Source organism: Streptomyces sp. NPDC002309 (assembly GCF_053593375.1).
The window spans coordinates 57,672-114,522 of the sequence record NZ_JBSFCI010000004.1 but is presented as its reverse complement, the minus strand read 5'-3'; the positions used below and the strand labels follow the sequence as shown (position 1 = coordinate 114,522).

Sequence of the window (56,851 nt, the reverse complement as noted above, 5' to 3'; positions counted from 1 at the left end):
GCGGACCACCGCCGGGTGCCCACGGCCCACATCAGTCTCGACGACGTACGCGAATGGGTCCGCTCGGGCTTCGCCGATCCCCAGTCCGGCTGGAACGACCACTCCGAGGCGCAGTACCGCCTGGCCCGCCGCACCTGCGGCTTCGCCGCGCGCAACTTCCTCGCCAACGGCATCTCCTGCATCCTCGACGACGCGGTCTTCCCCGACCGCCCCGTGGTGGGTCTGGGCGGCTGGAAGCGTCACGTCGGCCCCGGCCTGCTGCCCGTCGTCCTGCTTCCCGGCCTGGACATCGTCCTGGAACGCAACGCGGAACGCTCGGGCAACCGCCGCCTCGGCGACGAGGAGGTGGCCCGCATCCATGGCCGTATGGCCGGCTGGTATGGCTCGGGCCTGCCCATCATCGACAACTCGCAACTGGACGTCCCCGGCACTGCCCGAGTCCTGGACGAGGTCCTCACCCGCTCCATAGCGAGCCCCCCGAGCTGGTGACCCGAGAAGCACCGGGAGGTGAGAGCCCCGACGCCCCGCGCCTGCCGACGCCGCAACGGCTCCGCCCAGAAGGGGCGCGGGGAACCGCGCGACCAGCCCCCACCGGGCGGTAGCCACCGCAGACGCCCCGCCCACCCAAGCCGCCCCGAGAGAACCCCCGCCCACCGCAAGCCGCCCCGATCAGATCCCCCCACATCCCCGGGCGCCGCGCACGCGACCGCCCACTCGGCCTCCCCGAGCGGCGCCCTCGCCCCGAAGCTCTTACGCTCGGCACATGTCAGAGGTGTACGCGACCCGCCGAACCCGGCTACGGGAGCGCTGCAACGCGGCCGGCAGCGCGGCGGCGCTGATCTCCCGGCCCGCCAACGTGCGCTACCTCGCGGGCGCGGCCCCCCACGGTGCCGTACTGCTGCTGGGCAAGCACGAGGACCTGCTGGTCAGCCCCGCACCCCCGGAAGCCCGCCCCACCGAGGGCCGCCTGGACGAGACCCTGCGCCTGCACACGCTCCCCGCCCCTGGCGACTCCGCCGTCGCCGCCGCCGACCTCGCCACCGACCAGGGCTCCGACTCCCTAGCCGTCGAGGAACACGACCTCACCGTCGCCCGCCACCGGGCGATCGGCTCGACCGCCCCCGCCCTTCGCCTCGCCGATCTCGGCAACGCCGTCGAGCAGCTCCGGGTGGTCAAGGACGAGGAAGAGATCTCCTGCCTCCGCATCGGCGCCGAGATCGCCGACCAGGCCCTCGGTGAGCTCCTGGAGTCCATCCTGGTGGGCCGCACCGAGCGCCATCTCGCCCTGGAACTCGAACGCCGCCTCGTCGACCACGGCGCCGACGGCCCCGCCTTCCCCACCTCCGTCGCGACCGGCGCCAACTCGGGCAGACGCGGTCACCGCCCGACGGACCGCCGCGTCGAGGAGGGTGATTTCCTCTCCGTCTGCCTCGGCGCGACCTACCGCGGCTACCGTTGCGAGATCGGCCGCACCTTCGTCATCGGCACCTCTCCGGCGGACTGGCAGATCGAGCTGTACGACCTGGTCTTCGCCGCTCAGCGGGCCGGCCGGGAGATGCTCGCCCCCGGCTCGGCATACCGTGAGGTGGACCGCGCGGCACGCCAGGTGCTCGACTGCGCCGGGTACGGGCAGGGCCTCCCGGGGCTCATCGGTCACGGTGTGGGGCTCGAAATCGACGAGGACCCTCAATTGGCGCCCACGGCCATGGGTAAACTGGACGCTTGCGTGCCGGTCACCGTCGAACCGGGGGTCCACCTCCCGGGCCGGGGTGGTGTCCGGATCGATGACACGCTCGTCGTACGCCCCGAGGCGGACGGCGGACCCGAGCTACTCACCATCACGACCAAGGAGCTGCTGGCGCTCTAGCCTCAGAGCTGTCGCGCCGGCCCCCGGGTCGTCCACGTACGTCCAGGAGATTGAAGCAACCGTGGCTTCCACGAACGACCTCAAGAACGGCCTGGTGCTCAAGCTCGAAGGCGGCCAGCTCTGGTCCGTCGTCGAGTTCCAGCACGTCAAGCCCGGCAAGGGCCCGGCCTTCGTGCGCACCAAGCTGAAGAACGTGCTCTCCGGCAAGGTCGTCGACAAGACGTTCAACGCCGGCGTCAAGGTCGAGACGGCCACTGTCGACAAGCGTGACATGCAGTTCTCGTACATGGACGGCGAGTACTTCGTCTTCATGGACATGCAGACGTACGACCAGCTGATGATCGACCGCAAGGCCGTCGGTGACTCCGCCAACTTCCTGATCGAGGGCTTCACCGCCACGGTCGCGCAGCACGAGGGCGAGGTGCTCTTCGTCGAGCTGCCGGCCGCCGTCGAGCTCGTCATCCAGGAGACCGAGCCGGGCGTCCAGGGCGACCGTTCCACCGGTGGCACCAAGCCCGCCACCCTGGAGACCGGTCACCAGATCCAGGTCCCGCTCTTCATCACCACCGGTGAGAAGATCAAGGTCGACACCCGCACCAGCGACTACCTCGGCCGGGTGAACAGCTAACCGTGGCTGCCCGCAACACGGCCCGCAAGCGCGCCTTTCAGATCCTCTTCGAGGGCGACCAGCGCGGTGCCGACGTCCTGACGGTCCTCGCCGACTGGATCCGGCACTCGCGGACCGACACCCGGCAGCCGCCGGTGAGCGAGTTCACGATGCAGTTGGTCGAGGGGTACGCGCAGTACGCGACGCGGATCGACGAGCTGATCGCCCAGTACTCGGTCGGCTGGACGCTGGACCGGATGCCGGTGGTGGACCGCAACATCCTGCGGCTCGGCGCGTACGAGCTGATCTGGGTCGACGAGACCCCGGACGCGGTCGTGCTGGACGAGATGGTGCAGCTGGCGAAGGAGTTCTCGACGGACGAGTCGCCGTCGTTCGTCAACGGACTGCTCGGCCGGCTGAAGGACCTCAAGCCCTCGCTGCGGCGCACCGCCGAGGACTGAGCACTCCCCGGAACGCCGGAGGACCGCAGCGCGGACTGCGGCCCTCCGGCGTTCTCCCGTCAGCCGGGCTCCACAGCGACGTCCGGCGCCCACCAGGCGCTCAGAAAGCCGCCGGGGTGGCCGGAACCGTGAAGTTCCGGCCACCCCGGCGGCACGTTTCTGCTCAGGCGGCAGACGGCTCAGGCCTCGTCGTGCGACGCCACCGCGCGACGCGCGTCCGCGTCCAGCACACCCCAGCTGATCAGCTGCTCGGTGAGGACCGAGGGCGACTGGTCGTAGATGACGGCGAGGGTGCGCAGGTCGTCCTGGCGGATCGAGAGCACCTTGCCGTTGTAGTCGCCGCGCTGCGACTGGATCGTGGCCGCGTAGCGCTGCAGGGGGCCCGCCTTCTCGGCCGGCACCGTGGCCAGCCGCTCCAGGTCGAGGACCAGCTTCGGCGGCGGCTCGGCGGCGCCACCGGGGGTCGTACCGGGAAGGAGCTCCTGGACCGGGACGCCGTAGAAGTCCGCCAGCTCGGCAAGGCGCTGCACGGTCACGGCGCGGTCGCCGCGCTCGTAGGACCCGACCACTACCGCCTTCCAGCGTCCCTGTGACTTCTCCTCGACACCGTGGAGGGAAAGGCCCTGCTGGGTGCGGATGGCCCGGAGCTTGGCCCCGAGCTGTTTGGCGTATTCGCTGGACATATGGCTCCCCGGACACTGTGTCGACGCGACTGGTGTGATTCCCCGCCGCGCGGCTGGTAACTCACTGTGAGGTTACGCAGCGTTACTCTTCTGCGTCAAGCCGAATGGTCCGCACCGACTCTTCCGTGGTATCGCTCGCGGATTGGGCCGAACGGGTGATCCGGTGACCCCGTGGGGGGTGATCAGGGGTGTCGCCGCGGCCTGCTACGGTGGATGGCGCAAATCCCGACGTCCTTTAAGGTCCGTCCCGTGAGGCGGAGAAGGAGGTCCGTTTCGTATGGACACGCAAGAGTCCGATGCGCGGCCCGTGCTCGAAGGCCCCGACATCGCGCGGGTGCTGACCCGCATCGCCCACGAGATCGTCGAGCGCGCCAAGGGCGCCGACGACGTGGTGCTGCTCGGTATTCCGACCCGGGGCGTCTTCCTCGCCCAGCGGCTCGCGGTCAAGCTGGAAGAGATCACCGAGCGCAAAGTCCCGTGCGGTTCGCTGGACATCACGATGTACCGCGACGACCTGCGCATGCACCCCCCGCGCGCGCTGGCACGCACCGACATCCCCGGTGACGGCATCGACGGCAAGCTGGTCGTCCTCGTCGACGACGTCCTCTTCTCCGGCCGCACCATCCGCGCCGCCCTCGACGCCTTGAACGACATCGGGCGCCCCCGCGCGGTGCAGCTCGCGGTCCTGGTCGACCGGGGCCATCGCGAACTGCCCATCCGTGCCGACTACGTCGGCAAGAACCTCCCCACGTCGTTGCGGGAGACGGTCAAGGTCCAGCTCGCCGAGGAGGACGGTCGCGACACCGTGCTGCTCGGTGTGAAGCAGACCGCCCAGTAGCAACGGACGGCGTACGGCGGCTGCCGTGCGCCGGCGCCGCACGCCCCGGCGTGCGCCTGGTTGCCTGAATTCTCCCGAATGAACTGCCTTACGGAGCCTGAAAGATGCAGCGCCATCTCATCTCGGCCGCCGACCTCACCCGCGACGACGCCGTCCTGATCCTCGACACCGCCGAGGAGATGTCCCGGGTGGCCGACCGGCCGATCAAGAAGCTGCCGACCCTGCGCGGCCGCACCGTGGTGAACCTCTTCTTCGAGGACTCCACCCGTACCCGGATCTCCTTCGAGGCCGCCGAGAAGCGGCTGTCGGCCGATGTCATCAACTTCACCGCCAAGGGGTCCTCGGTCTCCAAGGGCGAGTCCCTGAAGGACACCGCCCAGACCCTGGAGGCCATGGGCGTCGACGCGGTCGTCATCCGGCACGGTGCCTCCGGCGCCCCGTACCGGCTCGCCAACTCGGGCTGGATCGACGCGGCGGTCATCAACGCCGGCGACGGGACCCACCAGCACCCGACCCAGGCGCTGCTCGACGCCTTCACGATGCGCCGCCGCCTGGTCGGCCGGGACGCCGGGCTCGGCCACGACCTGGCCGGCAAGCGGGTCACGCTCGTCGGCGACGTGCTGCACAGCCGGGTCGCCCGCTCCAACGTCGACCTGCTCCACACCCTCGGCGCCGAGGTCACCCTCGTCGCCCCGCCCACCCTGCTGCCGGTCGGCATCGAGACCTGGCCGTGCCAGGTCTCCTACGACCTCGACAGCACGCTGCCCAAGTCCGACGCCGTGATGATGCTGCGTGTACAGCGCGAGCGCATGAACGCCGCGTTCTTCCCGACCGAGCGCGAGTACTCGCGGCGCTACGGCCTGGACGGCGACCGGATGGCCAGGATGCCCGAGCACGCCGTCGTCATGCACCCCGGTCCGATGGTCCGGGGCATGGAGATCACCGCCGAGGTCGCCGACTCCGACCGCTGCACCGCGATCGAGCAGGTCGCCAACGGAGTCTCGATCCGGATGGCCGTCCTGTATCTGCTGCTCGGTGGAAACGAACCCGCCACCGCCACGACCCGTACCGAGGAGAAGTAGGAAAGATGAGCAAGATCCTGATCCGTGGTGCGAAGGTGCTCGGCGGCGAGCCGCAGGACGTGCTGATCGACGGCGAGATCGTCGCCGAGGTCGGCACCGGCCTCGCGGCCGAGGGCGCCGAGGTCGTCGAGGCCGGCGGCAAGGTGCTCCTGCCGGGCCTGGTCGACCTGCACACCCATCTGCGCGAGCCCGGCCGTGAGGACTCCGAGACCGTGCTGACCGGCACGCGCGCGGCCGCCTCCGGTGGCTACACCTCCGTGTTCGCCATGGCCAACACCTTCCCCGTGGCGGACACCGCCGGCGTGGTCGAGCAGGTCTGGCGACTGGGCCGGGAACACGGCTACTGCGATGTGCAGCCGATCGGCGCCGTCACCGTCGGCCTGGAGGGCAGGAAGCTCGCCGAACTGGGCGCCATGCACGAGTCGGCGGCCGGCGTCACCGTCTTCTCCGACGACGGCAAGTGCGTCGACGACGCCGTGATGATGCGCCGGGCGCTGGAGTACGTGAAGGCCTTCGACGGTGTCGTCGCCCAGCACGCGCAGGAGCCGCGGCTGACCGAGGGCGCCCAGATGAACGAGGGCGTCGTCTCCGCCGAGCTGGGGCTCGGCGGCTGGCCCGCGGTGGCCGAGGAGTCGATCATCGCCCGGGACGTCCTGCTCGCCGAGCACGTCGGCTCCCGCGTGCACATCTGCCACCTCTCGACCGCCGGGTCGGTGGAGATCGTGCGCTGGGCCAAGTCCCGCGGCATCCGCGTCACCGCCGAGGTCACCCCGCACCACCTCCTCCTCACCGACGAGCTGGTGCGCACCTACAACCCGGTCTTCAAGGTCAACCCGCCGCTGCGCACCGAGCGGGACGTGCTGACGCTGCGCGAGGCGCTCGCCGACGGCACGATCGACATCGTCGCCACCGACCACGCCCCGCACCCGCACGAGGACAAGGACTGCGAGTGGGCCGCCGCCGCGATGGGGATGGTCGGCCTGGAGACCGCGTTGTCGGTGGTCCAGGAGACGATGGTCGACACCGGGCTGCTCGGCTGGGCGGACGTCGCGGACCGGATGTCCTTCGCGCCGGCCCGGATCGGGCGGGCCACGGGGCATGGACGGCCCGTCTCGGCAGGTGAGCCCGCCAACCTCACCCTCGTCGACACGGCATACCGTGGGTCCGTGGACCCCGCGGGCTTCGCCTCGCGCAGCCGCAACACCCCGTACGAGGGCCGCGAGCTGCCGGGCCGTGTCACGCACACCTGGCTCCGGGGCAAGGCCACGCTCGTCGACGGGAAGCTCACGTGACACCTGTAATCCTGCTCGCCGCCGGTAAGGAATCGGCGGAAGTGACCGACTGGGCCGCCCGTATCGGCTGGGTCGTCGGCCTCGCCCTGTTCGTCGCGCTCGTCTACTGGCTGATGCGCGAGGGCTGGAAGTGGCGGGGCACGCTCCAGGGCGACCTGCCGGAGCTGCCCACCGCGCCGGAGGAGCCCGGCACGGCGAGACTGACCTTGACCGGTCGCTACCACGGCTCCACCACCGCCGGTCAGTGGCTGGACCGCATCGTCGCGCACGGCCTGGGCACCCGCAGCAGGGTCGAGCTCACGCTGACGGACGCGGGCCTGGACGTCGTACGCCCCGGGGCGGGCGACTTCTTCGTCCCGACGGCGGCGCTGCGCGAGGCGCGGCTCGACAAGGGCATCGCGGGCAAGGTCCTCACCGAGGGCGGACTGCTCGTCGTGACCTGGGCGCACGGCGAGCGGTTGATCGACTCCGGGTTCCGCTCCGACCACGCGGCCGAGCACAACGAGTGGGTCGACGCAATCAATTCCATGATCAACACCAGCACCACGGAAGGCGCCGAACGATGACGACCTCCACAAGGGGAACCACGAAGGTCCCCGCCGTACTCGTCCTGGAGGACGGCCGCGTCTTCCGCGGCCGCGCCTACGGGGCTGTGGGGGAGACCTTCGGCGAGGCCGTCTTCTCCACCGGCATGACCGGCTACCAGGAGACCCTCACCGACCCGTCCTACCACCGCCAGGTCGTCGTGATGACCGCCCCGCACGTCGGCAACACGGGCGTCAACGACGAGGACCCCGAGTCGCGGCGCATCTGGGTCGCCGGCTATGTCGTCCGTGACCCCGCGCGCGTGCCCTCCAACTGGCGTTCCCGCCGTTCGCTGGACGAGGAGCTGCGCAGCCAGGGCGTCGTCGGCATCTCCGGCATCGACACCCGCGCGCTCACCCGCCACCTGCGGGAGCGCGGCGCCATGCGCGTCGGCATCTTCTCCGGCAACGCCCTGCCCGACGAGGGCACGATGCTCGCCGAGGTGCGCCAGGCCCCCGAGATGCAGGGCGCGGACCTCGCCGCCGAGGTCGCGACCACCGAGCCCTACGTCGTCCCCGCGATCGGCGAGAAGAAGTTCACCGTCGCCGCCGTCGACCTCGGCATCAAGGGCATGACGCCGCACCGGATGGCCGAGCGCGGCATCGAGGTGCACGTGCTGCCCGCCACCGCGAGCGTCGAGGACGTCTACGCCGTCAATCCGGACGGCGTGTTCTTCTCCAACGGTCCGGGCGACCCGGCAACCGCCGACCACCCGGTCTCCGTGATGCGGTCCGTCCTGGAGCGCGGCACACCGCTGTTCGGCATCTGCTTCGGCAACCAGATCCTGGGCCGCGCCCTCGGCTTCGGCACCTACAAGCTGAAGTACGGCCACCGCGGCATCAACCAGCCGGTGCAGGACCGTACGACCGGGAAGGTCGAGGTCACCGCGCACAACCACGGATTCGCCGTCGACGCCCCGCTCGACCAGGTCTCCGACACCCCCTTCGGCCGCGCCGAGGTCTCCCACGTCTGCCTCAACGACGACGTGGTGGAGGGCCTCCGACTCCTCGACAAGCCGGCCTTCAGCGTCCAGTACCACCCCGAAGCGGCGGCGGGCCCGCACGACGCCGCCTATCTGTTCGACCGCTTCGTGAAGCTCATGGAGGGCCAGCGTGCCTAAGCGCACCGATATCCAGTCCGTCCTGGTCATCGGCTCCGGCCCGATCGTCATCGGCCAGGCCGCCGAGTTCGACTACTCCGGCACCCAGGCGTGCCGCGTCCTGCGCTCCGAGGGCCTGCGGGTCGTCCTCGTGAACTCCAACCCCGCGACGATCATGACCGACCCGGAGATCGCCGACGCCACCTACGTCGAGCCGATCACCCCGGAGTTCGTCGAGAAGATCATCGCCAAGGAGCGGCCCGACGCGCTGCTGCCCACGCTGGGCGGCCAGACGGCGCTCAACACGGCGATCTCGCTGCACGAGAACGGCGTGCTGGAGAAGTACGGCGTCGAGCTGATCGGCGCCAACGTGGTGGCGATCCACAAGGGCGAGGACCGCGAACAGTTCAAGGACGTCGTCGAAGAGGTCCGGCGCAAGACCGGGCACGGCGAGTCCGCCCGCTCGGTGATCTGCCACACCATGGACGACGTGCTCGGCGGCGTCGAGGAACTCGGCGGCTACCCGGTCGTGGTCCGCCCGTCCTTCACCATGGGCGGAGCCGGCTCCGGCTTCGCGCACGACGAGGAGGAGCTGCGCCGCATCGCGGGCCAGGGTCTGACGCTCTCCCCGACCACCGAGGTGCTCCTGGAGGAGTCCATCCTCGGCTGGAAGGAGTACGAGCTGGAGCTGATGCGCGACAGACACGACAACGTCGTGGTCGTCTGCTCCATCGAGAACTTCGACCCGATGGGCGTGCACACCGGCGACTCGATCACGGTCGCGCCCGCGATGACGCTCACCGACCGCGAGTACCAGATCCTGCGCGACATCGCCATCGCCGTCATCCGCGAGGTCGGCGTCGACACCGGTGGCTGCAACATCCAGTTCGCCGTCAACCCGGCCGACGGCCGTGTGATCGTCATCGAGATGAACCCGCGTGTGTCGCGTTCGTCCGCGCTGGCCTCCAAGGCGACCGGCTTCCCGATCGCGAAGATCGCCGCCAAGCTCGCCGTCGGCTACACCCTCGATGAGATCCCCAACGACATCACCCAGGAGACCCCGGCGTCCTTCGAGCCGACCCTGGACTACGTCGTCGTCAAGGCCCCCCGCTTCGCCTTCGAGAAGTTCCCGCAGGCCGACTCGACCCTGACGACCACCATGAAGTCCGTCGGTGAGGCCATGGCCATCGGCCGCAACTTCACCGAGGCGTTCCAGAAGGCGCTGCGCTCGCTGGAGAAGAAGGGCAGCCAGTTCACCTTCGTCGGCGAGCCCGGCGACAAGACGGAACTGCTGCGCGAGGCGGTGCGCCCGACCGACGGCCGGATCAACGCCGTCATGGGCGCCATCCGCGCCGGCGCGACGCCTGAGGAGGTCTTCGACCACACGAAGATCGACCCCTGGTTCGTCGACCAGCTCTTCCTCATCAAGGAGATCGCCGACGAGCTGGCGGAGTCGCCCGAGCTGACCTCGGAGCTGCTCGCCGAGGCCAAGCGGCACGGTTTCTCCGACCAGCAGATCGGCGAGATCCGCGGCCTGCGCGAGGACGTCGTCCGCGAGGTCCGGCACGCGCTCGGCGTGCGCCCGGTCTACAAGACGGTCGACACCTGCGCCGCCGAGTTCGCCGCGCGGACGCCGTACTTCTACTCGTCCTACGACGAGGAGACCGAGGTCGCGCCGCGCGAGAAGCCCGCGGTGATCATCCTGGGCTCCGGCCCCAACCGCATCGGCCAGGGCATCGAGTTCGACTACTCCTGCGTGCACGCCTCGTTCGCGCTGAGCGACGCCGGGTTCGAGACCGTGATGGTCAACTGCAACCCCGAGACCGTCTCCACGGACTACGACACCTCCGACCGGCTGTACTTCGAGCCGCTCACGCTGGAGGACGTGCTGGAGATCGTGCACGCCGAGCAGCAGGCCGGCCCGGTCGCGGGCGTGGTCGTGCAGCTCGGCGGCCAGACCCCGCTGGGCCTGGCGCAGGCGCTGAAGGACAACGGTGTGCCGATCGTCGGCACACCCCCGGAGGCCATCCACGCCGCCGAGGACCGCGGCGCCTTCGGCCGGGTCCTCAAGGAGGCCGGTCTGCCGGCCCCCAAGCACGGCACGGCCACCACCTTCACCGAGGCCAAGGCCATCGCCGACGAGATCGGCTACCCGGTCCTCGTCCGCCCGTCGTACGTCCTGGGCGGACGCGGCATGGAGATCGTCTACGACGAGACCCGGCTGGAGTCCTACATCGCCGAGTCCACCGAGATCAGCCCCTCGCGGCCGGTCCTGGTCGACCGCTTTCTGGACGACGCGATCGAGATCGACGTGGACGCCCTCTACGACGGTGAGGAGCTCTACCTCGGCGGCGTCATGGAGCACATCGAGGAGGCCGGCATCCACTCCGGCGACTCGGCGTGCGCCCTGCCCCCGATCACGCTCGGCGGCTTCGACATCAAGCGCCTGCGCGCCTCGACCGAGGCGATCGCCAAGGGCGTCGGCGTCCGCGGCCTGATCAACATCCAGTTCGCCATGGCGGGCGACATCCTCTACGTCCTGGAGGCCAACCCGCGCGCGTCCCGTACGGTCCCCTTCACCTCGAAGGCGACCGCCGTGCCGCTGGCCAAGGCCGCCGCCCGTATCTCGCTGGGCGCGACCGTCGCGGAACTGCGCGCCGAGGGCCTGCTCCCCGCCCGGGGCGACGGCGGCGAGCTGCCGCTGGACGCGCCGATCTCCGTCAAGGAGGCCGTGCTGCCCTGGACGCGCTTCCGCGACACCTCCGGCCGCGGCGTGGACACCATCCTCGGCCCCGAGATGCGCTCCACCGGCGAGGTCATGGGCATCGACTCGGTCTTCGGCACGGCGTACGCCAAGTCGCAGGCCGCCGCCTACGGCCCGCTGCCCACCAAGGGCCGCGCCTTCATCTCGGTCGCCAACCGCGACAAGCGCTCGATGATCTTCCCGGCGCGTGAACTGGTCGCGCACGGCTTCGAACTGCTCGCCACGTCCGGCACGGCCGAGGTGCTCAAGCGCAACGGCATCCACGCCACCGTCGTGCGCAAGCAGTCCGAGGGCACCGGCCCGAACGGCGAGAAGACCATCGTCCAGCTGATCCACGACGGCGAGGTCGACCTCATCGTCAACACCCCGTACGGCACCGGCGGCCGCCTCGACGGCTACGACATCCGTACGGCGGCCGTGGCGCGGTCCGTGCCGTGCCTGACGACGGTCCAGGCGCTCGCCGCCGCCGTCCAGGGCATCGACGCGCTCCACCACGGGGACGTGGGCGTCCGGTCGCTCCAGGAACACGCCGAAGTGATGACCGCGGCCCGCGACTAGCGGCCCCGAGGGGGACACCGGAAACGGTGTCCCCCTCTTCGCGAGGACGACGAGTCCTCGCACCTGTCTTCCCTGTCTTCGTGAGGACACATGTACAAGATCTTCTTCAGTCTGGTCTTCCGGCGCATGGACGCCGAGCGCGCACACCACCTCGCCTTCCGCTGGATCCGTCTCGCCGTCCGCGTCCCCGTGCTGCGCACCTTCGTCGCGGCCGTGCTGGCACCCCGGTACGAGGAGCTGCGCACGGAGGCTCTCGGCCTGCGTATGCACGGCCCCTTCGGGCTCGCCGCCGGCTTCGACAAGAACGCCGTCGCCGTCGACGGCATGGCGATGCTCGGTTTCGACCATGTCGAGATCGGCACGGTGACCGGTGAGGCGCAGCCCGGCAACCCCGCGAAGCGGCTGTTCCGCCTGGTCCCGGACCGCGCGCTGATCAACCGCATGGGCTTCAACAACGACGGCTCCCTGACCGTCGCCGCCCGTCTGGCCTCGCGCGAGCCGGTCTTCCGCACGGTCGTGGGCGTCAACATCGGCAAGACCAAGGTCGTGCCCGAGGCCGAGGCCGTCCTGGACTACGTCAAGTCGGCGGAGCGGCTGGCGCCGTACGCCGACTACCTGGTCGTCAACGTCTCCTCGCCCAACACTCCGGGGCTGCGCGACCTCCAGGCCGTCGGCCATCTGCGGCCGCTGCTCACGGCCGTCCGCGAGGCCGCCGACCGCATGGTGACCACCCGGCGCGTCCCCCTCCTGGTGAAGATCGCGCCCGACCTGGCGGACGAGGACGTCGACGCCGTCGCCGACCTCGCGCTCGAACTGGGTCTGGACGGGATCATCGCCACGAACACCACCATCGCCCGCGCGGGACTGGGCCTGAAGGCCGACCCCTCGCTGGTCGAGGAGGTCGGCGGCCTCTCCGGGGCCCCGCTGAGGGCCCGCTCCCTGGAGGTGCTGCGCCGTCTGTACGCGCGCGTGGGCGACCGCATCACCCTGGTCGGCGTGGGCGGCGTCGAGAACGCCGAGGACGCCTGGCAGCGCATCCTGGCCGGCGCCACCCTGGTGCAGGGCTACAGCGCCTTCGTCTACGAGGGGCCCTTCTGGGCCCGCGCGATCCACAAGGGCCTCGCCGCCCGCCTGCGCACGAGCCCGTACGCCACGCTCGCCGACGCCGTCGGCGCCGATGTGAGGAAGGCCGCATGAGCCTCGAACCCTTCGGCGCACGCCTGCGCCGCGCCATGGACGAACGCGGTCCGCTCTGCGTGGGCATCGACCCGCACGCCTCGCTGCTCGCCGACTGGGGCCTGAACGACGACGTCGGCGGCCTGGAGCGGTTCAGCCGCACCGTCGTCGAGGCGCTCGCCGGCCGGGTCGCCGTCCTCAAGCCGCAGAGCGCCTTCTTCGAGCGCTTCGGCTCGCGCGGCGTGGCCGTGCTGGAGAAGGCCGTCGCGGAGGCACGGGCGGCCGGCGCGCTGGTCGTCATGGACGCCAAGCGCGGCGACATCGGCTCGACCATGGCCGCGTACGCCGAGTCGTTCCTGCACAAGGACGCCCCGCTGTTCTCCGACGCCCTGACCGTCTCGCCGTATCTCGGCTACGGGTCGCTGAAGCCGGCCGTGGAGCTGGCGCGGGAGAACGGCGCGGGCCTGTTCGTGCTGGCCCTGACCTCCAATCCGGAGGGCGCCGAGGTCCAGCACGCGATGCGCGCGGACGGCCGCACCGTGGGCGCGACCGTGCTGGCCCACCTCGCCGCGGAGAACGCGGGGGAGGAGCCGCTCGGCTCCTTCGGCGCGGTCGTCGGCGCCACGCTCGGTGACCTCTCGTCGTACGACCTCGGCGCCGTCAACGGCCCCCTGCTCGCGCCCGGTATCGGCGCCCAGGGAGCGACTGCGGCCGATCTGCCCGCGGTCTTCGGGTCCGCCGTGCGCAACGTCGTGCCGAACGTCAGCAGGGGGGTGCTGAGGCACGGGCCGGACGTGGCCGCTCTGCGGACCGCCGCGGACCGCTTCGCCCGGGAGGTCGGGGCCGCGGTGGCCGCGGCCTGAGGGCCCCGACCAGGCGTTCGGGGAGCGCTCGAGGCTGGATACATCCTCAAATCCGGGGCAGTATGTCTGGAATATCCTGTCCTGACAGAGGCTGACCAGGACTTTTCCGCTGTTCTCACTGACTCTGGCGTGCTTGACCGCTAGTCTCCGACGAGAGCCAACGGGCAAGCGTGTTGCTCGTAGCTCCCCTGGTGTGGGGCGACTAGGTTCCTCACCGGTCCGTATCCGACAGTTCGACATCCGAGGTGACGTAGGCGTGGCTCTTCCGCCCCTTACCCCCGAACAGCGCGCAGCCGCGCTCGAAAAGGCCGCCGCGGCTCGCCGGGAGCGGGCCGAGGTCAAGAATCGACTCAAGCACTCCGGCGCCTCCCTTCACGAGGTCATCAAGCAGGGCCAGGAGAACGACGTCATCGGCAAGATGAAGGTCTCCGCTCTCCTCGAGTCCCTGCCGGGCGTGGGCAAGGTCCGCGCCAAGCAGATCATGGAGCGACTCGGCATCTCCGAGAGCCGCCGCGTGCGTGGTCTCGGTTCCAACCAGATCGCCTCGCTCGAGCGTGAGTTCGGCAGCACCGGTTCCTGACCCTTCGGGGGAGTGCCCGGGCATGGTCCCGGGCACTCCGGGACGCCTGGAATAATCGCTGCATGAGTGAACGTCCGCGGCTGACCGTGCTCTCCGGACCCTCCGGGGTCGGCAAGAGCACGGTCGTCGCCCACATGCGCAAGGAACACCCCGAGGTCTGGCTCTCGGTCTCGGCGACGACCCGCAGGCCGCGCCCGGGTGAGCAGCACGGTGTCCACTACTTCTTCGTCACCGACGAGGAGATGGACAAGCTGATCGCCAACGGTGAGCTGCTGGAGTGGGCCGAATTCGCCGGCAACCGCTACGGCACGCCACGCGCGGCCGTGCTGGAACGGCTGGACAAGGGCGAGCCCGTCCTGCTGGAGATCGACCTCCAGGGCGCCCGGCAGGTGCGGGGGTCCATGCCCGACGCCCGCCTGGTGTTCCTGGCCCCGCCCTCCTGGGAGGAGCTGGTGCGCAGACTGACCGGCCGGGGCACTGAGCCGCCCGAGGTGATCGAGCGCCGGCTGGCGGCCGCGAAGGTCGAGCTGGCGGCTGAGCCGGAGTTCGACGAGACCCTGGTCAACACCTCCGTCGAGGACGTGGCGTGCGAGCTGCTAACCTTGATGGACGTTGTGTGATCGTGATTGATCGTGCATCCTGAATCTTTCCCATCCATCGGAAGGTAGAGCGTGTCCTCTTCCATCTCCGCGCCCGAGGGCATCATCAACCCGCCGATCGACGAGCTCCTCGAGGCCACCGACTCGAAGTACAGCCTCGTGATCTACGCGGCCAAGCGTGCCCGCCAGATCAACGCGTACTACTCGCAGCTCGGCGAGGGCCTCCTCGAGTACGTCGGTCCGCTCGTCGACACCCACGTGCACGAGAAGCCGCTCTCGATCGCGCTGCGCGAGATCAACGCGGGGCTGCTGACCTCGGAGGCCGTCGAAGGCCCGGCGCAGTAGCACTTCCCGCTAGCGACAGATTCGTCCACAGGCCCGGCGGCGCGACCGCCGGGCCTGTGGTGTGTCATAGACGCGTACGCGGCGCATACCGGCGCACGCGGTACATGTCGAGTCCGGGAGTCATGGTGGACAAGCCCAAGGTCGTTCTGGGGGTGAGCGGCGGCATCGCCGCTTACAAGGCGTGCGAGCTGCTGCGGCGGCTGACGGAGTCGGGTCATGACGTGCGCGTCGTGCCCACCGCCTCCGCGCTGCACTTCGTCGGCGCCGCGACCTGGTCCGCGCTCTCCGGCCACCCGGTCTCCACCGAGGTCTGGAACGACGTCCACGAGGTCCCGCACGTCCGCATCGGCCAGCACGCCGACCTGGTGGTCGTCGCTCCCGCCACCACCGACATGCTCGCCAAGGCCGCCCACGGTCTCGCCGACGACCTGCTGACGAACACGCTGCTCACCGCCCGCTGCCCGGTCGTCTTCGCCCCCGCGATGCACACCGAGATGTGGGAGCACCCGGCCACCCAGGAGAACGTGGCGACCCTGCGCCGGCGCGGCGCGATCGTCATCGAACCCGCCGTCGGCCGTCTCACCGGCGTCGACACCGGCAAGGGGCGACTGCCGGACCCGGGCGAGATCTTCGAGGTCTGCCGCCGGGTGCTGGCGCGCGGCGTCGCCGAGCCGGACCTCGAGGGCCGCCATGTCGTCGTCAGCGCCGGAGGCACCCGCGAGCCGCTCGACCCGGTCCGCTTCCTCGGCAACCGCTCCTCCGGCAAGCAGGGCTACGCCCTGGCCCGCACGGCCGCCGCCCGGGGGGCCCGCGTCACGCTGGTCGGCGCGAACACGACCGGGCTGCCCGACCCGGCCGGTGTCGACGTCGTAGCGGTCGGCACGGCCGTGCAGCTGCGCGAGGCGGTGCTGAAGGCGGCCGAGGACGCCGACGCGGTCGTCATGGCCGCCGCCGTCGCCGACTTCCGGCCCGCGACGTACGCGACCGGGAAGATCAAGAAGCAGGACGGCCAGGACCCGGAGCCCGTCGTGCTCGTACGCAACCCCGACATCCTCGCGGAGATCTCGGCCGAGCGCGCCCGCCCGGGACAGGTGGTCGTCGGCTTCGCCGCCGAGACCGACGACGTGCTCGCCAACGGACGCAAGAAGCTGGAGCGCAAGGGCTGCGACCTGCTCGTCGTCAACGAGGTGGGCGAGCGCAAGACCTTCGGCTCGGAGCAGAACGAGGCGGTGGTGCTGGGCGCCGACGGCAGCGAGACGCCCGTGCCGTACGGCCCCAAGGAGGCGCTGGCCGACATCGTCTGGGACCTGGTCGCCACGCGGCTGGGGTGAGGCCCGCGAGGCGTGCCGCTCCCTGGTTGCCGCCATTCGGGGCGTGGCGCCCCTGGCCAACATCGCCGCACATTGGGCAGAATGCCTGTGCCGCAGGTCACAGCGCTTCCGAGAGGCGAGACGGTTGACCCCGTGGCGGAGAGCGACCGATAAACTGTTCTCGGACGTCGGCGGGCGCAGCTCCCGTCCCGTCCACCCATGATCAGCCAGCAGCCGCTGCAACCCCAGGGAGCGTTGTGTCCCGTCGCCTGTTCACCTCGGAGTCAGTGACCGAGGGTCACCCCGACAAGATCGCTGACCAGATCAGCGACACCATTCTCGACGCGCTCCTGCGCGAGGACCCGTCGTCCCGGGTCGCCGTCGAAACCCTGATCACCACCGGTCTGGTGCATGTGGCCGGAGAGGTCACCACCAAGGCCTACGCGCCGATCCCGCAGCTGGTCCGGGACAAGATCCTCGACATCGGCTACGACTCCTCGAAGAAGGGCTTCGACGGCGCCTCCTGCGGTGTCTCGGTGTCGATCGGCGCGCAGTCCGCGGACATCGCGCAGGGTGTGGACACGGCGTACGAGAGCCGGGTCGAGGGCGACGACGACGAGCTGGACCGGCAGGGCGCCGGTGACCAGGGCCTGATGTTCGGCTACGCCTCGGACGAGACGCCGACCCTCATGCCGCTGCCGATCTTCCTGGCGCACCGCCTGTCGAAGCGCCTCTCCGACGTGCGCAAGAACGGCACGATCCCCTACCTGCGCCCGGACGGCAAGACGCAGGTCACCATCGAGTACGACGGTGACAAGGCCGTCCGTCTCGACACGGTCGTCGTCTCCTCGCAGCACGCCAGTGACATCGACCTGGAGTCGCTCCTCGCGCCCGACATCCGCGAGTTCGTCGTGGAGCCGGAGCTGAAGGCACTCCTCGACGACGGCATCAAGCTGGACACCGAGGGCTACCGCCTGCTGGTCAACCCCACCGGCCGCTTCGAGATCGGCGGCCCCATGGGTGACGCCGGCCTCACCGGCCGCAAGATCATCATCGACACCTACGGCGGCATGGCCCGCCACGGTGGCGGTGCCTTCTCCGGCAAGGACCCGTCCAAGGTGGACCGCTCCGCCGCGTACGCCATGCGCTGGGTCGCCAAGAACGTCGTCGCCGCGGGTCTGGCGTCCCGCTGCGAGGTGCAGGTGGCGTACGCCATCGGCAAGGCCGAGCCGGTCGGTCTGTTCGTCGAGACCTTCGGCACCCACAAGGTCGAGACCGAGAAGATCGAGAAGGCGATCGAGGAGGTCTTCGACCTCCGTCCGGCCGCCATCATCCGCGACCTCGACCTGCTCCGCCCGATCTACGCCCAGACCGCGGCGTACGGCCACTTCGGCCGTGAGCTCCCCGATTTCACCTGGGAGCGCACGGACCGCGTGGACGCGCTGCGCGCGTCCGCAGGCCTGTAGGTCCCGGCAGGACCGCCGCGCCCGACACGAGGCCCGGTTCCCTTCGGGGGGCCGGGCCTCGCGGTGTCCTGGGCCCGCGCGGGGGCACGGGCCCGCCGGTTGTCAGTGGCGTTTGGTAAGAATGCAGGCGTGAGCAGCGAGAACGGCCAGGGGGACGGCGGTGCGCAGGACGCGCCGCCGGAGCAGCTCGCGTTCATCCGGGAGAGCGTCCGCAAGGCCACCGCGCCCCGGGCCAAGCCCCGCACCTGGCGAGGGGCCGCGCTCGCCGGGGAGTTGCCCGTGGCGCGGGTGCTCGTCGACAAGGGCGTGCTGCATCTCGACCGGTACTTCGACTACGCCGTGCCCGAGGAGCTCGACGCCGACGCGCAGCCGGGCGTGCGGGTGCGGGTGCGGTTCGGGGCCGGGCGGCACCGGGTGCGGGAAGGGCGCCGTGAGGGCGGGGGCCTGATCGACGGGTTCCTCGTCGAGCGGCTGGCGGAGTCGGACTATCCGGGGCCGCTGGCGGCGCTGGCCCAGGTGGTGTCCCCGGAGCCGGTGCTGGGCGAGGAACTGCTGGGGCTCGCCCGCGCGGTCGCCGACCGGTACGCCGGGAGCCTCGCCGATGTGCTGCAGCTCGCCGTGCCGCCGCGCAGCGCCCGGGCCGAGGGACGGCCCTCGCCGGAGCCGCTGCCACCGCCCCCGCCGCCCGAGCCGGGCTCCTGGGCGCGCTACGGCAACGGCGCGGCCTTCCTGGACGCGCTGGCCGCCGGAGGGGCGCCCCGGGCCGTGTGGAACGCGCTGCCCGGCCCCGCGTGGAGCGCCGAACTCGCCCGCGCCGTCGCCGCCACACTGGCCTCGGGTCGCGGCGCGCTGGTTGTCGTACCGGATGGGCGGAGCGCCTCCCGGGTCGACGCAGAGTTGACGGCTCTGCTGGGTGAGGGGCGGCACGCGCTGTTGACCGCCGACGCGGGTCCGGAGAAGCGGTACCGGGAGTGGCTCGCCGTGCGGCGCGGGTCGGTGCGGGCCGTGGTGGGGACGCGCGCCGCCATGTTCGCGCCGGTTCGGGACCTCGGGCTCGTCGCCCTGTGGGACGACGGGGACGAGAGCCACAGCGAGCAGCACGCGCCGCAGCCGCACGCGCGGGACGTGCTGCTGCTGCGTGCTGCCCAGGACAAGTGCGCCTTTCTGCTGGGCGGTTGGAGCTGCACGGTCGAGGCCGCGCAGCTCGTGGAGAGCGGGTGGGCCCGGCCGCTGGTCGCCGCGCGCGAGCAGGTGCGCGCGTCCGCGCCGCTGGTGCGGACCGTGGGTGACCACGACCTGGCGCGGGACGAGGCCGCGCGGGCCGCACGGCTGCCGAGCCTGGCCTGGCAGGTGGTCAGGGACGGGCTGAGGCTCGGGCCCGTTCTGGTCCAGGTGCCCCGGCGGGGCTATGTCCCGCGGATGGCGTGCGCGCAGTGCCGGGCACCCGCGCGGTGCCGGCACTGCGCCGGGCCGCTGGAGGCGTGGGACGCGGGGGCGTTGCGCTGCGGGTGGTGCGGGCGCGAGGAGGGCTCGTGGCACTGCCCGGAGTGCGGGTCGTTCCGGCTGCGGGCGCAGGTCGTGGGCGCGCGGCGGACCGCCGAGGAACTGGGGCGGGCGTTTCCCGCCGTTCCGGTGCGCACGTCCGGACGGGAGCACGTGCTGGACACGGTGCCGGGGGCGCCGGCGCTCGTGGTGAGCACACCGGGGGCCGAACCCGTCGCCGAGGGCGGGTACGCGGCGGCGCTGCTGCTCGACGGCTGGGCCATGCTCGGGCGGCCCGATCTGCGGGCCGGCGAGGACGCGTTGCGGCGCTGGATCGCGGCAGCGGCGCTGGTGCGGCCGCAGGGCGACGGGGGGACAGTGGTCGTCGTCGCCGAGCCGACGTTGCGGCCCGTGCAGGCGCTGGTGCGATGGGATCCCGTGGGCCACGCGGTGCGGGAGCTGGCCGAGCGGGCGGAGTTGGGGTTCCCCCCGGTGTCGCGGATGGCGGCCGTGTCGGGGGCGCCGGAGGCGGTCGCCGACTTCCTTCGGATGGTCGAACTGCCGCCGGAGGCCGAGGTGTTGGGTCCGGTGCCGCTGCCTGTCACGCCGGTCGCGGCGGGACGCTCGCGGCGGGCCGGGGCGCCACCGGCCGGGGAGCGGTGGGTGCGGGGGCTGGTCCGGGTGCCGCCGGGGCGGGGTTCGGCTCTGGCGGCCGCGCTCAAGGCCGCCCAGGCGGCACGGACGGCGCGGGGGAGCGGGGCGGCGGTGTGGGTGCGGATCGATCCGCCGGACATCGGGTGAGGACGGGCGGATCTGGGGGCCCTGCTGGGTGGTGGGCGGCCGCCGGCACCTGCGCGGCGGGCCTCGGCGGTACGGGATTTGGGGTCCGGGGCGTGGTGGGCTGCCCGTACGGCGGGCGCACACCGTGGGCGCTGGGCGGGCGGCTCCGGTGGGCCGGGAGTGACGCAGCCGTCGTCACGGGGTGACCGTGGACCAGGTCCGAGCCTGCCCACCGGGCGTCCGGCCCCTTCCATACGGCTGCCCTCCCGGGCGTCGCCGGGAGGGCGGATCTGGCAGCCGTGGGGTGGGGGTGAGCAGCCGCGGGGCGCCTGGGGTGAGCGCGGTGGGTCGGGGTCGCGTCAGCCGTTGCGGGGACCGGGGAAAGCCGTCGGCCTGATCTCCTCGCGGAGGGACGGGCTGCCCGCCGTCGGCTGGGTCGGCATGGAGCGCGCCGCGGGAACCGTCGGCACCGAGGGGAGGCCGGCGCCGACGTTCACCGCGCGGGTCGCCGCCGACTCGGTGTTCCGCTCGGCCTCGGCGGCGGCCTGCGTGGTGGCGCGGCGGGAGCCGTAGCGGCGGTGCACCGCCTGCTTGGTGACCCCGAGGGCTGAGCCCACCGCGTCCCAGGAGAAGCCCAGCGACCGGTCGAAGTCGACCGCGGCCGTGACCAGGGTCTCGACACTGTCCCGCAGTTCCTGGGCGAGACGGACCGTCGGGGCGGGGGCGCGTCCGTAGACGACGAAGCCCGTGGAGGGGCCGGAGCGGCGCGGGCGGTAGACGTTGCCCAGCTGGGCGGTGAGGGTGCGCAGTGCGTCCACCTGCCGGCGGACCCGCTCGATGTCCCGCACCAGCAAGTGCAGGCTGGCACGAGCCTGGGCGTCGTGGGTTGCGTGGTCGGCCATGAACAAGCCTCTCGAACCGGCGTTGAGGAGAAAGGATCGGGCCGCCGACGCGGCCCGTTGGTCAACTCTTTCTTGACCAACGCGTTCGGGGGCCGGTGGTCACGGTGTGGGGGCGCGGGGGCATATGCGCGCGCCGCCCCCGGGACGGTGCGCGGAGGTCTTTCGAGCGGTGCGCGGGTGTCTCCTGAACGGTGCCCGGAGGTCCTCCAGACGGTGCGCGGGTCTCTCCAGGGGGGGTGCGCGGGGGTCCCCCGGCGGTGCGCGGGTGTCTCCTGAACGGTGCCTGGGGGTCCTCCAGTCGGTGGGCGGGTGTCTCCAGGGGGGTGCGCAGGGGTGGGTCTCCCGGGCACGTGCGCGGAGACCCCTCCGCCGCCCGCGCACCGCCCGTTTCCGCGGTGCGGGAGGCTGAGGGGGCGAACGCCGGACCGCGCAATAGACTTGTGCGTCGCCCCGACCAACCCCAGCCGAGAGGCCCGTGTCCGCACATGAAGCTCGTCTTCGCCGGTACCCCCGAGGTCGCTGTTCCCGCTCTGGACGCCCTGCTCGACTCCGGGCGGCACGAGGTGGTCGCCGTCGTGACGCGTCCGGACGCGCCGGCCGGGCGGGGCCGCAGGCTGGTCGCGTCACCGGTGGCCGAGCGCGCCGAGGAGGCCGGCATCGAGGTGCTGAAGCCGGCCAGGCCGCGGGAGCCGGAGTTCCTGGAGCGGCTGCGCGAGATCGGGCCCGACTGCTGTCCCGTCGTGGCGTACGGTGCGCTGCTGCCCCGGGTCGCCCTCGACATCCCCGTCCACGGCTGGGTCAACCTGCACTTCTCGCTGCTGCCCGCCTGGCGCGGCGCCGCGCCCGTGCAGCACTCCGTGATGTCCGGCGACGAGATCACCGGCGCTTCCACCTTCCTCATCGAGGAGGGCCTCGACTCGGGGCCCGTCTACGGCACCGTGACCGAGACGATCCGCCCCACCGACACCAGCGGCGACCTGCTGACCCGGCTCGCCTTCGCCGGGTCCGGGCTGCTCGCCGCGACCATGGACGGCATCGCGGACGGCACCCTGAAGGCCGTACCGCAGCCCGCGGACGGGGTGACCCTCGCGCCCAAGATCACCGTCGAGGACGCCCGGGTCGACTGGACGGCCCCGGCCCTGCGTGTCGACAGGGTCGTGCGCGGCTGCACCCCCGCGCCCGGCGCCTGGACCGGCTTCCGGGGCGAACGCCTCAAGCTCGTGCAGGTCGCTCCCGTGCCCGACCGGGCGGATCTCGCCCCGGGGCAGTTGTCGGTCGGCAAGAACAACGTGTACGCGGGCACCGGCTCTTACGCCGTCGAGCTGCTGTGGGTGCAGGCCCAGGGCAAGAAGCCGATGCGGGCCGCGGACTGGGCGCGCGGGGTGCGGATCGCCGACGGGGAGACGCTCGGGAGCTGACCCGAGGCCCGGCGCCGTGCGACGTACGCTGGGAGCACACCGCAAGACAGAGATCCGGAGCACCTTTACGTGAGCGACACCCCCCGTCGGCCCCGCACGCACGGCAAGCCCTACCGCCGGCCCAAGAAGGACCCCGTCCGCATCCTCGCCTTCGAGGCGCTGCGGGCCGTCGACGAGAGGGACGCGTACGCCAACCTGGTGCTGCCGCCGCTGCTGCGGAAGGCCCGGGAGGGCGGGGACTTCGACGGGCGCGACGCCGCGCTGGCGACCGAGCTGGTGTACGGGACGCTCCGTCGGCAGGGGACCTACGACGCGGTGATCGCGGAATGCGTCGACCGGCCGCTGCGGGAGGTCGATCCGCCGGTCCTGGACGTGCTGAGCCTCGGTGCGCACCAGTTGCTCGGGACGCGGATCCCCACGCACGCGGCGGTCTCCGCGACCGTGGAGCTGGCCCGGGTCGTGCTCGGCGACGGGCGGGCCAAGTTCGTGAACGCCGTGCTGCGCAAGGTCGCGCAGCACGACCTCGACGGGTGGCTGGAGCGGGTCGCGCCGCCCTACGACGAGGATCCCGAGGACCATCTCGCCGTCGTGCACTCGCACCCCCGCTGGGTCGTCTCGGCGCTGTGGGACTCGCTCGGCGGCGGCCGGGCCGGCATCGAGGAGCTGCTGGCGGCGGACAACGAGCGGCCCGAGGTGACGCTGGTCGCGCGGCCGGGACGGGCCACCACCGACGAGTTGCTGCGCGAGGACGCCGCCGTTCCCGGGCACTGGTCGCCGTACGCCGTGCGGCTCACCGAGGGCGGCGAGCCCGGCTCGATCGAGGCCGTGCGGGACGGCCGGGCGGGTGTGCAGGACGAGGGGAGCCAGCTGGTCGCGCTGGCGCTCGCGAACGTCCCGCTCGACGGGCGGGACGAGAAGTGGCTCGACGGGTGTGCGGGCCCGGGCGGCAAGGCGGCGCTGCTCGCCGCCCTCGCCGCCGAGCGGGGGGCCACGCTCCTCGCAGCCGAGAAGCAGCCGCATCGCGCGGGTCTTGTGGCCAGGGCGCTGCAGGGCAACCCCGGCCCGTACCAGGTCGTCACCGCCGACGGGACCCGGCCGCCGTGGCTGCCGGGCTCGTTCGACCGGGTGCTGATGGACGTGCCGTGCACCGGCCTCGGCGCCCTGCGCCGGCGGCCCGAGGCCCGGTGGCGGCGCCGCCCGGAGGACCTCGACGGCTTCGCCCCGCTGCAGCGCGGGCTGCTGCGCACGGCGCTGGAGTCCGTACGGGTCGGCGGTGTCGTCGGGTACGCCACCTGCTCGCCGCACCTCGCGGAGACGCGGGCCGTGGTCGCGGACGTGCTCAAGCAGTTCCCGGAGACCGAGCTGGTCGACGTCCGTCCGCTGCTGCCGGGCGTGCCGGATCTGGGCGACGGGCCGGACGTGCAGCTGTGGCCGCACCGGCACGGGACGGACGCGATGTACCTGGCCGTCGTCCGGCGCACGGGCTGACGCCCGGGTCGGATCACGCGAAGGCGTCCGGAGCGTGCGAAGGCCGTCCGAAATACCGACCGACGCGAACATCCGTGCAAGGACGTGGCACGCTTAGGTCATGGCCGCGCAGATCAACCCCAGCATCCTGTCCGCCGACTTCGCCCGTCTCGCCGACGAGGCGCGGGCGGTCGAGGGGGCCGACTGGCTCCACGTGGACGTCATGGACAACCACTTCGTCCCGAACCTCACGCTCGGCGTGCCGGTCGTGGAGTCACTGGCCCGTGCGACGGACACCCCGCTGGACTGCCATCTGATGATCGAGGCCCCCGACCGATGGGCCCCGCAGTACGTGGAGGCGGGCGCCTCGTCGGTCACCTTCCACGTCGAGGCGGCCGCCGCGCCGGTCCGGCTGGCCAGGGAGATCCGGGCCAAGGGCGCCCGGGCGTCCATGGCGCTGAAGCCGGCGACGCCCATCGAGCCGTACGAGGACCTGCTGCCCGAGCTCGACATGCTGCTGATCATGACCGTCGAGCCGGGCTTCGGCGGGCAGGCGTTCCTCGACATCATGCTGCCGAAGATCCGCCGCACCCGTGAACTGATCGGGAAGCACGGTCTCCAGCTGTGGCTCCAGGTCGACGGCGGGGTCTCGGACGCGACCATCGAACGCTGTGCGGAAGCGGGCGCCGACGTGTTCGTGGCCGGTTCCGCCGTCTACGGGGCCGACGACCCGGCCGCCGCGGTGCAGGCCCTGCGCACCAAGGCGGAGGCCGCGACGAAGCACGCGGCATGGGCGTGCGACCACTGAGCCACCGTTACGTGAACGGCGCCCGTCGGGTGCCCAGCAGGGCTGATCAACCGCGCCGTATCTGCAAGGATGAACGGCGAATCCAGAGTGTGAACAGCAGTGAGGAGATCGCCGTGTCGGGTATGTCGGCGGGCCGGTCAGCCATGCGGATGGGACCCGCAGAGCTGGTGCAGGCGGCGGCCATGGCCCGCCGCTTCTACCTCGAGGGAAAGTCCAAGATTCAGATCGCGGAGGAGTTCGGCGTCAGCCGCTTCAAGGTGGCCCGGGTCCTCGAGACCGCCCTCGAACGGGATCTCGTACGCATCGAGATCCGTGTCCCGGCCGAACTGGACGCCGAGCGCTCGGACGCCCTGCGCGCCCGGTACGGCCTCAGACACGCCGTCGTGGTCGAGTCCCCGGCCGAGGCCGAGGAGACCCCCGACCCGGAGAACCTGGGCGAGGTGGCCGCCGACCTGCTCGGCGAGCTGGTCGACGAGGGCGATGTGCTCGGGCTGGCCTGGGGCCGGTCGACCATTCACATGGCCGCCGCCCTCGACAAGCTGCCGCCCTGCACGGTCGTGCAGCTGACGGGCGTCTACGACGCCGGGACCGCCGAGCGCGGCTCGGTCGAGGCGGTCCGCCGGGCCGCGCAGGTCTCCGGCGGCGACGCCCACCCGATCTACGCGCCGATGCTGCTGCCGGACGCCGCCACCGCGGCGGCGCTGCGTCACCAGACCGGGATCGCCCGGGCCTTCGAGTACTTCGACAAGGTCACGGTCGCCTGTGTCTCCATCGGCTCCTGGGAGCCCGGCATCTCGACGGTGCACGACATGCTCAGCGACGAGGAGCGCTCCCACTACGCGTCCCTCGGCGTCGCCGCCGAGATGTCCGCGCACCTCTTCGACGCCGACGGCCGGCGGGTCGGACGGGACCTGGGGGAGCGGTGCATCACGGTCAAGGCCGACCAGCTGCGCCGTATCCCCGAGGTCGTCGCGATAGCGGGCGGGCAGCGCAAGGCGGCAGCCATCGACGCGGTCCTGCGGTCGGGGCTCGTCACCAGCCTGGTCACCGACACGTCCGCGGCGGACTACCTGATGACGGCCGGCCCGACGCCGCTGCCGGCGCTGAACAGGGCCGACCCGGACGGCCCCTGACGGATGGTCGGACGGGGACAGCCGTGGCGCCTGCCGCCGTGGCCGTCCCGTCCGCGACGACGATGGGTGCGGGGATGACGGATCGCGTGGTGACCCTCGACCTCGACGGGGTCACGGACAAGGCGGGCCTGATGGACCGCTGCGCCCTGGCGCTTCAGCTGCCCGACTGGTTCGGCCGCAACTGGGACGCGCTCGCCGACAGCCTCGCCGACCGGGGCGTCTGGCCCGGGGACGCCGCCGAGCGGGGTCTGCTGGTCGTGGTCCGCAACTGGCGGGCGTACGCGCGCGTGCGGCCCGCGGAGTGGGAGACGGCCCAGGATGTGTTCGCGCAGGCCGTGGACGCGGCGCCGGGGCTGACCGTGGCACTCGCCCTTGGAGGATCCTCCTGAGATCACCCGGCCTGCCTGGACGAAGCCACCGGGCATGACGTTCCGGTCGACATGGGACAATGAGGTACGTGCTCCTCTCCCCTGGCTGACCTGTCCGGGGGCCGCCTCCGATCGACTGGGATGTGCAGCACGTGCGTTTCCTCAACGACCTCCAGCCCTCGTACGACCTGACGTACGACGACGTGTTCATGGTGCCGAGCCGCAGCGCGGTCGGCTCCCGTCAGGGCGTGGACCTCAGCTCCCCGGACGGCACGGGCACCACCATTCCGCTCGTCGTCGCCAACATGACGGCCATAGCCGGCCGCCGCATGGCCGAGACGATGGCCCGGCGCGGCGGGCTCGTGGTCATCCCGCAGGACATCCCGATCGACGTCGTCGCCGAGGTCGTCTCCTGGGTGAAGAGCCGCCACCTGGTCCTCGACACCCCCATCGTGCTCGCCCCGCACCAGACCGTCGCCGACGCGCTCTCCCTGCTGCCCAAGCGGGCCCACAACGCCGGTGTGGTCGTGGACGAGGAGAACCGCCCGATCGGTGTCGTCACCGACCGCGACCTGGCCGGTGTCGACCGCTTCACCCAGCTCGAAGTGGTCATGTCCAAGGACGACCTGCTGCTGCTCGACGCGGACATGGACCCGCGTGAGGCGTTCAACACCCTCGACCACCACAACCGCCGCTACGCCCCCGCCGTCGACGCGGACGGCAAGCTCGCCGGCATCCTGACCCGCACGGGCGCGCTGCGGGCCACGCTCTACACCCCGGCCGTCGACGCGAACGGCAAGCTGCGCGTCGCCGCCGCCGTCGGCATCAACGGCGACGTCGCGGGCAAGGCCAAGCAGCTGCTCGACGCGGGCGTGGACACGCTCGTCGTCGACACCGCGCACGGACACCAGGAGTCGATGATCAGCGCCGTCAAGCTGGTGCGCGCCCTCGACCCGCAGGTGCCGATCGTGGCCGGCAACATCGTCTCCGCGCAGGGCGTGCGCGACCTGATCGAGGCGGGTGCCGACATCGTCAAGGTCGGGGTGGGCCCGGGCGCCATGTGCACCACGCGGATGATGACCGGTGTGGGCCGCCCGCAGTTCTCGGCCGTGCTGGAGTGCGCCGCCGAGGCGAAGAAGTACGGCAAGCACGTGTGGGCGGACGGCGGCGTCCGGCACCCCCGCGACGTGGCGATGGCCCTGGCCGCCGGCGCCTCCAACGTGATGGTCGGCTCGTGGTTCGCGGGGACGTACGAGTCGCCGGGCGACCTCCAGCAGGACGCGGGGGGCCGTTTCTACAAGGAGTCGTTCGGCATGGCGTCCGCGCGCGCGGTGGCCAACCGCACCTCCGAGGAGTCGGCCTACGACCGGGCCCGCAAGAGCCTGTTCGAGGAGGGCATCTCCACCTCCCGGATGTTCCTCGACCCGGCCCGCCCCGGCGTGGAGGACCTGATCGACTCGATCATCGCGGGCGTCCGCTCCTCCTGCACCTACGCCGGCGCGGCCTCCCTGGAGGAGTTCGCCGAGAAGGCCGTCGTGGGCATACAGAGCGCCGCCGGCTATGCCGAGGGCAAGCCGCTGCACGCCAGCTGGAGCTGACCCGGCCTCTGACCCGCACGGCCCCCGTTGCCCCGCCCGCCGGGAACACCGGGGGCCGTTCGGCATGACCGGGCATCCGGCTCGGCGCGCGCCGGGCGGACCGGTGCCGCGGAGGTGGCCCCTTGCCGTCCCTTGCCGCCGTTCGCCGCCCCCTCCCCCCCCGCTCGGCGGGTCCCCTGAGGCCGAGGGACGCCGCTCGTCCCCGTCGGCCCGACCGGCAGCGACGAAGGAGCCTCGACACCGTGACCCGGGTGGTCCTCGGGTGCGGGACGGCTGCGGGTCCCGTGTTCTACTTCCTGTACGGCTCACGCCGTTCCCGTCCTGCCGCACCCGAAGCGAAGTGAACCACCCGCAGTGCTGAACGATCTCGACGAACGCATCGTGCACGCCCTCGCCGAGGACGCCCGCCGCTCCTACGCGGACATCGGGCAGCTCGTCGGACTGTCCGCGCCGGCCGTGAAACGCCGCGTGGACCGGCTGCGCGCGACGGGTGCCATCACCGGATTCACCGTCCGGGTGGACCCGTCGGCACTCGGCTGGGAGACCGAGGGGTTCGTCGAGATCTACTGCCGGCGCAACACCTCGCCGGAGATCATCCAGCGGGGTCTCGAGCGCTACCAGGAGGTCGTGGCCGCGTCGACCGTCACCGGGGACGCGGACGCGATCGCCCAGGTCTTCGCCTCCGACATGCGGCACTTCGAGCGGGTCCTGGAACGGATCGCGGGCGAGCCGTTCGTGGAGCGGACCAAGTCCGTGCTCGTCCTGTCGCCGCTGCTGCGGCGCTTCTCCTCGGGTTCGCCCACCTGATCCCGGCGCGCGGTCTACCATCGCTTGCATGACCTGGCGACATTGACCTTCACCCGCCCCTGAGCCCGGCGTCCGGCGACTGACCCGGACGCTGTACGACTACGCCTTCCTGGACGACTTCGTCCTCCTGTACCCGGTCTACGCCCTGCTCTTCGGCGACGCCGGGCTGTCCCTCGGACAGATCTCCTCCCTCTTCGCCCTGTGGTCGGTCACCGGCGTGCTCCTGGAGGTCCCCTCCGGTGTCTGGGCCGACGCGGTCTCGCGCCGGCTGCTGCTGGTGCTCGCGCCGCTGCTGACTGCCGCCTGCTTCGCGCTGTGGGTGCTCATCCCGTCGTACTGGGCGTTCGCGCTCGGGTTCGTCCTGTGGGGCGCCGGCGGGGCGCTCGGCTCCGGGGCGCTGGAGGCGCTGGTGTACGAGGAGCTGGACCGGCTCGGCGCGGCGGACGGCTACGCCCGTGTGACGGGCCGGGCGCGTGCGGCCGGCCTGGTGGCCGTGATGGCGGCGATGGGGCTGGCCGGGCCGGTGCTCGCGGCAGGCGGACATCGGCTCGTCGGCGCGGTCAGCGTGCTGACCTGTCTGCTCACGGCGGCCGTGGCGACCCGTTTCCCGGAGCACCGGGCGGCGGCGTCCGAGGACGAGGGCCGGCTCGCCGCCCTGCGCGCCGCCGGGCGCCCCGGGCGTTCGGTCACCGCCGCCCTGCTGCTGGTCGCGGCCGTCGGCTCGGTGTGGGGCGCGCTCGACGAGTACACGCCCCTCCTCGTCCGCGACACGGGTGCACCGGACTGGGCCGGCCCCCTCCTCCTGCTGCTGATCTGGGCGGGAGCCACCGCCGGCAGCCTGCTCGCCGGTCCGGCAGAGCGCCTCGGCCCGGCCGGGTTCGCGGGCGTGCTGGCGGGGTGCGCGCTGGCCCTCGCCGTGGGGGCGCTGTCGGGGTCGCCGGCCGGTCTCCTGCTGGTGGCCGTCGCCTTCGGCGGCTTCCAGTTGGCGAACGTGCTGGCCGACGCCAGGCTCCAGCGGCGGATCGACGACGGCGCGCGGGCCACCGTCACCTCGATCGCCGGGCTGGGTACGGAACTGGCCACGGTCGCGGTGTTCGGCGGCTACGCGGTGATCGGCTCGGCGGCCGGGAACGGCACGGCGTTCGCCGTGTTCGCGGTGCCCTATCTGGTGACGGCGGTTCTCGTGGCGGGGGCTCGGCGCGGGCGCGCACGGTCGTAGAACGGGGCCGTCGGGCACCTCGAAGCCGCAGGTGGGACCCCGGCCGGCGGCGGAGAGGACGCGCGACGGGCGTGCGCAACGAATCACCGGAGGGTGGGTGTCGGACGCAACGATCCGGCCGTCCGCGCGCAACGGCTCCTGCTTGTCGGGCCGCGCCACTCGCCCGTACCGTCTACGTGGCCCCCACACCCATTCGTCCCGGTGAGGAACACGCATGCGCACCGCCCTGCTCCAGAGCTCCGGCCGACCCGGCTCCACCGTCGAGAACCTGAAGGTCCTCGACGAGGCCGCGGGCCGTGCCGCCGCCTCCGGCGCCGGCCTGCTGGTCGCGCCGGAGATGTTCCTGACCGGCTACGCGATCGGCGACGACGTCGCCCGTCTCGCCGAGCCCGCCGACGGCGACGCCACCGACACCGTCGCCGAGATCGCCTCGCGGCACGGCCTCGCCATCGCGTACGGCTACCCGGAGCGCGCGGGGGACACGGTCTTCAACGCGGCCCAGCTGATCTCCGCCGACGGCACCCGGCTCGCCAACTACCGCAAGACCCACCTCTTCGGCTGCTTCGAGCGCGACCACTTCACGCCGGGCGGGCAGCAGGTCGTCCAGGCCGAACTGGACGGGCTCACGGTCGGGCTCATGATCTGCTACGACGTGGAGTTCCCGGAGAACGTCCGCGCGCACGCCCTCGCCGGCACCGACCTGCTGCTGGTGCCGACGGCGCAGATGCACCCGTTCCAGTTCGTCGCCGAGTCGCTCGTGCCGGTGCGGGCCTTCGAGAGCCAGATGTACGTGGCGTACGCCAACCGCGTGGGCCTGGAAGGCGAGTTCGAGTTCGTGGGGCTGTCGACCCTCGCCGGTCCGGACGGACTCGCCCGCACCCGCGCCGGACGCGGCGAGGAACTCGTCCTCGCCGACGTGGACCCCGCCTTCCTCGCCGCCTCCCGTGAGGCCAACCCGTATCTGAAGGACCGCCGCCCCGGTCTCTACGGGTCCCTGGTCTGAGCCCCACCCCGAACTTCTGATCCTCCGTTTCGCGCAAGGAGTCCGTAGCCCCATGACGTCCACGGTGCCCAACGCCGTCGAGCACGCCGACGAGCAGCAGCCGCCGATCACCATGTTCGGCCCGGACTTCCCCTACGCGTACGACGACTTCCTCGCCCACCCGGCGGGCCTCGGCCAGGTGCCGGCGACCGAGCACGGCGCCGAGGTCGCGGTCATCGGCGGTGGCCTGTCCGGCATCGTGGCCGCGTACGAGCTGATGAAGATGGGCCTGAGGCCCGTGGTGTACGAGGCCGACCGGATCGGCGGCCGGCTGCGCACGGTCGGCTTCGACGGCTGCGATCCCGCGCTGACCGCCGAGATGGGCGCGATGCGCTTCCCGCCGTCCTCCACCGCCCTCCAGCACTACATCGACCTCGTCGGCCTCGAGACCCGCCCCTTCCCCAACCCCCTGGCCGAGGGAACCCCGTCGACCGTCGTCGACCTCAAGGGCGAGTCGCACTACGCCGAGACCGTCGACGACCTGCCGCAGGTCTACCGCGACGTGGCCGCGGCGTGGAACCGGTGCCTGGAGGAGGGCGCCGACTTCTCCGACATGAACCGGGCGATGCGTGAGCGCGACGTCCCGCGCATCCGCGAGATCTGGGCCCAGCTCGTCGAGAAGCTCGACAACCAGACCTTCTACGGCTTCCTGTGCGACTCCGACGCCTTCAAGTCCTTCCGGCACCGCGAGATCTTCGGCCAGGTCGGCTTCGGCACCGGCGGCTGGGACACCGACTTCCCCAACTCCATCCTGGAGATCCTGCGGGTCGTCTACACCGAGGCCGACGACCACCACCACGGGATCGTCGGCGGCTCGCAGCAACTGCCGCTGCGGCTGTGGGAGCGCGAGCCCGGGAAGATCGTGCACTGGCCGTACGGCACGTCGCTGGCCTCGCTGCACGAGGGCGGTGAGCCCCGGCCGGCCGTGACCCGGCTGCACCGCACCGCCGGCAACCACATCACGGTGACCGACGCGAACGGCGACATCCGCACCTTCCGGGCGGCGATCTTCACCGCCCAGTCCTGGATGCTGCTCTCCAAGATCCAGTGCGACGACTCGCTCTTCCCGATCGACCACTGGACCGCCGTCGAGCGCACCCACTACATGGAGTCGTCCAAGCTCTTCGTCCCGGTGGACCGCCCCTTCTGGCTCGACAAGGACGAGGAGACCGGCCGTGACGTCATGTCGATGACGCTCACCGACCGGATGACCCGCGGCACCTACCTGCTGGACGACGGCCCCGACAAGCCGGCCGTGATGTGCCTGTCGTACACCTGGTGCGACGACAGCCTGAAGTGGCTGCCGCTGTCCGCGAACGAGCGGATGGAGGTCATGCTGAAGTCGCTCGGCGAGATCTACCCGAAGGTCGACATCAGGAAGCACGTCATCGGCAACCCGGTGACCGTCTCCTGGGAGAACGAGCCCTACTTCATGGGCGCGTTCAAGGCCAACCTGCCCGGCCACTACCGCTACCAGCGGCGCCTGTTCACGCACTTCATGCAGGACCGGCTGCCCGAGGACAAGCGGGGCATCTTCCTCGCCGGAGACGACATCTCCTGGACGGCCGGCTGGGCCGAGGGCGCCGTCCAGACCGCGCTGAACGCGGTCTGGGGCGTCATGCACCAGTTCGGCGGGGAGACCGACGCGGCCAACCCGGGCCCCGGCGACCTCTACGACGAGATCGCGCCGGTGGAGCTTCCGGAGGACTGAGGTCAGATCCCGGCCGCGCGGGCCCGCTCATGGACCTGCGCGGCCAGGTCCTTGAGCTCCGCGCCGTCCCGCGCGGTGGTCTGGAGGTCCAGGACGAGTTCCGTCACGCCGATCCCGGCGTACGGCACCAGGTCCTCCACGATCTGCTCGACGCTGCCCTGGAAGGGCTGCCGGTCCGTCCCCTCGTACGCCTTGGCCGAGTACGCGGCGTTCACGCGCACCACCGTCCGGATCGGCTCGGTGCGGCCGCGCTCCCGCGCCAGCTCCCGCAACCGTCCCCACTGCGCGGCCAGGGCGTCGGGCGACAGGGCCACCGGCACCCAGCCGTCGGCGTGGTCGACGACCCTGCGCAGCGCCTTGGGGCTGCTCGCGGCCAGCAGCACGGGGATCGGCCGGGCGGGCTTCGGGCCGACGAGCGCCGGCGCGATCTTCGTGACCCGCCCGTCGTACGCGACGGGGTCCGGACCCCACACCGCCCGGCACACGGCGATCAGCTCGTCCAGGACCTTGCCGCGCTCCTCGAACGGCCGGACCGACGCCGCCGCGTACTCGTCCAGGGACCAGCCGGTGCCGAACCCGGCGACCACCCGGCCGCCGGCCGCCGCGTCCAGGCTCGCCAGCGCCTTGGCCAGCTGGAACGGCACGTGCAGCGGAGCCACCAGCACACTTGTGCCCACCTCGGCCCGTGTCGTCGCGGCGGCGGCCAGTGTGAGCGTCACCAGGGGGTCGGCGACATGCCGGTAGGCGTCGGGCCAGGGCAGGCCCTCGATGCCGTACAGACCCTGCGTGGCGGGCTCGGGGAACAGGGCGCGCTCGAACACCCACAGGCTCTCGTAGCCGATGCGCTCGGCCTCGCGCGCCACGTCGGGCACGTCCTTGCCGAGGTCGTACTGCCGCATCTGGGGAAGGCCGAGGCCGAGCCGGATCGCCATACGTCGTGCTCCTTCGCGGTAGAAGTACCCGACCGTCAACGCCCTGTGGAATCAAGGGAGTTCCGCCTGGTGCGGGCCGGGGGTTCGAGTGCCGCCGACTCGTCATCCGGGCAGCGGGGTGAGCAGCATGCGGCCCGCGAAGCCCACCGCCGCGTCCAGCCGGTCGGTGAACTCGGCGGCCAGCTCGGGAAGCCGGCGCAGCGCCCACAGTGCCCGGGCGGCCGACCAGGTGGCGTCGCGGGCGCGCTCCAGGCTCCAGGCGCCGAGCAGATGGGTGAGCGGGTCGGCGATCTGGAGCAGGTCGGGACCCGGCATCAGATCCTCCCGGATGCGCTCCTCCAGCGCCACGAGGAGGTCGCCCACGCGGTCGAACTCGTCCTCCAGCTCGGCCGGGTCGCAGTCCAGCACACGGCAGGTGTCCACGACGGCGAGCGCCAGGTCATGCCCGATGTGCGCGTTGATGCCGGCGAGCGCGAACTGCAGCGGCCGTACGCCCGGATGGCGGCGGAACTGGAACAGGGGCCGCCAGCACGCCGGCGGTCGCCCGTCCGAGGAGGCCGCGTCGACGGCCGCGAGGTAGCGCTCCGCGAACCGCGCGTCCAGCGTGACCGCGGCCCGGGCGTCGGGGAAGCCCCCGGTCTGGATGCGGTGCGCGACGGACTCGGTGACGGCCAGGTAGACGCGGTTGAAGACCGCGACCCCGTCCCGCGCGGGCAGGTCCGCGGCCAGCGCGCGCATCCGGGAGACGACCGCGTCCACGGGAGTGGTGAGCTCTTCCAACTGCGTCATGGGGGCAGGGTCCCAGTCCCGGACCCGCCCGTGTGGCGGCGAGCCCGGTGGTTCCCCGGAACGGGCGAACGCGGCGACCGTGCCCGGGGCGGCACGCGGGGAGGTCCCGGGTGGAGGGCGCGAGGGGGTGCCGGCACCCCCTCGCGCCGTCGTACGCCTACGACTTGGAGTCGTCGTAGCGTGACGTGCCCTCGTCCAGGAGCGGTCCCTGTGTCTTGAGGTGGGCCGGGGCGAACGCGCGCAGGGCGTGGTAGCCGATGATCACGACGAGCGTGCCGAGGGCGATGCCGCTCAGCGAGAACGTGTCGCTGAACTCCATCGAGACGTTGCCGACGCCGATGATGATGCCCGCGGCGGCCGGAACCAGGTTGAGCGGGTTGCGCAGGTCCACCTTGGCGCTGAGCCAGATCTGGGCGCCGAGCAGGCCGATCATGCCGTACAGGATGACGGTGATGCCGCCGAGGACCCCGCCGGGGATCGCGGCCACCACCGCGCCGAACTTCGGGCAGAGTCCGAACAGCAGGGCGAAGCCGGCGGCGGCCCAGTAGGCGGCGGTGGAGTAGACGCGGGTCGCGGCCATCACGCCGATGTTCTCGGAGTACGTCGTGTTGGGCGGGCCGCCGACCGCGGTGGACAGCATCGAGCCGACACCGTCGGCGGCGATCGCCGTGCCGAGCTTGTCGTCGAGCGGGTCGCCGGTCATCTCGCCGACCGCCTTGACGTGCCCGGCGTTCTCCGCGACCAGCGCGATCACGACGGGCAGCGCGACGAGGATCGCCGACCACTCGAACGACGGCCCGTGGAAGGCGGGCAGGCCGATCCAGTCGGCGTCGGCGACACCGGAGAGGTCCAGACGCCAGTGGTCGGTCACCTTGCCGCTCGCGTCGACCGAGTGGATGCGGCCGAAGATCCGGTCGAATGCCCAGGAGATGCCGTAGCCGAAGAGCAGCCCGAGGAAGATCGCGATCCGGGACCAGAATCCACGCAGACAGACGACGGCCAGAGCGGTGAAGGCCATCACCAGCAGGGCCGTCCACTGGTCCTGCGGCCAGTACGTGGTCGCCGTGACCGGGGCGAGGTTGAAGCCGATCAGCATCACCACCGCGCCGGTCACGATGGGCGGCATCGTCGCGTGGATGATCCTGGCGCCGAATCGCTGCACGGCCAGTCCCACGAGGAAGAGCGCGGCGCCGACGACGAGGACCGCGCCGGTCACGGTGGCGCTCGTGCCGCCCTGGGCCCGGATCACCGCCGCGACGCCGACGAACGACAGGGAGCAGCCGAGGTAGCTCGGCACCCGGCCCCGGGTGGCCAGCAGGAAGATGACGGTGGCGACGCCGGACATCATGATCGCCAGGTTCGGGTCCAAACCCATCAGGACCGGAGCCACGAAGGACGCCCCGAACATCGCGACCACGTGCTGGGCGCCGAGTCCGACCGTGCGCGGCCAGGACAGCCGCTCGTCGGGCCGGACCACGGCTCCCGGCGCCGGGGTGCGTCCGTCACCGTGCAGTTTCCAGCGGACGCCGAGATCCATGTCAGGTGTCGCTTTCGTCGTACGGGCAGTGCCGGACCATTGTCAGGTCTGGTCGCCGCTGCTCCGTACCGGCGGACCGCCGCTCAGGACCTTCTGGCGGTCCTGGTCGCCGGAGCGCAGCACCCCGGCGAGCACGGCGAGCCCGCCCGACAGGAAGGTCACGAGCGTGAACGACACCACCAGGCTCGTCGCCTGCGCCAGCGTGCCGATCGCGCTCGGGGCCACCAGTCCGGAGGTGTACGTGATGGTGGCGACGCCCGCGATGGCCAGGCTCGGGTTCGCGCCGCTGCGGCCCGCCGCCGCGAAGCACAGCGGGACGACCACCGCGATGCCCAGACCCATGAGCGCGAAGCCGGACATGGCCGGCGCCGGGTGGTCCGCGAACACGATCAGCAGGCCGCCGACGAAGGCGAGGACACCGCCGACGCGGACCGTGCGGACCGAGCCGTAGCGGTCCACCACCTTGTCGCCCGCGAGCCGGGCGATCGCCATGGTGAGGGTGAAGCCGGTAGTGCAGGCCGCCGCGAGTCCGGCGGAGGTGCCGAGCTCGTCCTCCAGGTAGACCGCCGACCAGTCGAGGCTCGCGCCTTCCGCGAACACCGCGCAGAAGCCGACCGCGCCGATCAGCAGCGCCGACCTCGGCGGCAGCGCGAAGCGGGGCGGGGGCTCCTCGTCCTCGGCGGGCCGGAGGTCCAGCACCCAGGCGCAGGCGACCAGGCCGAGCAGGGTGAGACAGACCGCCGCCACCGCGTGGTGCACCCGGGCGTCGGTGTCCAGGTGCGCGGCGAGCGTGCCGCCGGCCGAGCCGATCAGGGCGCCCACGCTCCACATGCCGTGCAGGCCGGACATGATGGAGCGGCCCAGGCGGTTCTCCACCTCGACGCCGAGCGCGTTCATCGCGACGTCCGCCATACCGGCGGTGGCGCCGAAGACGAACAGGGCCAGGCACAGCGCGGGCAGGTTGGGCGCCATGGCCGGCAGGAGCAGGGAGAGCGTCCACAGCGAGAGCAGTCCCCGCAGGGCGGTACGGGCACCGAAGCGGTGGCTGATCCGGCCCGCGAGCGGCATCGCGAGGGACGCGCCGAGGGCGGGGAAGGCGAGCGCGAGGCCGAGCTGGCCGGGGCTCACCCCCGCGTGGTCCTGGATCCAGGGGACCCGGGTGGCGAACGAGCCGGTCACCGCGCCGTGGACGGCGAACACGGCGGCCACGGCGTACCGGGCGCGTACGACCTCTCGGTGCTGGTAGACCACGTCACTCATGTTCCCGCCCCTTGTCGCGTCCTGACGCCGATCGCGCCCGGGCGTAAATTATCAGGGACCCTGCCTGATAGAAAGACGGCGAGGCGCGACAGGACCGTCTGGAAGGATCCCGGCATGCCCGCATCCCCGAGCACCGCCCGAGCCATCAACGACCGGCTCGCCCTCAGGCTGCTGCAGCAGGAGGGGCCGCTGACGGCAGGGCAGTTGAAGCAGTTGACCGGTCTGTCCCGCCCGACCGTCGCCGACCTCGTGGAGCGTCTCTCCGCCGCCGGCCTGATCGAGGTGGCCGGCGAGGCCGGTGAACTGCGGCGCGGGCCCAACGCCAAGCTGTACGGCATCGTCGCCGACCGCGCGCACCTGGCCGCCCTCGACGTGCGCACCGAGGGCGTCTCCGTGACCGTGTCCGATCTGCTCGGCCGGGAGCTCGCGAGGGCGTCCGCGCCGATCGGCGACGACACGGGTACCGGGCCCGCGGTGGAGCGGGCGGTCGCCCTGGTGGAGCGGGCGGTGAAGGAGGCCGGGGCGACGGGGGCGCACCGTGGCGAGGGCGTTCGACCGTGGGGGAGGCTGCACATCGTCGGCATCGGCGCGCCCGGACTGATCGACCCGGCCTCCGGAGAACTCCGCGACTCCTCCGGTCTGCCCGCCTGGCACCGACGCCTCGTCGCGGCCCTCCAGGAGCGTCTTCCCGACACCCGGGTCATCGTCGAGAACGAGACCAACCTCGCGGCGCTGGCGGAACAGCGGGAGGGCGCCGCCCGGGACCGGGACACCTTTGTGCTGCTGTGGCTGGGGCAGGGCACGGGGGCCGCGGTGGTGCTGGACGGCTCGCTGCGCCGCGGGGCGTCCGGAGGCACCGGCGAGATCGGGTTCCTGCCGGTGCCGGGAACGGGCGGGGTGCCGACGGCGACGGACTGCGCGGGCGGCTTCCACTCGCTGGCGGCGGCCGGGGCGATCCTGGAGCTGGCGGACGAGCACGGCGTGCGGGTGCCGGCGGGCGCGGGAGGGCCGGGAGCGGCGGAGGTGGTGCGCCGCGCCGTCGGGGCGGCCGGGGCTGACGGCGAGGCGTCCGCCGCCGGCGCCCCTTTCCTGGAGGCCCTGGCCGAGCGGCTCGCCCTCGGGGCGGCCTCCGTGGTCGCGGTGCTGGACCCCGGTTGCGTGGTGCTGGGCGGGGAGGTCGGACAGGCCGGCGGTGCGGCGCTCGCCGGGCTGGTCGAGGAGCGGGTGCGGCGGATGTCGCCGCTGGTCACCGAGGTGCGCGCCAGTGTCCTGGGCGGCGGCGCCGTACTGCGCGGAGCACTGCTGACCGCGCGTGACCGGGCCCAGGACGAGTTGTTCGCACCACCCGGGCGGTAGGCGTCACGTCCGCCGGCAGCCCTCGATGCGCACCGCGACGTAGTCCTCGAACGTGCCCTTGCCCACCGCCCGTTCGGGCGCCAGATGCCCGCCGCCGCGGAAGGCGCCGTAGGTCCGGCCCCAGAGCGGCACGTTCACGATCCTGCGCCGGTTTCCCGTGGCTCTGAGGTAGGTGCGGGCCAGCGACTCGAAGGTGCGCACCTCCGGCCCGCCCATGTCCTCGACCCGCCCCGCGGGCCCACCCGCGGCCAGCTCCGCCAGCCGCGCCGCGACCTCGGCCACCTCGATCGGCTGGTCCTTGAGCCCGGCCGGCAGCAGCAGCACCGGCGGCCTGGCCAAGGTGTCGAACACCCGGACGAGGAAATCGTGGAACTGCGTGGTGCGCAGCAGGGTCCAGCCCAGACCCGACTCCTCGATCAACCGCTCCACCACGAGCTTCGCCCGGTAGCGGCCGAGCGGCACCCGGTCGGCCCCGACGATCGAGATGTGGACCAGATGGCCCACGCCGGCCCGTCGTGCCGCCGCGACCAGACGCGCGGTCGCCTCCTCGTCGCCGCCCCCCGGAGTGGTCGCGCAGTGCACGACCGTGTCCACGCCCTCGACGGCCCGGTCCAGCACGGTGCCGCCCTGGCGCAGGTCCACGGCGTACGGCTGGGCGTGCCTGCTGAGCACCCGCACGTCGTGCCCGTCCGCGCTCAGCCGCTCGGCGACGGGCCTGCCGAGGGTTCCGGTACCGCCGGTCACCAGGATCGTGGTCATGGTGTTCAGTCCCTTCGGACGCGTCGCGCTCGGGGAGCGCCCTTCGCCGGCGGGGACCGAGTAGCCCTCGGGGAGGGGGGACAACCGCGCGGGGTCCGCATTCCGCGGGGGCGATCCGGACGCGTGCGGGCTTGGGGAGACCCGGCGGCGGGCAAGGGCCGTCGTCACCGCCGCCGGGCCCGTTCAGAACGGGGTCAGCAGTCGCCGAGGTCCCGCCGGACCCCCCCGTTGACCGGTGGAGCGGGGTTCCTCGCCCCTCGTCCACCACGTGGCCTTCCACGAGTGCCCAGGACGGGCCACCTTGCTGCCTCCGCCGTACTCGGTCACGGCGTCCGCACCGGAGCCGTGCGCCCCGGGCCGCCCGTGGGGGACGGCGACGGTGTCTCCGGCTCCACCACGACGGTGCCCCGCGCCATGCCCCCCAGGCAGCGCGTACGTCCTTCCGCCGCACGTCACCGTCCAGTTCGACGGTGTCGACACGGGCGGTACACGAAAGCCGGCTCCGCCCAGGCGCCCGTGCCCGGCGTCTGCCGGCCCGGAAGCCTCAGCGGCACCCGGTGGCGGTCGCCCTTCGGACCGCCGGCGTCGGCCCCGGTGCGGTCGCCGCGGATCGTCGAAGTGCCCCACCCCGACTGGTCCTTGGCGTTGCCGGGAGCCGAAGTGCCGTGGCCGGACCGGAACTCCGTACCGCCGGGGAGCGTCGTGTTCGGCCGGTTCGTGATCCTCGGCCGGGGGCTGACCGGGTAGGCGGAGTCGCTGAGCGGGAACTGCCCGAACTCCACGTCGACGGCGAGCGCCTCGGCCGGCGGATCGATCGAGGAGCGCTTCGCGCCGTACGGGGAGGCCGACTTGGACTTCCCGTACCTCGCGGTCGTCAGCGTGGACCCCGGTTCGTACCGCCCCTCGGCCGCGTTCCAGCCGTGGTCGCCGGCCGGCTCCCGGATCATCGTGCCGCCGATGCCCCGGTCGACCACGTGGTCCGCCTCGGCACGCACCGACCGCTCGTCCTCCGTGGGCGGGAAGACCTTCCTCTCGGCGTTCCACAGCCGGGGCGCGACCGGCGTGGCGTCGCACTTCCGGGCGCACGTCCCGATCAGCGTCGTTCCGGTCGGCAGTCCGTACCGCGTGACGCCGTCGCCCTCCTGGCCGGCCGGCTCGCGGACCGGGCAGGGTCGTCCGACGGGGCGGTCGGGGCGGCAGGACTCCTGGCCGGCGGCGTGCGGGACGGTGACCGGGGGACTCACGAGGTCCAGGCCGGCGGCGGCGAGGAGAGCAGGTCTGGATCGGTGACGTGAGGGGGACAGCACGATCGGTTCCTCTCCACGGAGTTGCGCCGACCCTAGAGAGGACTAGACCAGTGCGTCAATAGGTCTGTACCAATTCCCAAGCGGACGTCCACGTGCGGGAGTTGGAGCACGTCCCGGCTCGCCTGAGAAGTCCAGTGACGCGCTCTGTGAGCCACCCCACATCACCCTCCCGCATGGACGCCGATCGGTCGTGGCACACTGGCCCTGTACCAGTAGCAGCGCACTCCGGGGTCGGTGAAAGTCCGAACCGGCGGTTACAGTCCGCGACCCGGTCGCCTCCAGCGGCCGGTTGACCAGGTGAAATTCCTGGACCGACGGTTAAAGTCCGGATGGGAGGCAGTGCGCGGCGAGCGGGCATTCGTGCGCGCCGCCGACCGTGATCGTCCTCGTGGGGCGCATCCGTCCGGCGTCGTCCCGGTGTCCTCGCTCGTGATTCTGTCGTCTCGACAGCCCCGGAGTCCGTGCCCGAAATGGCAGGAGGACCCGGGAAGTGTTCACCGGAATCGTCGAAGAGCTGGGCGAGATCACCGCCGTCGAGAACCTCGGCGACGCCTCTCGCTTCCGGCTCCGTGGCCCCGTCGTCACCGAAGGGGCACAGCACGGCGACTCCATCGCCGTCAACGGCGTGTGCCTCACCGTCGTCGAGCACGAGGGCGACGAGTTCACCGCCGACGTCATGGCCGAGACCCTCAAGCGTTCCAGCCTGGGCGCTCTCGCCGTCGGCTCCCGCGTCAACCTCGAACGGCCCACCGCCGTCGGTGCCCGCCTGGGCGGCCACATCGTGCAGGGCCATGTCGACGGCACCGGCGCCGTGCTGGAGCGCACCCCCTCGGAGCACTGGGAGATCGTCAAGATCTCGCTCCCGGCGGACCTCGCGCGTTATGTCGTCGAGAAGGGCTCCATCACCGTCGACGGCATCAGCCTCACCGTCGTCGAGGCCGGCCAGGACTACTTCACCGTCAGCCTGATCCCCACCACCCTCGCCCTGACCACGCTCGGCCTCAAGGGGCCCGGCGACCCGGTCAACCTCGAGGTCGACATCATCGCCAAGTACGTGGAGCGGCTGCTGACCGGTCAGGGGACCGGCCGGTGAACTGGCTCAACTCCGAGGCGTTCGGACTCTTCGGCCAGCACATCAAGTGGTCCGACATGATCGGCAACGTGATCGGCCTGATCGCCCTGGCGCTCGGCTGGCGCCGCTCGATCTGGACCTGGCCCGCCCAGTTCCTCTCCGGGCTGATCCTCTTCGCCGCCTTCGCCACCGCCCACCTCTCGGGCAGCGCCGGCAAGCAGATCGTGGTCATGCTCGTCGCCGGCTACGGCTTCCGGCAGTGGAACCGCGGCCGGCAGCAGGCGCAGGACGGCTCGATCGCCGTCCGGTTCGCCACCTGGCGCGAGCGCGGCGTACTGCTCGGCGCGGCGGCGCTCGGCACCCTCGCGGTCGGCGGGCTGTTCACGGCGTATCCCTCCCTGTCCTGGGACCCCTGGCCGGACGCCTACATCTTCGTCGGCACCGTCGTCGCCATGTACGCCCAGGCGCGCGGCATGGTCGAGTTCTGGTTCGCCTGGCTGCTCGTCGACCTGGTCGGCGTGCCGCTGAACTTCGCCAACGGCTTCGCCTTCTCCGGCTTCGTCTACGTCATCTACGGCGCACTCGTCCTGTGGGGCATGCGCGACTGGTGGCTGCGCTCCCGCAGGGACACGCGGCCCGTCCTGGAAGGAGCACCGGCATGACCACGGCCCCCGTCCTGCACGGCACCGAATACGCCGAGGACCTCACCGACCTCACCCTCGACCCCGTGGAGCAGGCCGTCGCGGACATCGCGGCCGGCCGCCCGGTCGTGGTCGTCGACGACGAGAACCGCGAGAACGAGGGCGACCTCGTCATCGCCGCCGAGATGGCGACCCCCGAGATCGTCGCCTTCATGATGAGCGAGTGCCGCGGCCTGATCTGCGCCCCCATGGAGGCCGAGGAACTGGACCGGCTGCGGCTCCCGCAGATGGTCGAGGACAACACCGAGTCGATGAAGACCGCCTTCACCGTCTCCGTGGACGCCTCCGCCGCCTACGGTGTGACCACCGGCATCTCCGCCTCCGACCGGGCGGCCACGCTGCGGCTGCTCGCGAGCGGCACCGCCGAGCCCACCGACCTCGTCCGCCCCGGCCACATCTTCCCGTTGCGCGCCCGGTCCGGCGGCGTCCTCACCCGCAACGGCCACACCGAGGCGGCGGTCGACCTCGCCCGCCTCGCGGGCCTGCGCCCGGCCGGCGCCATCGTCGAGATCGCCGGCGAGGACGGCGAGATGCTGCGCCTGCCCGAGCTGATCCCGTTCGCCCGCAAGCACGGCCTGACGATCATCTCCATCGAGGACCTGATCGCCTACCGCCGCAGCGCCGAGCCCACCGTCCGCCGCGAGGCCGAGACCCGGCTCCCCACCGTCCACGGCACCTTCACGGCGTACGGTTACCGCTCCGTGGCCGACGGCGTCGAGCACGTCGCCCTCGTCCACGGCGACCTCGGCGACGGCGAGGACGTCCTGGTCCGCGTCCACTCCGAATGCCTCACGGGAGACGTCTTCCACTCCCTGCGCTGCGACTGCGGCCCCCAGTTGGAGGCATCGCTTCAGCGCATCCAGGCCGAGGGCCGGGGTGTGGTCGTCTACCTGCGCGGACACGAGGGCCGCGGCATCGGCCTGCTGTCCAAGCTCCGGGCCTACGAGCTCCAGGAGCGCGGCCGGGACACCCTCGACGCCAACCTGGAGCTGGGCCTGCCCGCCGACGCCCGCGACTACGCGGCCGGCGCGCAGATCCTGGCGGATCTCGGGGTGCGCAGCGTGCGACTGATGACCAACAATCCCGAGAAGACGGACGCGCTCGTCCGGCACGGCATCGACGTCACCGAGCGCGAACCGATGCCCGTGAAGGCGGGCGAGCACAACATCCGGTACCTGCGCACCAAGCGGGACCGGATGGGACACGACCTGCCCTGGCTGGACACGCCCGGCGTGACCACCTGCGGCAACCAGTAAGAGAAAGTCTGAGGAGCAACGTGAGCGGCAAGGGCGCACCGGAACTGTCCGTACGCAACGTGGGTGACCTTCGGGTCGCCGTCGTGGCGGCGCAGTGGCACGAGAAGGTGATGGACGGTCTGGTGGACGGCGCGCTGCGCGCCCTGCACGATCTGGGCATCGACGAACCGACCCTGCTGAGGGTCCCCGGCAGCTGGGAACTCCCGGTCGTCGCCAAGGTCCTCGCGGACCGCGGCTACGACGCGGTCGTGGCCCTCGGTGTCGTCATCCGCGGCGGCACCCCCCACTTCGAATTCGTGTGCCAGGGAGTCACCCAGGGTCTGACTCAGGTCTCCGTGGACACCGGTGTCCCCATCGGCTTCGGCCTGCTGACCTGCGACACCGAGGAGCAGGCGCTCGACCGGGCGGGCCTGGAGGGCTCCAACGAGGACAAGGGGCACGAGGCCGTGACGGCGGCGGTGGCGACCGCGGCTACGCTCCGTTCAGTATCCGAACCCTGGCGTTAGGCCGGGCGGCACAAGCCGTAGAGTGGGCGTCACCATGTCCAAGAAGACGTTCGAGGAGCTCTTCACCGAGCTCCAGCACAAGGCCGCCCACGGCGATCCCGCCACTTCCCGTACCGCCGAACTGGTCGAGAAGGGCGTCCATGCCATCGGCAAGAAGGTCGTCGAGGAGGCCGCCGAGGTCTGGATGGCCGCCGAGTACGAGGGCAAGGAGGCGGCCGCCGAGGAGATCTCGCAGCTGCTCTACCACGTCCAGGTGATGATGGTCGCGCGCGGGATCTCCCTCGACGACGTCTACGCCCATCTCTGAGCCCCGCCCCCAGCACCCGTCGAAACACCCCGAAAGAAGGAAGCCGACCTCATGCTGCGCATCGCCGTCCCCAACAAGGGTTCCCTCTCCGGCCCTGCGGCGGACATGCTGCATGAGGCCGGCTACCGGCAGCGCCGGGAGTCCAAGGAACTGCGGATCGTCGACCCGGTGAACGACGTGGAGTTCTTCTACCTCCGCCCCCGGGACATCGCGATCTACGTCGCCTCCGGGCAGCTCGACATCGGCATCACCGGCCGTGACCTGCTGGTCGACTCCGGCGCCGACGCCGAGGAGATCCTGCCGCTCGGCTTCGCCCGCTCCACCTTCCACTACGCCACCAAGCCCGGCACCGTCGCCTCCCTCGAGGACCTCAAGGGCACGACGATCGCCACCTCCTACGAGGGCATCGTCGCCCGGCACCTCGCCGACAACGGCATCGACGCCTCCGTCGTCCACCTGGACGGCGCCGTCGAGACGGCCATCCAGCTCGGTGTGGCCCAGGTCATCGCGGACGTCGTCGAGACCGGCACCAGCCTGCGCAACGCGGGCTTGGAGGTCGTCGGCGAGCCGATCATGCAGTCCGAGGCCGTCGTCATCCGCCGTACCGGCGCGGACGGCGAGGAGTCGAAGGTGCAGCAGTTCCTGCGCAGGCTCCAGGGCGTCCTGGTGGCACGGACCTACGTGATGATGGACTACGACTGCCGCGTGGAGCAGCTGGAGAAGGCCGTCGCCCTCACCCCCGGCCTGGAGTCGCCGACCATCTCGCCGCTGCACAACGAGGGCTGGGTCGCCGTCCGCGCCATGGTCCCCGCCAAGGACGCCCAGCGCATCATGGACGACCTGTACGAGATCGGCGCCCGGGCCATCCTGACCACCGCCATCCACGCCTGCCGCCTCTGAGGGACACCGCACCCCATGTCGGACCTGCCCACGCTGCCCGTCACCTTCCGGCCGGGCCGCACCCGCGCCGTGCTGCTCGCGGCGGCCGGCGTGACCTTCGTCGTCCTGTCGGCGGTCGCGCTGCTGCTGGACCGGCTCAGCCCCGGTGAGCGGCTCAGCTTCATCTTCACGGCCGCCCTGCTGGCCGGCGTCGCCGTGATGCTGGCCCGCCCGAAGGTCGTCGCCGACGAGAGCGGCGTCACCGTCGTCAACTTCGCGAGCACGCGCCGCCTCGCCTGGGCGGAGATCGTCCAGGTGCATCTGCGGGTCGGCGACCCATGGGTGTTCCTGGACCTCAGCGACGGCACCAGCCTGGCCGCGGTCGGCATCCAGCCGGGCATCGCCAAGGCTCAGGCCGTGGCCGACGCGCGGGCGCTGCGGAGCCTGGTCGAGGCCCGTTCCGGGGAACACCGGGCCTGACTCGGAGCACTTCACCCTGCCGAATCGGCCGGTGTCTTGATTAATCTGTTGGCGGAGGCGTTTTCGTGACGCCTCCGCCCCTGTTGTGCCGCCCCGGCGCGCGGGGGGTTCCTGCGACCCGAGGAGTGACCCTCTCCGGCGATGGACGGATCGTCCTGCAGTACCTGCGCCGCCCCCTGCCGACATAGCGCGGAGGCGGCGGCACCATGACCCTCCCCTTGCTGCTTCTCGCAGCCGCGTTCCTGCTCATCCTCGCCAACGGCTTCTTCGTCGCGGCCGAGTTCGGCCTCGTGACGGTCGACCGCCCCGACGCCGAGAAGGCCGCCGCCGAGGGCGACCGACGGGCCCACCGGGTGGTCGAGTCGCTCAAGGAACTGTCGTTCCAGCTCTCCGGCACCCAGCTCGGCATCACCATCACGTCCCTCGTCGTCGGCATGCTCGCCGAACCGGCCCTCGCCGCTCTGCTGGACGGTCCGGTCACGGCCGTCGGCATCCCCGACGGCGCGGTCTCCGGCGTGGCCGTGGCCATCGGCATGCTGCTGGCCTCGGCCGTGCAGATGGTGGTCGGTGAGCTGGTCCCCAAGAACTGGGCGGTGTCCCGCCCCCTGCAGGTCGCGCGCTTCGTCGTCGGCCCGCAGCATGTCTTCGCACGCGTGTTCAGGCCGGTGATCGCCGCTCTGAACTCCGTCGCCAACCGGCTGGTCCGCGCCCTCGGTGTCGAGCCCACCGAGGAGCTGGCCTCCGCCCGCACTCCCGAGGAACTCGTGTCCCTCGCCCGGCACTCCGCGCGCGCCGGGGCACTGGAGCAGGACACCGCGGACCTCTTCGTGCGCACCCTCTCGCTCGGCGAGCTGACCGCGCAGCACGTGATGACCCCGCGGGTGAAGGTGAGCGCCCTGCAGTCCTCGGCGACCGCCCAGGACGTGGTCAACCTCACCCGGGCCACCGGGCTGTCCCGCTTCCCCGTCTACCGGGACCGCATCGACGAGGTCGTCGGCATGGTCCACCTGAAGGACGCGCTCGCCGTCTCCGCGCCCGAGCGGCTGCGCACCCCGGTCGGCCGGATCGCCAGGTCGCCGCTGCTGGTCCCCGAGACGCTGCCGGTCCAGCCGCTGCTCGCCCGGTTGCGCAGCGAGCAGCCCATCGCGGTCGTCGTCGACGAGTACGGCGGCACCGCCGGTGTGGTCACACTGGAGGACATCGTCGAGGAGCTCGTCGGAGAGGTCCGTGACGAGCACGACGGACACGACCTGCCCGAACTCGCGTCCGCCCCCACGGAGGACGGCCGGCCCTCCTGGGACGCCGACGGCAGCTGCCGGGTCGACACCCTGCGGCGCATCGGCCTCGACGTGCCCGAAGGGCCCTACGAGACGGTCGCCGGCCTCGTCGCCGATCTGCTCGGCCGTATCCCGGCCGTCGGTGACCGCGCCGAACTGCCGGGCTGGCGGCTGGCCGTGCGCCAGATCGGGCACTACCGCGCCGAGCGGGTACGCATCGTGCGCACCGCCGTGGTGAGGGAGGCCGTGCGATGAGCGTGCTCCAGCTTCTCTTCGCGGCCCTGCTCGTGCTCGCCAACGGCTTCTTCGTCGGCGCGGAGTTCGCGCTGGTCTCGGTCCGCCGCAGCCAGATCGAACCCCTCGGTACGACCCGGGCCCGCCAGGTGCTGTACGGCCTGGAACGGCTGCCGCAGATGATGGCCGCGGCCCAGTTCGGCATCACCGTCTGCTCCCTGACCCTGGGCGCGGTCGCCGAGCCGACGGTGGCGCATCTGCTGGAACCGGTCTTCGCCTGGGTCCACATGCCGCACGCGATGATCCATCCGCTGGGGTATGTCATCGCCCTCGCCACCGTCGTCTTCTTCCACCTCGTGATCGGCGAGATGGTCCCGAAGAACCTGGCGATGGCGGCGCCCGAGAGGGCGGCGCTGTGGCTGAGCCCCGGGCTGGTCGCCTTCGCCCGCGTCTGCCGGCCGATCACGGTGGCCCTCGGCGCCTGCGCCCAGGGCATGCTGCGGCTCTTCCGGGTCGATCCCAAGGACGAGGTCGAGTCGGTGTTCACCAGCGAGCAGCTCAACCGGCTGGTGGAGGACGCCGGGCAGGCCGGACTGCTCGCCCCCGAGGAGGCCGAACGCCTGGAGGACGCGCTGGAACTGGGCTCCCGCCCGGTCACCGACGTGCTCCTGAGACGCGAGGCGCTGGTCACGGTCAGCCCCTCGGTGACGCCCGGCCGGATCATCGAACTCACCGCCCGCACCGGGTACTCCCGCTTCCCGGTGACCGCCGGGAGCGGGGCCTTCATGGGGTACCTGCATGTGAAGGACGTCCTCGATCTGGAGGAGTCGGAGCGGGCCGTACCGCAGCAGCTGTGGCGGCCCATGACGACGCTGCGGTCCGATCTGCCCCTGGACGACGCCCTCACCGTCATGCGCCGCGCCGCGACCCATCTGGCGCAGGTGGCGGACGGCTCCGGGCGGGTGCTGGGGCTGGTCGCCCTGGAGGACGTACTGGAACTGCTGGTCGGCGAGGTGACGGACCCGGCGCATCGGGAGCCGCCGCCCGCGCCTGCGGTGTCCGGGCCCCGCTCGGGCGAGGAGGTACTGGCCGGCTGAGCGGGCCGGCCCGCGCCGCGTGCGAGACCGCGGGACCCGTCACATGGCCGACGGGTCCTGCGGCCCCCGGCCCGACAGCACCTCGCCGTAGGCCTGCATCAGGTCCGGCAGCCGCAGCGTCGCCAGGTCCTCGCGCGAGGGCACCCCCGGGCAGGTGGACAACCGCAGGTCCCGGTACGCGCAACTCTTCTCGTACAGGGTCCGCAGGAACCGCCCGTTGCCCAGCTCGTCGATCCACCCCTGGTCGACCACGTGCCCGGCGATCGACCGCAGCTCGTCCAGGGACTCCTCGTCCCACGCGTCACCGTTCTCCGCGGCCAGCACCTCCCCGATCGCGGTGAGTTCGAGGGGACGGTACGAGGGGAAGTCCACGCGGGTCGTGAAGCGGGAGGACAGCCCCGGGTTCGCGGCGAGGAGGCGGTCCATGCCCTCCGGGTAGCCCGCCAGTATCACCACCAGATGGTCCCGGTTGTCCTCGGCCCGCTTCAGCAGCACCTGGAGCGCCTCGTCGCCGTAGGCGTCGCCCTTGCCGTAGCCCGAGTTGGACAGCGAGTACGCCTCGTCCACGAAGAGCACACCGCCGAGCGCCGAGTCGATCAGCTCGTTGGCCTTCACCGCGGTCTGCCCCAGGTACTCGCCCACCAGGTCGGCCCGCTGCGCCTCCACGAGGTGGTCACCGCCGAGCAGCCCGAGGGCGTAGAAGACCCGGCCCAGGATGCGGGCGACGGTGGTCTTGCCGGTGCCGGAGGGGCCCGAGAAGACGAAGTGCCGCTTGGGCGGCTGCACCGGCAGTCCCTGCCCGGCCCGCAGCCGGGCCATGTTCAGCTGTGCGGACAACGCCTTGACCTGGCGTTTCACCGGCTCCAGTCCCACCATGCGCTCCAGCTCGGCGAGCGCCTCCTCCAGAAGCCGGGGATCGGTCGGGCCGGCGGGCAGCGGCTGGGAGGACAGTACGGTCCGCTCCCGTACCGCCGGATCGGTGACCGACGGCGGGGGACCGGTGGGCGGCCCGGAGTCCGGGAGCCTCAGGTCCCTGCTCTCGGTGCCGAACAGCGGATCGAGCACGTCGGGCCCGTCGACCACGTCCCCGGCGCCGCTGAGCGCGACCGAGGCGAAGTCGGCGGAGTCGTCGTATCCGTCGCCCTCGGCGATCGCCGCGAGCCGGGCGGAGGTGTCCATGAAGGCCGGGTCGACGCGGTGCACCGCCCGGTACAAGGGGAGCGCCGCGGCGGAGCGGCCGGTTCCCTCGTGGGCGCGGGCGAGCCAGTAGCGCAGTTCCTTGCGCTGTGGCTGTTCACTGCGGCAGCGCATCAAGGCCGCCGACAGCAGCGGTTCCGCCTGCCCGTACATCTCCATGCGGACCCGGGCCATGCCGCCGAAGAGACCGGCCTCGATGCCGAGCAGCGGATCGTCGAGCAGCGGGTCCGTGTGCCGTGCGAGCTGCTCCCAGTCCTTGACCAGATAGGCGCGGCAGGCGTGCAGGAAGCGCACCTGGGGGTCGGTGTCGATGGGCGGCAGGCCCGCGAGGGCCCGGTCCAGCTCCGGGACGTGGCGGCCGTCCAGCCAGTGGGAGGCGTGCGCGAGCAGCAGGTCGCGCGGGCTCTCCAGTACGGGTTGCACCCACCAGCCCAGCCAGTACCAGGAGTTGAGCGTGCGCCGGTGCCGGGTGCGCTGTTCGCCGAAGCGGTCGCGGTGCCGGAACATCTTCAGCAGCGCGGTCGTCGTGTCCACCCGCAGCGCGTGCAACCCGAGCCAGCCGTCGGCCATGGCGGGATCCGCCCGCACCGCCGCCCGGAACTCCTCCTCCGCCTGCGGATAGGCGCCCATGGTGTACGCGTCGACGCCGCGCAGCCAAGCCAGGTCGGCCGGGGCCTCCGGGCCCTGCGTGCCGAAGTCCATCCCGTCCCCCCACAAACCGTGCCCCCGCTGGTTCACCGTCGGGCCGTCGCCCGTCGGCCGACCGATGTCGAACCGCTGTGCTGCGGACCGGAGTTGCTGGCGGCGCGAGGAGCAGCCGTCCACGGATCGCACCGAGGGCATCGTACCGTCGGGTCGCTGCCCGCCGTAGGGTGCGGTCGGGGCCGTTCGGCGAGGTGGGAGCGGATGCGGCCTGACGCGGACGGTGACCGAGGGTGAGCGGATCGCGTCTCGGAGCGTCTGCCGGAGGTGAAGGAGAGCAGAACGAAGCCCCCGATCACGGGGGAACAACCGGGGGCTTCGCGTCCGACGGCGGCCTCCATCGGCCGCACATTGAGAACGTAAGACCTGTACGACCCCTCGGTCAAGCCGAGTTGAGGCAGTCGGCCGAGTTCCACCGCACGGGTCTTCACAAGTTCAGCACATTGCGGATGGCCCGTCACCGAGCGTCACATCCTGGTCCGGACCAGGTGGTCGTCCAGGTCCCGGGAGCACCTCGTACCCCGTGGGCAACGGGCGCACCAGCAGGTCGGCGAAGGGGCGGGACGGGTCCTCGTCGAAATGCCGCCGTTCCGCCGCGACCCATCCGGCCCAGAACTCCAGCTGTTCCTCCCCGTCCCGCAACTGCCCCCGCGCCCAGGCGTCCTCGTGCGGAAACTCCAGCCACAGCAGATGCGCCAGGGACGGACGCAGATCACGCCGGCCGGCGCCGACACCCTCGACGAGAACCACCGGCGCAGGGGGCAGCGGGCGGGGCGGACCGAATTCGCGGGTCCGCCAGTCGTAGGGGGTGTAGTGCGCGCTCTCTCCTCGCGCGAGGGGCTCGATCACCTGGCCCGTCAGGCGCCCGGTCCAGGCGAACAGCTCGTCGTGGCTGGCGATGTCGTCGAGGTGCAGCACGGGGGCGCCGCCCAGCGCGTCCGCCAACTGCCCCGCGAACGTGGTCTTTCCGGAGCCCGCGTGGCCGTCGACGCCGATCAGGCGGACGGGGCCGCAGGAGGGGGGCAGGTCGCGCAGCAGGCGGGCGAGGCGGGGCAGCGCGGCGGCCGGGGCAAGGGGGTACGAGTGCGACACGTCCCCATCATCTCGCAGCTCATGCCACTGGTCCCTACCAATATTGCCGGGCGTGGCATGCCCCGAAGCGCTGGCAGCGGCGGCTTCCTGCGGCCATAGTTGGCGCACACATCCGTGCAGTGGACCTGCCCCCGACTCGGACCCTGGGAGTCATCCGCCCATGAGCAGAGCCGAACAGCCGTCCCGCAGAGCCCTCCTGGCCGCAGCGGTAGCCGCCGCCGTCGCGGGCAGCGCGGGCCCGGCGGTGGCCACCCCGTCCGCCGATGCCGAGGACCCGGTGACCGGCGGCCTCACGAAGCCGCCGGCCCGTCCGGTCGACAACCGCTTCTGGACGACGTACGCCGACTGGCGCGCCGGATCCACCCAGGGCACCCGGGCCGTCGACGGCACCCGCCCCGGCGTGGTGATCGCCTCGCCGGCCGGCACCACCAGCTACCCCGATCCCCACACCGGCACGACCTCCACCTGGGAGTACGCGACCTGGACCGGCCCCGTGCACCGGCTCACCGTCCCCGCGACGGAGGTGATCGCCTCCTGGAACGCGCACACCCCGGCCGGCACCTGGATCCAGGTGGACCTGCGCGGCACCTACTCCGACGGGACGGACACGCCCTGGTACGTCATGGGCCGCTGGGCCGCCGGTGACCAGGACATCAAGCGCACGTCGGTCGACGACCAGACCGACGGCCGGAGCACCGTCTGGACGGACACCTTCTCCGTCGACGCCCCGGAGTCGGGTCTGCGCCTGACCTCGTACCGGCTGCGTCTGACGCTCTACCGCAAGCCCGGCACCCGGGTCACACCGACGGTCTGGCGGGTCGGCGCGATGGGCTCCGACATCCCGGACCGCTTCACCGTCCCCGCCTCCACACCGCGCCTGTCCAAGGAACTGCTTGTGCCGCGGTACTCGCAGGAGATCCACAAGGGGCAGTACCCGGAGTACGACAACGGCGGCGAGGCGTGGTGCAGCCCCACCTCCTCGCAGATGATCGTCGAGTACTGGGGCGGCCGGCTCAGCAAGGAGCAGCTGTCCTGGGTCGACCCGGCCTTCGGTGACCCGCAGGTGTGCCACGCGGCCCGGTACACCTACGACTACCAGTACGCCGGCTGCGGCAACTGGCCCTTCAACGCGGCCTACGCCTCGACCTTCCCGGGGCTGCAGGGCGTCGTCACCCGGCTCGGTTCGCTCACCGACCTCGAAGTGCTGATCGCGGCCGGCATCCCGGCCATAACGTCCCAGTCGTTCCTGGAGAACGAGCTGACCGGCGCGGGCTACGGCACCTCGGGCCATCTGATGACCGTGATCGGCTTCACGGACGACGGCGACGTGATCGCGAACGACCCGGCGTCGCCGAGCAACCAGGCGGTGCGGCGGGTCTACGACCGGCGCGAGTGGGAGAACATCTGGCTGCGCACGAAGCGTTACAACGCGAACGGCGAGGTCAGAAGCGGTACGGGCGGGGTCTGCTACATCTTCTGGCCGACCAAGCCGTCACCGAGCCGGCACCGCGCGCTGCGGTCGCTCGGCCTGCTGTGAGCCTGTACGGCCCCACGGCCGTCTCGACGACCTGACGGCAGCGCTCCTGGCCGTCCTGCGTGAGGTGGCCGTACCGGTCCACCGTGACCTTGATCGAACGATGTCCGAGCCGGCGAGACACCTCGTGGACGGACACACCGTGAAGGGACGAGAGAACGCGGTTCTCTCGTCCCTTCAGCGCGAATCCGTGGAACAAAGGGTCAATCATGAATAAATGGACGGCATGTGGGGCCATCTTCGTAGGCGCCGCGCTTCTCACCCTCTACCTGTCCGAAATCATCACCACCGTCCCTTACTCGATCTTCGCCGTCATAGCCGGCACGGGTCTCGTCGTCGACGGAATCCGACGGGTGCTGCAGCTCAGGCGTCCCTGATCGACATCAGAACCGCCGCCACGCGAACGGCGAGGTCAGAAGCGGTGCGGACGGGGTCTGCCACCTGTGCTTCCCGTCGCGTCCGACCGTCGGCCGGCGGCTCGCGCTCGCCGCGCGGTGGGCGTGCGCTGACGTCGGCGGCGAGTCAGGGCCCGCCGCCGACGCACCGGCCCCGACGGTCCCCCCGGCTTCCCGTCCGGGGCCGTGGCGCTGTGACCAACGTCTCGGCCGTAAATGCCGCTCATCGTGGCAAGGTGGACAGATCGGTGGGGGGAGTCCACCGCACGCACGAGATCAGCGAGAGATCATGAGCGCACAGTCAGTCACTGCCGACCGCGTCCGTACCGGCGGCCCCAAGGACGACGGCCCGAAGATCGTCGAACACATCGCGGGCTGGGCCCTCGTCGTGGTGCTCGCGATGCTCGTGACGCAGGTGGGACTGCTGTGAACTGACCGGTGGACCGAGCTGACATACTGCGCTTGTCCCGCCGCCCGTTGGAACCAGGGTCGAAATTGAATATCAGCCAGCAGCGCGACGCCGCCCGGCCCAGGGCGCGCGGCACCGAACGATCGGTGGCGCGACGCGCCGAACTCATCGCCATCGGGCGGAGGCTGTTCGCCGACACGTCGTACGACGCGCTCTCCATGGACGACATCGCCCGCCAGGCCCATGTCGCCAAGGGGCTGATCTACTACTACTTCCAGTCCAAGCGGGGTTACTACCTCGCCATCGTCCAGGACTCGGTCACCGACCTGGTCACCTTCGCCGCGGGCGGCCTGCAGCTCGCCCCCGTGGACCGGGTGCACCGCACCATCGACGGCTATCTGCGCTACGCCGAGAACAACCACGCCGCGTTCCGCACCATCGTCAGCGGCGGTGTCGGCTTCGACACCGAGGTGATGGCGATACGGGACGGGGTCCGTGAGCTCATGGTGGCCACGCTCGCCGAAGGGGCGTACGGGCGGCGGGAGATCGCCCCGTTGGCGCGGATGGGCCTGCTCGCCTGGGTGTGCGGTGTCGAGGGCGCCACCCTCGACTGGATCGACCGCCCCGACCTCACCCGCGACACCATGCGCGAACTGCTGGTCAAGACCCTGGGCGGCGCCATGCGGGCGATCGAGGAGCTGGACCCGTCGTACCCGGCCCCGGAGCCGGCCCGTCGGGACGCCTGAGACCGAACGGGCGAGTGCGCAGGCCCAGGTGGACCTCCGCCCCCCGCCCGCGTTCGTCCGCTGCTTGATCGCCTTGATCAGTTCACCGTTCGCGGTGTCCCCGCTCAGCTCCCGGAAGAACGTGCCGCCCAGCCCCTGCTGGTTCTTGTGCGTCATCTTGGCCGCGATGGTCGCGATGGTCGCGGGGATGTCGTAACTCCGCCAGTTTTTGCGGCACTTGGCGTACGCGGTGTCGGCCGCCGTGCCGTTATCCGGGCACATGGTCCTCAGCACCTTGCAGTCCTCGCTCCCAGGCTCATCGGTTCCCGCCGCGGGGCCGGCGGTTTGGAGGACGGGACGCCGAGTCCCTGGAGAGGGGCCCGTCGATTGTCATGAACGCACTAAAACGCGGTTGATTCGTCACAGCAGGAGGACTGGACCAGCGGGGTCAATGGTGCGGACCAAGCGTGCGCCGCGGGGAATTCACGAAGTGAGCGTCCGTTAACCGGTGACGTGGTGCGTCCGATCGGGCATACTCACAGCGCGCAGCCGCTGGTCAGCAGCTTTCGTGACCCGGAAGCAGGAGCATCGGCCGCATCAGTGAGACCCCGGCGGAGCCGCCCACCCATGACGTGCGCCCGCCGCAGCGCCCGACAGGGAGGAGAGCGTCGCCATGCCCGACCGCGCCCCGCAGCCGGTGGACCGGCTACTGCCCACGGACGAGGCCCGGGATCTGATCTCGCTCGTCCGCGACATCGCGCAGCGTGAGATCGCCCCGCACGCGGCCGAGGAGGAGGACGCCGGACGCTTCCCGCGCGAGGTCTTCACCCTGCTCTCCCGGTCGGGGCTGCTCGGCCTGCCGTACGACTCCGAGTACGGCGGCGGCGACCAGCCCTATGAGGTCTACCTCCAGGTCCTCGAAGAGCTCGCAATGGCCCGGCTGACGGTCGGCCTCGGCGTCAGCGTGCACACCCTCGCCTCCTACGCCCTCGCCGTCTACGGGACCAAGGAGCAGCAGGTCGAGCACCTGCCCGCGCTGCTCGGCGGCGGTCTGCTCGGCGCGTACTGTCTGTCCGAGCCCGCTTCCGGCTCCGACGCGGCCTCCCTGCGTACCAGGGCCGTCCGGGACGGCGACGACTGGGTGATCACCGGCACCAAGGCATGGATCACCCACGGCGGTGTCGCCGACTTCTACACCGTCATGGCCCGCACCGGCGAGGACGGCCCGCGCGGGATCACCGCCTTCCTGGTGCCCGGCGACGCCGAGGGGCTCAGCGCGGCGGCGCCCGAGAAGAAGATGGGCATGAAGGGCTCGCCCACCGCCCAGGTCCACCTCGACGGCGTGCGTGTCCCCGACGCCCGGCGGCTCGGCGAGGAGGGGCAGGGCTTCGCCATCGCCCTGTCCGCGCTGGACTCCGGCCGGCTCGGCATCGCGGCCTGCGCGATCGGCGTGGCGCAGGCGGCGCTGGACGAGGCCGTCGCGTACGCCGCCGAGCGCAGGCAGTTCGGTCGTCCGATCGCCGACTTCCAGGGGCTGCGCTTCATGCTGGCCGACATGGCGACGCAGATCGAGGCGGGCCGCGCCCTGTACCTCGCGGCGGCGCGGCTGCGTGACGCCGGGCGGCCCTTCGCCCGGCAGGCGGCGATGGCCAAGCTGCACTGCACCGACACCGCCATGAAGGTCACCACGGACGCCGTGCAGATCCTCGGCGGTTACGGCTACACCGCGGACTTCCCGGCCGAGCGCTACATGCGTGAGGCCAAGGTCCTCCAGATCGTCGAAGGCACCAACCAGATCCAGCGGATGGTCATCGCCCGTCACCTAGCGGGTCCGGAGACGCGCTGAACTGACCGGGCCTCACCAGGGGCGCCGCCAGCCGGATCCATTCCGGGTCGTGGTGCCCCGGCAGCGTGCGGCCGCGGTGCGCCCAGGTGCGCATCAGGTCGAGGTAGATGGGCGGGTCGGGGAGCGGCTGGGGCTGCGGCGGTGGGGGCGGGAGCGGGGTCTGCGGGCGCGGGGCGCGCGGAAGCGATTCTGCGTACCGGGGAGCGAACACGCGGTACTGACGCCCGGTCGTGGACGAGGTAGGGGTCGGGGTCATATCTGGGCAACGCGACGGTATGCGGACAGGTCACCC

52 protein-coding genes, 2 pseudogenes and 1 riboswitch (1 of these 55 running past the window's edge) are annotated in these 56,851 nt (G+C 71.9%); of the genes and pseudogenes, 43 read left to right on the top strand and 11 right to left on the bottom strand.

Annotation, left to right across the window (positions count from 1 at the left end):
- The 4 genes from ACWCPM_RS05035 to nusB form a co-directional block, all read left to right on the top strand.
- On the top strand, positions 1–489 hold the 3' portion of the coding sequence (locus ACWCPM_RS05035; RefSeq protein WP_450974737.1) for a Pro-rich N-terminal domain-containing protein. Its footprint begins 375 nt before the window's first position; the window shows 489 of its 864 coding nt (coding positions 376–864); its start codon lies off the left edge, out of view; the stop codon is at positions 487–489.
- Between the two features lie 274 nt (positions 490–763).
- Complete coding sequence (locus ACWCPM_RS05030; RefSeq protein ID WP_450974736.1) at positions 764–1,867, top strand: aminopeptidase P family protein; 1,104 nt, start codon at positions 764–766, stop codon at positions 1,865–1,867.
- A 61-nt stretch (positions 1,868–1,928) separates the two neighbouring features.
- A complete protein-coding gene (efp, locus tag ACWCPM_RS05025; protein ID WP_450974735.1) occupies positions 1,929–2,495 on the top strand; it encodes an elongation factor P in 567 nt (188 codons plus the stop codon).
- A gap of 2 nt (positions 2,496–2,497) precedes the next feature.
- On the top strand, positions 2,498–2,935 hold the full coding sequence (gene nusB / locus ACWCPM_RS05020) for a transcription antitermination factor NusB (RefSeq protein WP_450974734.1): 438 nt from the start codon (positions 2,498–2,500) through the stop codon (positions 2,933–2,935).
- Positions 2,936–3,114: 179 nt separating this feature from the next.
- Here nusB and bldD read toward each other — a convergent pair whose 3' ends face one another.
- A complete protein-coding gene (gene bldD, locus ACWCPM_RS05015) occupies positions 3,115–3,618 on the bottom strand; it encodes a transcriptional regulator BldD (protein WP_450974733.1) in 504 nt (167 codons plus the stop codon).
- Between the two features lie 277 nt (positions 3,619–3,895).
- Here bldD and pyrR point away from each other — a divergent pair, with 277 nt between their 5' ends.
- The 14 genes from pyrR (at position 3,896) to ACWCPM_RS04945 (ending at position 20,458) form a co-directional block, all read left to right on the top strand.
- Positions 3,896–4,456: a bifunctional pyr operon transcriptional regulator/uracil phosphoribosyltransferase PyrR gene (gene pyrR / locus ACWCPM_RS05010; protein WP_401677425.1), complete on the top strand. Its 561-nt coding sequence runs from the start codon at positions 3,896–3,898 to the stop codon at positions 4,454–4,456.
- Positions 4,457–4,560: 104 nt separating this feature from the next.
- The gene (locus tag ACWCPM_RS05005) at positions 4,561–5,538 is read left to right on the top strand and encodes an aspartate carbamoyltransferase catalytic subunit (RefSeq protein WP_450974732.1); all 978 of its coding nucleotides are present in this window, start codon (positions 4,561–4,563) and stop codon (positions 5,536–5,538) included.
- Between the two features lie 5 nt (positions 5,539–5,543).
- On the top strand, positions 5,544–6,830 hold the full coding sequence (locus ACWCPM_RS05000) for a dihydroorotase (RefSeq protein WP_450974731.1): 1,287 nt from the start codon (positions 5,544–5,546) through the stop codon (positions 6,828–6,830).
- Entirely contained in the window at positions 6,827–7,396 is a 570-nt protein-coding gene (locus tag ACWCPM_RS04995; RefSeq protein ID WP_450974730.1) for a PH-like domain-containing protein, read from the top strand. Before ACWCPM_RS05000 ends, ACWCPM_RS04995 begins: the two co-directional genes overlap by 4 nt.
- On the top strand, positions 7,393–8,535 hold the full coding sequence (gene carA / locus ACWCPM_RS04990; RefSeq protein ID WP_450974729.1) for a glutamine-hydrolyzing carbamoyl-phosphate synthase small subunit: 1,143 nt from the start codon (positions 7,393–7,395) through the stop codon (positions 8,533–8,535). The genes ACWCPM_RS04995 and carA overlap by 4 nt, the downstream gene beginning before the upstream one ends.
- Positions 8,528–11,836, top strand: coding sequence for a carbamoyl-phosphate synthase large subunit (gene carB / locus ACWCPM_RS04985; RefSeq protein WP_450974728.1), 3,309 nt, complete (start codon positions 8,528–8,530; stop codon positions 11,834–11,836). Before carA ends, carB begins: the two co-directional genes overlap by 8 nt.
- A 90-nt stretch (positions 11,837–11,926) precedes the next feature.
- Positions 11,927–13,033 (top strand): quinone-dependent dihydroorotate dehydrogenase, encoded by a 1,107-nt coding sequence (locus tag ACWCPM_RS04980; protein WP_450974727.1) that lies wholly within the window; start codon positions 11,927–11,929, stop codon positions 13,031–13,033.
- The gene (pyrF, locus tag ACWCPM_RS04975) at positions 13,030–13,875 is read left to right on the top strand and encodes an orotidine-5'-phosphate decarboxylase (RefSeq protein ID WP_450974726.1); all 846 of its coding nucleotides are present in this window, start codon (positions 13,030–13,032) and stop codon (positions 13,873–13,875) included. The genes ACWCPM_RS04980 and pyrF overlap by 4 nt, the downstream gene beginning before the upstream one ends.
- Before the next feature lie 256 nt (positions 13,876–14,131).
- A complete protein-coding gene (locus ACWCPM_RS04970) occupies positions 14,132–14,455 on the top strand; it encodes an integration host factor (protein WP_003977346.1) in 324 nt (107 codons plus the stop codon).
- 62 nt (positions 14,456–14,517) lie between these two features.
- A complete protein-coding gene (gene gmk / locus ACWCPM_RS04965; RefSeq protein ID WP_450974725.1) occupies positions 14,518–15,075 on the top strand; it encodes a guanylate kinase in 558 nt (185 codons plus the stop codon).
- Positions 15,076–15,126: 51 nt separating this feature from the next.
- Entirely contained in the window at positions 15,127–15,399 is a 273-nt protein-coding gene (rpoZ, locus tag ACWCPM_RS04960) for a DNA-directed RNA polymerase subunit omega (RefSeq protein WP_003988945.1), read from the top strand.
- 125 nt (positions 15,400–15,524) lie between these two features.
- Positions 15,525–16,730: a bifunctional phosphopantothenoylcysteine decarboxylase/phosphopantothenate--cysteine ligase CoaBC gene (gene coaBC / locus ACWCPM_RS04955; protein ID WP_450974919.1), complete on the top strand. Its 1,206-nt coding sequence runs from the start codon at positions 15,525–15,527 to the stop codon at positions 16,728–16,730.
- Between the two features lie 236 nt (positions 16,731–16,966).
- Positions 16,967–18,175, top strand: a complete 1,209-nt coding sequence (metK, locus tag ACWCPM_RS04950) for a methionine adenosyltransferase (RefSeq protein ID WP_450974724.1) — start codon at positions 16,967–16,969, stop codon at positions 18,173–18,175.
- A gap of 129 nt (positions 18,176–18,304) precedes the next feature.
- Positions 18,305–20,458 carry a primosomal protein N' gene (locus ACWCPM_RS04945; protein ID WP_450974723.1) on the top strand — a complete coding sequence of 718 codons (2,154 nt, stop codon included), beginning with the start codon at positions 18,305–18,307 and terminating at the stop codon, positions 20,456–20,458.
- A 338-nt stretch (positions 20,459–20,796) separates the two neighbouring features.
- Here ACWCPM_RS04945 and ACWCPM_RS04940 read toward each other — a convergent pair whose 3' ends face one another.
- Positions 20,797–21,339: a hypothetical protein gene (locus ACWCPM_RS04940; protein WP_450974722.1), complete on the bottom strand. Its 543-nt coding sequence runs from the start codon at positions 21,337–21,339 to the stop codon at positions 20,797–20,799.
- Between the two features lie 485 nt (positions 21,340–21,824).
- Here ACWCPM_RS04940 and fmt point away from each other — a divergent pair, with 485 nt between their 5' ends.
- The 10 genes from fmt (at position 21,825) to ACWCPM_RS04890 (ending at position 32,910) form a co-directional block, all read left to right on the top strand.
- Positions 21,825–22,757: a methionyl-tRNA formyltransferase gene (gene fmt / locus ACWCPM_RS04935; protein ID WP_450974721.1), complete on the top strand. Its 933-nt coding sequence runs from the start codon at positions 21,825–21,827 to the stop codon at positions 22,755–22,757.
- A 69-nt stretch (positions 22,758–22,826) separates the two neighbouring features.
- Positions 22,827–24,245 (top strand): RsmB/NOP family class I SAM-dependent RNA methyltransferase, encoded by a 1,419-nt coding sequence (locus ACWCPM_RS04930; protein WP_450974720.1) that lies wholly within the window; start codon positions 22,827–22,829, stop codon positions 24,243–24,245.
- A 100-nt stretch (positions 24,246–24,345) separates the two neighbouring features.
- Complete coding sequence (gene rpe, locus ACWCPM_RS04925) at positions 24,346–25,032, top strand: ribulose-phosphate 3-epimerase (protein ID WP_450974719.1); 687 nt, start codon at positions 24,346–24,348, stop codon at positions 25,030–25,032.
- An 89-nt stretch (positions 25,033–25,121) separates the two neighbouring features.
- The gene (locus tag ACWCPM_RS04920) at positions 25,122–26,165 is read left to right on the top strand and encodes a sugar-binding transcriptional regulator (protein ID WP_450974718.1); all 1,044 of its coding nucleotides are present in this window, start codon (positions 25,122–25,124) and stop codon (positions 26,163–26,165) included.
- Positions 26,166–26,239: 74 nt separating this feature from the next.
- Positions 26,240–26,554, top strand: a complete 315-nt coding sequence (locus tag ACWCPM_RS04915; RefSeq protein WP_450974717.1) for a barstar family protein — start codon at positions 26,240–26,242, stop codon at positions 26,552–26,554.
- 131 nt (positions 26,555–26,685) lie between these two features.
- Positions 26,686–28,131, top strand: a complete 1,446-nt coding sequence (locus ACWCPM_RS04910; protein WP_450974918.1) for a GuaB1 family IMP dehydrogenase-related protein — start codon at positions 26,686–26,688, stop codon at positions 28,129–28,131.
- 354 nt (positions 28,132–28,485) lie between these two features.
- On the top strand, positions 28,486–28,938 hold the full coding sequence (locus tag ACWCPM_RS04905) for an Lrp/AsnC family transcriptional regulator (RefSeq protein ID WP_385385848.1): 453 nt from the start codon (positions 28,486–28,488) through the stop codon (positions 28,936–28,938).
- 79 nt (positions 28,939–29,017) lie between these two features.
- A complete protein-coding gene (locus ACWCPM_RS04900; protein WP_450974917.1) occupies positions 29,018–30,157 on the top strand; it encodes an MFS transporter in 1,140 nt (379 codons plus the stop codon).
- Positions 30,158–30,371: 214 nt separating this feature from the next.
- Entirely contained in the window at positions 30,372–31,160 is a 789-nt protein-coding gene (locus ACWCPM_RS04895; RefSeq protein WP_450974716.1) for a carbon-nitrogen hydrolase family protein, read from the top strand.
- 52 nt (positions 31,161–31,212) lie between these two features.
- The gene (locus tag ACWCPM_RS04890; RefSeq protein WP_450974715.1) at positions 31,213–32,910 is read left to right on the top strand and encodes a flavin monoamine oxidase family protein; all 1,698 of its coding nucleotides are present in this window, start codon (positions 31,213–31,215) and stop codon (positions 32,908–32,910) included.
- Between the two features lie 2 nt (positions 32,911–32,912).
- On the opposite strand, the gene ACWCPM_RS04885 is transcribed toward ACWCPM_RS04890, so the two are convergent.
- From ACWCPM_RS04885 to ACWCPM_RS04870, 4 genes are all read right to left on the bottom strand, one after another.
- A complete protein-coding gene (locus ACWCPM_RS04885; protein ID WP_450974714.1) occupies positions 32,913–33,842 on the bottom strand; it encodes a TIGR03619 family F420-dependent LLM class oxidoreductase in 930 nt (309 codons plus the stop codon).
- Between the two features lie 102 nt (positions 33,843–33,944).
- Complete coding sequence (locus ACWCPM_RS04880) at positions 33,945–34,631, bottom strand: DUF5995 family protein (RefSeq protein WP_450974713.1); 687 nt, start codon at positions 34,629–34,631, stop codon at positions 33,945–33,947.
- 157 nt (positions 34,632–34,788) lie between these two features.
- Positions 34,789–36,168, bottom strand: a complete 1,380-nt coding sequence (locus ACWCPM_RS04875; protein ID WP_450974712.1) for a uracil-xanthine permease family protein — start codon at positions 36,166–36,168, stop codon at positions 34,789–34,791.
- Positions 36,169–36,210: 42 nt separating this feature from the next.
- Positions 36,211–37,428 carry an MFS transporter gene (locus ACWCPM_RS04870; protein ID WP_450974711.1) on the bottom strand — a complete coding sequence of 406 codons (1,218 nt, stop codon included), beginning with the start codon at positions 37,426–37,428 and terminating at the stop codon, positions 36,211–36,213.
- 114 nt (positions 37,429–37,542) lie between these two features.
- On the opposite strand from ACWCPM_RS04870, the gene ACWCPM_RS04865 reads away from it, so the two are divergent.
- The gene (locus ACWCPM_RS04865; RefSeq protein WP_450974710.1) at positions 37,543–38,784 is read left to right on the top strand and encodes an ROK family transcriptional regulator; all 1,242 of its coding nucleotides are present in this window, start codon (positions 37,543–37,545) and stop codon (positions 38,782–38,784) included.
- A 3-nt stretch (positions 38,785–38,787) separates the two neighbouring features.
- On the opposite strand, the gene ACWCPM_RS04860 is transcribed toward ACWCPM_RS04865, so the two are convergent.
- Positions 38,788–39,543, bottom strand: a complete 756-nt coding sequence (locus ACWCPM_RS04860) for an SDR family oxidoreductase (RefSeq protein ID WP_450974709.1) — start codon at positions 39,541–39,543, stop codon at positions 38,788–38,790.
- A gap of 194 nt (positions 39,544–39,737) precedes the next feature.
- Positions 39,738–40,691, bottom strand: a pseudogene (locus tag ACWCPM_RS04855) (chitinase C-terminal domain-containing protein); the annotation flags it as partial.
- Positions 40,692–41,066: 375 nt separating this feature from the next.
- Positions 41,067–41,197: riboswitch (FMN riboswitch) on the top strand.
- A 143-nt stretch (positions 41,198–41,340) separates the two neighbouring features.
- Here ACWCPM_RS04855 and ACWCPM_RS04850 point away from each other — a divergent pair.
- The 9 genes from ACWCPM_RS04850 to ACWCPM_RS04810 all read left to right on the top strand — a co-directional run bounded on the left by ACWCPM_RS04850 (position 41,341) and on the right by ACWCPM_RS04810 (position 48,659).
- Positions 41,341–41,943 (top strand): riboflavin synthase, encoded by a 603-nt coding sequence (locus ACWCPM_RS04850; RefSeq protein ID WP_450974708.1) that lies wholly within the window; start codon positions 41,341–41,343, stop codon positions 41,941–41,943.
- Positions 41,940–42,584, top strand: a complete 645-nt coding sequence (locus ACWCPM_RS04845) for a nicotinamide mononucleotide transporter family protein (protein WP_450974707.1) — start codon at positions 41,940–41,942, stop codon at positions 42,582–42,584. Before ACWCPM_RS04850 ends, ACWCPM_RS04845 begins: the two co-directional genes overlap by 4 nt.
- Positions 42,581–43,879 (top strand): bifunctional 3,4-dihydroxy-2-butanone-4-phosphate synthase/GTP cyclohydrolase II, encoded by a 1,299-nt coding sequence (locus ACWCPM_RS04840; RefSeq protein WP_450974706.1) that lies wholly within the window; start codon positions 42,581–42,583, stop codon positions 43,877–43,879. Before ACWCPM_RS04845 ends, ACWCPM_RS04840 begins: the two co-directional genes overlap by 4 nt.
- Before the next feature lie 20 nt (positions 43,880–43,899).
- On the top strand, positions 43,900–44,385 hold the full coding sequence (gene ribH / locus ACWCPM_RS04835; protein ID WP_450974705.1) for a 6,7-dimethyl-8-ribityllumazine synthase: 486 nt from the start codon (positions 43,900–43,902) through the stop codon (positions 44,383–44,385).
- Positions 44,386–44,419: 34 nt separating this feature from the next.
- Complete coding sequence (locus tag ACWCPM_RS04830) at positions 44,420–44,692, top strand: phosphoribosyl-ATP diphosphatase (protein WP_048458133.1); 273 nt, start codon at positions 44,420–44,422, stop codon at positions 44,690–44,692.
- A 51-nt stretch (positions 44,693–44,743) separates the two neighbouring features.
- Positions 44,744–45,592: an ATP phosphoribosyltransferase gene (hisG, locus tag ACWCPM_RS04825; protein ID WP_450974704.1), complete on the top strand. Its 849-nt coding sequence runs from the start codon at positions 44,744–44,746 to the stop codon at positions 45,590–45,592.
- A gap of 15 nt (positions 45,593–45,607) precedes the next feature.
- Positions 45,608–46,051: a PH domain-containing protein gene (locus ACWCPM_RS04820; RefSeq protein WP_450974703.1), complete on the top strand. Its 444-nt coding sequence runs from the start codon at positions 45,608–45,610 to the stop codon at positions 46,049–46,051.
- Between the two features lie 206 nt (positions 46,052–46,257).
- The gene (locus tag ACWCPM_RS04815; protein WP_450974702.1) at positions 46,258–47,583 is read left to right on the top strand and encodes a hemolysin family protein; all 1,326 of its coding nucleotides are present in this window, start codon (positions 46,258–46,260) and stop codon (positions 47,581–47,583) included.
- Positions 47,580–48,659, top strand: coding sequence for a hemolysin family protein (locus tag ACWCPM_RS04810; RefSeq protein ID WP_450974701.1), 1,080 nt, complete (start codon positions 47,580–47,582; stop codon positions 48,657–48,659). The genes ACWCPM_RS04815 and ACWCPM_RS04810 overlap by 4 nt, the downstream gene beginning before the upstream one ends.
- 39 nt (positions 48,660–48,698) lie before the next feature.
- On the opposite strand, the gene ACWCPM_RS04805 is transcribed toward ACWCPM_RS04810, so the two are convergent.
- Positions 48,699–50,558: an AAA family ATPase gene (locus ACWCPM_RS04805; RefSeq protein WP_450974916.1), complete on the bottom strand. Its 1,860-nt coding sequence runs from the start codon at positions 50,556–50,558 to the stop codon at positions 48,699–48,701.
- A 435-nt stretch (positions 50,559–50,993) separates the two neighbouring features.
- The gene (locus ACWCPM_RS04800; protein ID WP_450974700.1) at positions 50,994–51,650 is read right to left on the bottom strand and encodes a uridine kinase family protein; all 657 of its coding nucleotides are present in this window, start codon (positions 51,648–51,650) and stop codon (positions 50,994–50,996) included.
- A 160-nt stretch (positions 51,651–51,810) separates the two neighbouring features.
- Between ACWCPM_RS04800 and ACWCPM_RS04795 the strand changes: the two genes are divergently transcribed.
- The 4 genes from ACWCPM_RS04795 (at position 51,811) to ACWCPM_RS04780 (ending at position 54,734) form a co-directional block, all read left to right on the top strand.
- Complete coding sequence (locus ACWCPM_RS04795) at positions 51,811–53,187, top strand: peptidase C39 family protein (protein ID WP_450974699.1); 1,377 nt, start codon at positions 51,811–51,813, stop codon at positions 53,185–53,187.
- 206 nt (positions 53,188–53,393) lie between these two features.
- Positions 53,394–53,561, top strand: a complete 168-nt coding sequence (locus ACWCPM_RS04790; RefSeq protein WP_450974698.1) for a hypothetical protein — start codon at positions 53,394–53,396, stop codon at positions 53,559–53,561.
- A gap of 307 nt (positions 53,562–53,868) precedes the next feature.
- Positions 53,869–54,009, top strand: a complete 141-nt coding sequence (locus ACWCPM_RS04785; protein ID WP_450974697.1) for an SCO1431 family membrane protein — start codon at positions 53,869–53,871, stop codon at positions 54,007–54,009.
- 65 nt (positions 54,010–54,074) lie between these two features.
- Entirely contained in the window at positions 54,075–54,734 is a 660-nt protein-coding gene (locus ACWCPM_RS04780) for a TetR/AcrR family transcriptional regulator (protein ID WP_450974696.1), read from the top strand.
- Between the two features lie 66 nt (positions 54,735–54,800).
- Here the strand turns inward: ACWCPM_RS04780 and ACWCPM_RS04775 are convergent.
- A pseudogene (locus tag ACWCPM_RS04775) lies at positions 54,801–55,052 on the bottom strand (chitinase); the annotation flags it as partial.
- 334 nt (positions 55,053–55,386) lie between these two features.
- Between ACWCPM_RS04775 and ACWCPM_RS04770 the strand changes: the two are divergent.
- Positions 55,387–56,559, top strand: coding sequence for an acyl-CoA dehydrogenase family protein (locus ACWCPM_RS04770; RefSeq protein WP_450974695.1), 1,173 nt, complete (start codon positions 55,387–55,389; stop codon positions 56,557–56,559).
- Positions 56,560–56,851: the final 292 nt, after the last annotated feature.

Bases quoted from the DNA above. Each gene is read 5' to 3' on its own strand.
- pyrR (WP_401677425.1), top strand. From the start codon at position 3,896: ATGGACACGCAAGAGTCCGATGCGCGGCCCGTGCTCGAAGGCCCCGAC.
- ACWCPM_RS05030 (WP_450974736.1), top strand. From the start codon at position 764: ATGTCAGAGGTGTACGCGACCCGCCGAACCCGGCTACGGGAGCGCTGC.
- ACWCPM_RS04940 (WP_450974722.1), bottom strand. From the start codon at position 21,339: ATGGCCGACCACGCAACCCACGACGCCCAGGCTCGTGCCAGCCTGCAC.
- fmt (WP_450974721.1), top strand. From the start codon at position 21,825: ATGAAGCTCGTCTTCGCCGGTACCCCCGAGGTCGCTGTTCCCGCTCTG.
- ACWCPM_RS04890 (WP_450974715.1), top strand. From the start codon at position 31,213: ATGACGTCCACGGTGCCCAACGCCGTCGAGCACGCCGACGAGCAGCAG.
- ACWCPM_RS04915 (WP_450974717.1), top strand. From the start codon at position 26,240: ATGACGGATCGCGTGGTGACCCTCGACCTCGACGGGGTCACGGACAAG.
- carA (WP_450974729.1), top strand. From the start codon at position 7,393: ATGACGACCTCCACAAGGGGAACCACGAAGGTCCCCGCCGTACTCGTC.
- ACWCPM_RS04795 (WP_450974699.1), top strand. From the start codon at position 51,811: ATGAGCAGAGCCGAACAGCCGTCCCGCAGAGCCCTCCTGGCCGCAGCG.
- ACWCPM_RS04790 (WP_450974698.1), top strand. From the start codon at position 53,394: ATGAATAAATGGACGGCATGTGGGGCCATCTTCGTAGGCGCCGCGCTT.
- ACWCPM_RS04840 (WP_450974706.1), top strand. From the start codon at position 42,581: ATGACCACGGCCCCCGTCCTGCACGGCACCGAATACGCCGAGGACCTC.
- ACWCPM_RS04785 (WP_450974697.1), top strand. From the start codon at position 53,869: ATGAGCGCACAGTCAGTCACTGCCGACCGCGTCCGTACCGGCGGCCCC.
- hisG (WP_450974704.1), top strand. From the start codon at position 44,744: ATGCTGCGCATCGCCGTCCCCAACAAGGGTTCCCTCTCCGGCCCTGCG.
- ACWCPM_RS04805 (WP_450974916.1), bottom strand. From the start codon at position 50,558: ATGGACTTCGGCACGCAGGGCCCGGAGGCCCCGGCCGACCTGGCTTGG.
- ACWCPM_RS05005 (WP_450974732.1), top strand. From the start codon at position 4,561: ATGCAGCGCCATCTCATCTCGGCCGCCGACCTCACCCGCGACGACGCC.
- ACWCPM_RS04875 (WP_450974712.1), bottom strand. From the start codon at position 36,168: ATGGATCTCGGCGTCCGCTGGAAACTGCACGGTGACGGACGCACCCCG.
- ACWCPM_RS04895 (WP_450974716.1), top strand. From the start codon at position 30,372: ATGCGCACCGCCCTGCTCCAGAGCTCCGGCCGACCCGGCTCCACCGTC.
- ACWCPM_RS04860 (WP_450974709.1), bottom strand. From the start codon at position 39,543: ATGACCACGATCCTGGTGACCGGCGGTACCGGAACCCTCGGCAGGCCC.
- ACWCPM_RS04870 (WP_450974711.1), bottom strand. From the start codon at position 37,428: ATGAGTGACGTGGTCTACCAGCACCGAGAGGTCGTACGCGCCCGGTAC.
- ACWCPM_RS04820 (WP_450974703.1), top strand. From the start codon at position 45,608: ATGTCGGACCTGCCCACGCTGCCCGTCACCTTCCGGCCGGGCCGCACC.
- ACWCPM_RS05000 (WP_450974731.1), top strand. From the start codon at position 5,544: ATGAGCAAGATCCTGATCCGTGGTGCGAAGGTGCTCGGCGGCGAGCCG.
- ACWCPM_RS04830 (WP_048458133.1), top strand. From the start codon at position 44,420: ATGTCCAAGAAGACGTTCGAGGAGCTCTTCACCGAGCTCCAGCACAAG.
- ACWCPM_RS04880 (WP_450974713.1), bottom strand. From the start codon at position 34,631: ATGACGCAGTTGGAAGAGCTCACCACTCCCGTGGACGCGGTCGTCTCC.
- ACWCPM_RS04770 (WP_450974695.1), top strand. From the start codon at position 55,387: ATGCCCGACCGCGCCCCGCAGCCGGTGGACCGGCTACTGCCCACGGAC.
- ACWCPM_RS04980 (WP_450974727.1), top strand. From the start codon at position 11,927: ATGTACAAGATCTTCTTCAGTCTGGTCTTCCGGCGCATGGACGCCGAG.
- rpe (WP_450974719.1), top strand. From the start codon at position 24,346: ATGGCCGCGCAGATCAACCCCAGCATCCTGTCCGCCGACTTCGCCCGT.
- ACWCPM_RS04885 (WP_450974714.1), bottom strand. From the start codon at position 33,842: ATGGCGATCCGGCTCGGCCTCGGCCTTCCCCAGATGCGGCAGTACGAC.
- pyrF (WP_450974726.1), top strand. From the start codon at position 13,030: ATGAGCCTCGAACCCTTCGGCGCACGCCTGCGCCGCGCCATGGACGAA.
- bldD (WP_450974733.1), bottom strand. From the start codon at position 3,618: ATGTCCAGCGAATACGCCAAACAGCTCGGGGCCAAGCTCCGGGCCATC.
- gmk (WP_450974725.1), top strand. From the start codon at position 14,518: ATGAGTGAACGTCCGCGGCTGACCGTGCTCTCCGGACCCTCCGGGGTC.
- ACWCPM_RS04810 (WP_450974701.1), top strand. From the start codon at position 47,580: ATGAGCGTGCTCCAGCTTCTCTTCGCGGCCCTGCTCGTGCTCGCCAAC.
- ACWCPM_RS04815 (WP_450974702.1), top strand. From the start codon at position 46,258: ATGACCCTCCCCTTGCTGCTTCTCGCAGCCGCGTTCCTGCTCATCCTC.
- ACWCPM_RS04865 (WP_450974710.1), top strand. From the start codon at position 37,543: ATGCCCGCATCCCCGAGCACCGCCCGAGCCATCAACGACCGGCTCGCC.